This is a genomic window from Kitasatospora sp. NPDC049285, assembly GCF_040678815.1.
Classification (GTDB): domain Bacteria; phylum Actinomycetota; class Actinomycetes; order Streptomycetales; family Streptomycetaceae; genus Kitasatospora.
Map to the genome: position 1 here is coordinate 1 of NZ_JBFAQR010000049.1, position 56921 is coordinate 56921.

53 protein-coding genes, 1 tRNA gene and 1 riboswitch (1 of these 55 running past the window's edge) are annotated in these 56921 nt (G+C 74.1%); of the genes, 27 read left to right on the top strand and 27 right to left on the bottom strand.

The annotated features are described in order from the left end of the window. From AB0K51_RS25750 to AB0K51_RS25760, 3 genes are all read right to left on the bottom strand, one after another. Nucleotides 1-1469, bottom strand: a 1469-nt coding sequence (locus AB0K51_RS25750; protein WP_363459438.1) for a BTAD domain-containing putative transcriptional regulator, incomplete at its 3' end; no start/stop codon positions are given. Between the two features lie 86 nt (nt 1470-1555). Further along, the gene (locus AB0K51_RS25755; protein WP_363459440.1) at nt 1556-1750 is read right to left on the bottom strand and encodes a hypothetical protein; all 195 of its coding nucleotides are present in this window, start codon (nt 1748-1750) and stop codon (nt 1556-1558) included. 180 nt (nt 1751-1930) lie between these two features. Further along, nucleotides 1931-2089, bottom strand: a complete 159-nt coding sequence (locus AB0K51_RS25760) for a hypothetical protein (RefSeq protein WP_363459442.1) — start codon at nt 2087-2089, stop codon at nt 1931-1933. Between the two features lie 325 nt (nt 2090-2414). Between AB0K51_RS25760 and AB0K51_RS25765 the strand changes: the two genes are divergently transcribed. Further along, nucleotides 2415-3710, top strand: a complete 1296-nt coding sequence (locus AB0K51_RS25765; protein WP_363459444.1) for an acyltransferase — start codon at nt 2415-2417, stop codon at nt 3708-3710. A gap of 51 nt (nt 3711-3761) precedes the next feature. On the opposite strand, the gene AB0K51_RS25770 is transcribed toward AB0K51_RS25765, so the two are convergent. Next, a complete protein-coding gene (locus AB0K51_RS25770; protein WP_363459446.1) occupies nt 3762-5000 on the bottom strand; it encodes an ROK family transcriptional regulator in 1239 nt (412 codons plus the stop codon). Nucleotides 5001-5142: 142 nt separating this feature from the next. On the opposite strand from AB0K51_RS25770, the gene AB0K51_RS25775 reads away from it, so the two are divergent. From AB0K51_RS25775 to AB0K51_RS25850, 16 genes are all read left to right on the top strand, one after another. Next, a complete protein-coding gene (locus AB0K51_RS25775; protein WP_363459448.1) occupies nt 5143-6459 on the top strand; it encodes a sugar ABC transporter substrate-binding protein in 1317 nt (438 codons plus the stop codon). A gap of 13 nt (nt 6460-6472) precedes the next feature. After that, the gene (locus AB0K51_RS25780; protein WP_363459526.1) at nt 6473-7450 is read left to right on the top strand and encodes a sugar ABC transporter permease; all 978 of its coding nucleotides are present in this window, start codon (nt 6473-6475) and stop codon (nt 7448-7450) included. Next, nucleotides 7447-8289, top strand: coding sequence for a carbohydrate ABC transporter permease (locus tag AB0K51_RS25785; RefSeq protein ID WP_363459450.1), 843 nt, complete (start codon nt 7447-7449; stop codon nt 8287-8289). The genes AB0K51_RS25780 and AB0K51_RS25785 overlap by 4 nt, the downstream gene beginning before the upstream one ends. A gap of 41 nt (nt 8290-8330) precedes the next feature. Next, complete coding sequence (locus AB0K51_RS25790) at nt 8331-9674, top strand: GH1 family beta-glucosidase (RefSeq protein WP_363459528.1); 1344 nt, start codon at nt 8331-8333, stop codon at nt 9672-9674. A 109-nt stretch (nt 9675-9783) separates the two neighbouring features. Then, nucleotides 9784-12078: a discoidin domain-containing protein gene (locus AB0K51_RS25795; protein WP_363459451.1), complete on the top strand. Its 2295-nt coding sequence runs from the start codon at nt 9784-9786 to the stop codon at nt 12076-12078. A 179-nt stretch (nt 12079-12257) separates the two neighbouring features. Then, a complete protein-coding gene (locus tag AB0K51_RS25800; protein ID WP_363459452.1) occupies nt 12258-14024 on the top strand; it encodes an ABC transporter ATP-binding protein in 1767 nt (588 codons plus the stop codon). 70 nt (nt 14025-14094) lie between these two features. Then, a complete protein-coding gene (locus tag AB0K51_RS25805; RefSeq protein ID WP_363459454.1) occupies nt 14095-14643 on the top strand; it encodes a GNAT family protein in 549 nt (182 codons plus the stop codon). Between the two features lie 73 nt (nt 14644-14716). Further along, on the top strand, nt 14717-15334 hold the full coding sequence (locus tag AB0K51_RS25810; RefSeq protein WP_363459456.1) for an SDR family oxidoreductase: 618 nt from the start codon (nt 14717-14719) through the stop codon (nt 15332-15334). A 54-nt stretch (nt 15335-15388) separates the two neighbouring features. Further along, nucleotides 15389-15856 carry an SRPBCC domain-containing protein gene (locus AB0K51_RS25815; RefSeq protein ID WP_363459458.1) on the top strand — a complete coding sequence of 156 codons (468 nt, stop codon included), beginning with the start codon at nt 15389-15391 and terminating at the stop codon, nt 15854-15856. 99 nt (nt 15857-15955) lie between these two features. After that, nucleotides 15956-16333 carry a hypothetical protein gene (locus tag AB0K51_RS25820; protein ID WP_363459459.1) on the top strand — a complete coding sequence of 126 codons (378 nt, stop codon included), beginning with the start codon at nt 15956-15958 and terminating at the stop codon, nt 16331-16333. A gap of 114 nt (nt 16334-16447) precedes the next feature. Further along, nucleotides 16448-17200, top strand: coding sequence for a beta-phosphoglucomutase family hydrolase (locus AB0K51_RS25825; protein WP_363459461.1), 753 nt, complete (start codon nt 16448-16450; stop codon nt 17198-17200). Then, on the top strand, nt 17197-19599 hold the full coding sequence (locus tag AB0K51_RS25830; protein WP_363459463.1) for a glycosyl hydrolase family 65 protein: 2403 nt from the start codon (nt 17197-17199) through the stop codon (nt 19597-19599). Before AB0K51_RS25825 ends, AB0K51_RS25830 begins: the two co-directional genes overlap by 4 nt. Before the next feature lie 111 nt (nt 19600-19710). Further along, nucleotides 19711-20871, top strand: a complete 1161-nt coding sequence (locus AB0K51_RS25835; RefSeq protein ID WP_363459465.1) for a S53 family peptidase — start codon at nt 19711-19713, stop codon at nt 20869-20871. Nucleotides 20872-20964: 93 nt separating this feature from the next. After that, on the top strand, nt 20965-22698 hold the full coding sequence (locus AB0K51_RS25840) for a pyruvate dehydrogenase (protein WP_363459467.1): 1734 nt from the start codon (nt 20965-20967) through the stop codon (nt 22696-22698). 70 nt (nt 22699-22768) lie between these two features. Then, on the top strand, nt 22769-23374 hold the full coding sequence (locus tag AB0K51_RS25845) for an XRE family transcriptional regulator (protein ID WP_363459469.1): 606 nt from the start codon (nt 22769-22771) through the stop codon (nt 23372-23374). 36 nt (nt 23375-23410) lie between these two features. Next, on the top strand, nt 23411-23587 hold the full coding sequence (locus tag AB0K51_RS25850; RefSeq protein WP_363459471.1) for a DUF6126 family protein: 177 nt from the start codon (nt 23411-23413) through the stop codon (nt 23585-23587). Between the two features lie 88 nt (nt 23588-23675). Here AB0K51_RS25850 and AB0K51_RS25855 read toward each other — a convergent pair whose 3' ends face one another. Together AB0K51_RS25855 and AB0K51_RS25860 are read right to left on the bottom strand one after the other, a co-directional pair. Next, nucleotides 23676-25493: an RICIN domain-containing protein gene (locus AB0K51_RS25855; protein WP_363459473.1), complete on the bottom strand. Its 1818-nt coding sequence runs from the start codon at nt 25491-25493 to the stop codon at nt 23676-23678. A 191-nt stretch (nt 25494-25684) separates the two neighbouring features. Then, nucleotides 25685-27109, bottom strand: a complete 1425-nt coding sequence (locus AB0K51_RS25860; protein ID WP_363459475.1) for a PLP-dependent aminotransferase family protein — start codon at nt 27107-27109, stop codon at nt 25685-25687. 50 nt (nt 27110-27159) lie between these two features. On the opposite strand from AB0K51_RS25860, the gene AB0K51_RS25865 reads away from it, so the two are divergent. Next, nucleotides 27160-27633, top strand: coding sequence for a carboxymuconolactone decarboxylase family protein (locus AB0K51_RS25865; RefSeq protein ID WP_363459477.1), 474 nt, complete (start codon nt 27160-27162; stop codon nt 27631-27633). Further along, the gene (locus AB0K51_RS25870) at nt 27630-28451 is read left to right on the top strand and encodes an isocitrate lyase/phosphoenolpyruvate mutase family protein (protein ID WP_363459479.1); all 822 of its coding nucleotides are present in this window, start codon (nt 27630-27632) and stop codon (nt 28449-28451) included. Before AB0K51_RS25865 ends, AB0K51_RS25870 begins: the two co-directional genes overlap by 4 nt. Nucleotides 28452-28473: 22 nt before the next feature. Here AB0K51_RS25870 and AB0K51_RS25875 read toward each other — a convergent pair whose 3' ends face one another. From AB0K51_RS25875 to AB0K51_RS25935, 13 genes are all read right to left on the bottom strand, one after another. Beyond that, nucleotides 28474-28731, bottom strand: a complete 258-nt coding sequence (locus tag AB0K51_RS25875; RefSeq protein WP_363459481.1) for a hypothetical protein — start codon at nt 28729-28731, stop codon at nt 28474-28476. A 72-nt stretch (nt 28732-28803) separates the two neighbouring features. After that, nucleotides 28804-29988 carry a cytochrome P450 gene (locus AB0K51_RS25880; RefSeq protein WP_363459529.1) on the bottom strand — a complete coding sequence of 395 codons (1185 nt, stop codon included), beginning with the start codon at nt 29986-29988 and terminating at the stop codon, nt 28804-28806. Then, complete coding sequence (locus tag AB0K51_RS25885; protein ID WP_363459483.1) at nt 29877-31301, bottom strand: cytochrome P450; 1425 nt, start codon at nt 31299-31301, stop codon at nt 29877-29879. The genes AB0K51_RS25880 and AB0K51_RS25885 overlap by 112 nt, the downstream gene beginning before the upstream one ends. Beyond that, the gene (locus AB0K51_RS25890) at nt 31298-31897 is read right to left on the bottom strand and encodes an ATP/GTP-binding protein (RefSeq protein ID WP_363459485.1); all 600 of its coding nucleotides are present in this window, start codon (nt 31895-31897) and stop codon (nt 31298-31300) included. The genes AB0K51_RS25885 and AB0K51_RS25890 overlap by 4 nt, the downstream gene beginning before the upstream one ends. After that, nucleotides 31875-32219, bottom strand: a complete 345-nt coding sequence (locus AB0K51_RS25895) for a DUF742 domain-containing protein (protein ID WP_363459487.1) — start codon at nt 32217-32219, stop codon at nt 31875-31877. Before AB0K51_RS25895 ends, AB0K51_RS25890 begins: the two co-directional genes overlap by 23 nt. After that, nucleotides 32216-32632: a roadblock/LC7 domain-containing protein gene (locus tag AB0K51_RS25900; protein ID WP_363459489.1), complete on the bottom strand. Its 417-nt coding sequence runs from the start codon at nt 32630-32632 to the stop codon at nt 32216-32218. The genes AB0K51_RS25895 and AB0K51_RS25900 overlap by 4 nt, the downstream gene beginning before the upstream one ends. Beyond that, nucleotides 32616-33875 carry an ATP-binding protein gene (locus AB0K51_RS25905; protein WP_363459491.1) on the bottom strand — a complete coding sequence of 420 codons (1260 nt, stop codon included), beginning with the start codon at nt 33873-33875 and terminating at the stop codon, nt 32616-32618. The genes AB0K51_RS25900 and AB0K51_RS25905 overlap by 17 nt, the downstream gene beginning before the upstream one ends. 91 nt (nt 33876-33966) lie before the next feature. Continuing rightward, nucleotides 33967-36138: a SpoIIE family protein phosphatase gene (locus AB0K51_RS25910; protein WP_363459492.1), complete on the bottom strand. Its 2172-nt coding sequence runs from the start codon at nt 36136-36138 to the stop codon at nt 33967-33969. Nucleotides 36139-36233: 95 nt separating this feature from the next. Continuing rightward, nucleotides 36234-36452, bottom strand: coding sequence for a hypothetical protein (locus tag AB0K51_RS25915; RefSeq protein ID WP_363459494.1), 219 nt, complete (start codon nt 36450-36452; stop codon nt 36234-36236). Nucleotides 36453-36625: 173 nt separating this feature from the next. Further along, on the bottom strand, nt 36626-36829 hold the full coding sequence (locus AB0K51_RS25920) for a hypothetical protein (protein WP_363459496.1): 204 nt from the start codon (nt 36827-36829) through the stop codon (nt 36626-36628). A 30-nt stretch (nt 36830-36859) separates the two neighbouring features. Next, nucleotides 36860-37426, bottom strand: a complete 567-nt coding sequence (locus AB0K51_RS25925) for a TetR-like C-terminal domain-containing protein (protein ID WP_363459498.1) — start codon at nt 37424-37426, stop codon at nt 36860-36862. After that, complete coding sequence (locus AB0K51_RS25930; protein WP_363459499.1) at nt 37426-38247, bottom strand: alpha/beta hydrolase; 822 nt, start codon at nt 38245-38247, stop codon at nt 37426-37428. The genes AB0K51_RS25925 and AB0K51_RS25930 overlap by 1 nt, the downstream gene beginning before the upstream one ends. A gap of 143 nt (nt 38248-38390) precedes the next feature. Continuing rightward, complete coding sequence (locus AB0K51_RS25935) at nt 38391-38681, bottom strand: YiaA/YiaB family inner membrane protein (RefSeq protein ID WP_363459501.1); 291 nt, start codon at nt 38679-38681, stop codon at nt 38391-38393. Between the two features lie 226 nt (nt 38682-38907). After that, nucleotides 38908-39074: riboswitch (cyclic di-AMP (ydaO/yuaA leader) on the top strand. 10 nt (nt 39075-39084) lie between these two features. On the opposite strand from AB0K51_RS25935, the gene AB0K51_RS25940 reads away from it, so the two are divergent. Further along, a complete protein-coding gene (locus tag AB0K51_RS25940) occupies nt 39085-39867 on the top strand; it encodes a M23 family metallopeptidase (RefSeq protein ID WP_363459503.1) in 783 nt (260 codons plus the stop codon). 18 nt (nt 39868-39885) lie between these two features. Here AB0K51_RS25940 and AB0K51_RS25945 read toward each other — a convergent pair whose 3' ends face one another. Beyond that, complete coding sequence (locus tag AB0K51_RS25945; protein WP_363459505.1) at nt 39886-40800, bottom strand: hypothetical protein; 915 nt, start codon at nt 40798-40800, stop codon at nt 39886-39888. Nucleotides 40801-40850: 50 nt separating this feature from the next. Between AB0K51_RS25945 and AB0K51_RS25950 the strand changes: the two genes are divergently transcribed. The 3 genes from AB0K51_RS25950 to AB0K51_RS25960 all read left to right on the top strand — a co-directional run bounded on the left by AB0K51_RS25950 (nt 40851) and on the right by AB0K51_RS25960 (nt 43049). Next, nucleotides 40851-41414, top strand: a complete 564-nt coding sequence (locus AB0K51_RS25950; RefSeq protein ID WP_363459507.1) for a GNAT family protein — start codon at nt 40851-40853, stop codon at nt 41412-41414. Nucleotides 41415-41511: 97 nt separating this feature from the next. Next, nucleotides 41512-42222: a sensor domain-containing protein gene (locus AB0K51_RS25955; protein ID WP_363459509.1), complete on the top strand. Its 711-nt coding sequence runs from the start codon at nt 41512-41514 to the stop codon at nt 42220-42222. A 119-nt stretch (nt 42223-42341) separates the two neighbouring features. After that, entirely contained in the window at nt 42342-43049 is a 708-nt protein-coding gene (locus AB0K51_RS25960; RefSeq protein WP_363459511.1) for a class I SAM-dependent methyltransferase, read from the top strand. A gap of 379 nt (nt 43050-43428) precedes the next feature. Here AB0K51_RS25960 and AB0K51_RS25965 read toward each other — a convergent pair. From AB0K51_RS25965 to AB0K51_RS25985, 5 genes are all read right to left on the bottom strand, one after another. Further along, nucleotides 43429-43502: transfer RNA gene (locus AB0K51_RS25965), tRNA-Met, on the bottom strand. Between the two features lie 49 nt (nt 43503-43551). Beyond that, entirely contained in the window at nt 43552-44850 is a 1299-nt protein-coding gene (locus AB0K51_RS25970; protein WP_363459513.1) for a PrsW family intramembrane metalloprotease, read from the bottom strand. A gap of 111 nt (nt 44851-44961) precedes the next feature. After that, nucleotides 44962-45792, bottom strand: coding sequence for a tRNA (guanosine(46)-N7)-methyltransferase TrmB (gene trmB / locus AB0K51_RS25975; RefSeq protein ID WP_363459515.1), 831 nt, complete (start codon nt 45790-45792; stop codon nt 44962-44964). Nucleotides 45793-45891: 99 nt separating this feature from the next. Continuing rightward, nucleotides 45892-47118, bottom strand: coding sequence for an L-2-hydroxyglutarate oxidase (gene lhgO, locus AB0K51_RS25980; RefSeq protein ID WP_363459517.1), 1227 nt, complete (start codon nt 47116-47118; stop codon nt 45892-45894). Between the two features lie 78 nt (nt 47119-47196). Continuing rightward, a complete protein-coding gene (locus tag AB0K51_RS25985; RefSeq protein ID WP_363459519.1) occupies nt 47197-48615 on the bottom strand; it encodes an MFS transporter in 1419 nt (472 codons plus the stop codon). 663 nt (nt 48616-49278) lie between these two features. Between AB0K51_RS25985 and AB0K51_RS25990 the strand changes: the two genes are divergently transcribed. The 3 genes from AB0K51_RS25990 (at nt 49279) to AB0K51_RS26000 (ending at nt 52905) form a co-directional block, all read left to right on the top strand. Beyond that, nucleotides 49279-51402 carry an asparagine synthase-related protein gene (locus AB0K51_RS25990; protein WP_363459521.1) on the top strand — a complete coding sequence of 708 codons (2124 nt, stop codon included), beginning with the start codon at nt 49279-49281 and terminating at the stop codon, nt 51400-51402. Nucleotides 51403-51603: 201 nt separating this feature from the next. Beyond that, nucleotides 51604-52089: a universal stress protein gene (locus AB0K51_RS25995; RefSeq protein WP_363459531.1), complete on the top strand. Its 486-nt coding sequence runs from the start codon at nt 51604-51606 to the stop codon at nt 52087-52089. 120 nt (nt 52090-52209) lie between these two features. Further along, nucleotides 52210-52905: a DsbA family oxidoreductase gene (locus tag AB0K51_RS26000; RefSeq protein ID WP_363459523.1), complete on the top strand. Its 696-nt coding sequence runs from the start codon at nt 52210-52212 to the stop codon at nt 52903-52905. A gap of 6 nt (nt 52906-52911) precedes the next feature. Here AB0K51_RS26000 and AB0K51_RS26005 read toward each other — a convergent pair whose 3' ends face one another. Together AB0K51_RS26005 and AB0K51_RS26010 are read right to left on the bottom strand one after the other, a co-directional pair. Further along, nucleotides 52912-54936 (bottom strand): sigma-70 family RNA polymerase sigma factor, encoded by a 2025-nt coding sequence (locus AB0K51_RS26005; protein ID WP_363459524.1) that lies wholly within the window; start codon nt 54934-54936, stop codon nt 52912-52914. Nucleotides 54937-55226: 290 nt separating this feature from the next. Beyond that, nucleotides 55227-55865, bottom strand: coding sequence for a helix-turn-helix domain-containing protein (locus tag AB0K51_RS26010; protein WP_363459532.1), 639 nt, complete (start codon nt 55863-55865; stop codon nt 55227-55229). A gap of 515 nt (nt 55866-56380) precedes the next feature. On the opposite strand from AB0K51_RS26010, the gene AB0K51_RS26015 reads away from it, so the two are divergent. Next, nucleotides 56381-56921 carry the 5' end (the start) of an FAD-dependent oxidoreductase gene (locus tag AB0K51_RS26015; RefSeq protein WP_363459534.1) on the top strand. It continues 800 nt past the right edge of the window, so only the first 541 of its 1341 coding nucleotides appear in the window; its start codon is at nt 56381-56383; its stop codon lies beyond the right edge, outside the window.

The following is a 56921-nucleotide window of genomic DNA, read 5'->3' on the forward strand; positions in this document are numbered from 1 at the left end:
CGATCTCGGTGGCTCAGGGGGTGCGCGGCGATCCGGATCGCCAGCGGCAGGTGGCCGCACAGCCCGACCGCCTCGGCGGCCCGGGCGGGCTCGCGGGCGATCCGGTGCTCCCCGGCGATCCGGGCGAACAGCGCCACCGCGTCGCCGGGCGGCAGCACGTCCAGCGGCAGCGCCAGCGCGCCGTCCAGCGCGGTCAGCTTGCGGCGGCTGGTGACCAGCACCAGCGAGTCCCCGGCACCCGGCAGCAGCGGCCGGACCTGCGCGGTGTCCGCGGCGTCGTCCAGCACCACCAGGCAGCGCCGGCCGGCGAGCCGGGCCCGCCACAGGCTGCTGCGCTCCTCCAAGGACCGCGGGATCCGCTCCGGCTCCAGCCCGTCGGCGCGCAGCAGCACGGCCAGCGCCTGGGCCGGCGGCACCGGGGCGCGGGTGTCGCTGAAGCCCTCCAGCGCGACGAAGAACTGCCCGTCCGGGTACTCCCGGGTGACCTGGTGGGCCAGGTGCACCGCCAGCGTGGTCTTGCCGACGCCGCCCATCCCGTCCACCGCCAGCATCAGCGGCGCACCCGCGGCGCCGCGGCCGACCGCCTCGCGCAGCAGTGCCAGTTCGGCCGCCCGCCCGGTGAAGTCGGCCAGGTCGTGCGGGAGGCAGTTGCGCGCTCCGGCCGGGAAGGCGGCCGGAGCCTCGCCGGCCGCCTCCGGGCGGCGGCCCGCCGCGGTGGGGGTCGCGGCACCGTGCACCCCCGGCGCGTCCGCCAGGATCTCCGCCTGCAGCGCCCGCAGTTGCGGGCTCGGCTCCAGGCCCAGCTCGTCGGCGAGGAACCGGCGCCCCTCGTCGTACACCGCCAGCGCGTCGGCCTGCCGGCCGCTGCGGCACAGCGCCGTCATCAGGCTGCGGCGCAGCGAGTCGCGCAGCGGGTACTCCGCCAGCAGTGCGGTCAACTCGCCTACCAGCGAACTGGTCTCACCGACCTTCAGGCGCAGCGCCATCAGGTCCTCGATCGCGGTCAGCCGCTGCTCGTTCAGCTTGACCGCGGCGCTGGTCACCGCCGGGCAGTGGATGCCGGCGAAGGCGTCGCCGCGCCACAGGTCGACCGCCGACTGCAGCAGCCGGATCGCCTCGGCGAACCGCCCGTCCCGTTCGGCGGCCCGCGCCTCCCGGACCTTCCGGGCGAAGCGGTGCGCGTCCACCGCGTCCTCCGGGACCACCAGCCGGTAGCCGACGTCGACCGTCACCAGCCGGTGCTCGCTCACCGACAGCACCCGGCGCAGGTCGCGGATCGCGTTGTGCACCTGGGGGCGGGCGGACGGCGGCGGGTCCTCCCACAGCTCGTCCACCAGGGCGTCCATCGGGACCACCCGGTTGGCGTTCAGCAGCAGCAGCGCCAGGAGCCGGTGCTGCCGCATGCCGCGGACGTCCACCAGCACGCCGGACTGACGCGCCTCCAGGGCGCCCAGGACCAGGAATTCCATCTCACTCACCCCCGTCGTCGGTCGGAGCCGGATACTGCGGTCGGATTCTTCGGATACCGCGGTGCGGTGCTTTCGCTGACGGTGGTTCAGGAGCCCCAGGTGACGTCGTCCGTGTGGACGGTGGGCGGCAGGGTGGGGAGTGCGCCGGGGTGGTCGACCGGTACGGTGACGGCGCCGTCCGCGACGTTCCCGGAGAATTCCGCCGAGGCCGCCGAAATACCCAGGGCGGTGAGCGCGAGAACCGAGATTGCGGCGAACTTGGCGACACGGGTGGCCAGCACGGAATTCTCCTCAAGTGTGGTTTCGGATTTCTCCCCGGGCGCCTCGCCCGGGTTCGGGTCCGGCGTTTCGCTCCCGCCGACATCTCTACTGTGCTCCGCCCGGCCCGCCGAGGGAACAGCAGTCGCCTGGACGGAACATGCACTGTCCTAAGCCGTCCACCGCGAGCAGCCGAAGGGCCGTCAGTCGAAGCCCCACCAGGGTCCGGGCACCAGCGCCGCACCGACCTGCACCACCTCGAACCCCGCCAGCCCCGGGTCGCCCGCGGTCGCCCGCACGACCAGCGCGCCGGCCCCCGCCTCCGCCTCCGCGAGGCTCCCGGCCAGGCTGAACAGACCCACCGTGACCTCCCCGGACGCCTCCGGATGGACCGTCACGTGCTCCAGCGCGTCCCGCTCCAGCGCATAGGACCCGATGATTTCCGCGAGCCCCGGCGGAACGCCCCGACCGGCCGGAGCCCGCAGCCTTGCATGCACGAGATACATACGTCCATCTTCGGTCCCTGATGAGGTACCCGAACCGTTTCCGGATAGACGCTTTATGCCATGGCATAAAGCGTCCCGGTGACGCGTGGGGGAAGAGTGCGGAAAACCTGCGCGAGCGACGGGTGTTCCGGACCGGGTCCCGCCTCTGGCCTGTTCCGCCCCGGCGGCTACCCTCCTGGCTGTGAAGCTCACCGAACCCCCGTCCAGCCGCCTCGGCTGGCTCGACGCGCTGCGCGGCATCGCCGCGCTCTCCGTCGCGATCTACCACCTGGCGCTGCCGTTCGTCTGGCTGCACGCCAACCACGAGCCGCGCTACCTGGACCCGGGCATCTTCGGCGTCATGCTGTTCTTCCTGGTGAGCGGCTACATCATCCCGGCCTCGCTGGAGCGCCGCGGCGACGTCCGCTCGTTCTGGGTCGGCCGGGCCTTCCGGATCTACCCGGTGGTGGCGGTGACCGTGCTGCTGTGCCTGCTGGTGCTGCCGCGCCGGCACCAGGTGGTGCAGGGCTGGGTGTTCGACCACCCGCTGCTGGCGCTGGCCGGAAACGGCCTGATGCTGCAGGACCTCTCCGGGGTGACCAACGCGATCGGCGTGATGTGGACCCTCAGCTACGAGATGGTCTTCTACTACTTCGCCACCGCGCTGTTCGTGACCGGGCAGCACCGGCGCAGCGCCCCGATCTCGGTGGGCTTCGCGGCGGTCGCCCTGCTGTTCGGCTCCCGGCTTCCGCTCGGCGCGCTCTCCGACGGCCAGTCCGCCACCCGGTACCTGGTGCTGGGCTGCCTGCTGGCGGTGGGCGCAGCGATGGCCGCGATCCTCACCGGCCGGGCCGCGCTGGTACGGGCCGGCGGCGTGCTGCTGGGCCTGCTGGGGCTGCTGCTGGCCGGGGTGAACGGCCGGTCGGCGGCGTTCGAGACCATGATGATCTTCGCGACGATGTTCGCCGGCACCGTGCTCTACCGCTGGGAGCACGGCCAGATCGACCGGCTCAAGGCCACGCTGACCTGCGCCTTCGTGATCTGCGCGGGCGTGCTCTCCGGCTACCTCTACGACCACGGCCCGGCGCTGTGGCGCACCTGGAGCGAGACCTGGCGGGCGTTCTCCTTCGCCTACCTCGCGGCCTGGGTGGTGTTCCTGGCGGGCATGGCGCTGCGCCACCGCCGGTTCCCGCGCGCGCTGACCTGGCTGGGCGCGGTGAGCTACTCGGTCTACCTGCTGCACAACCCGGTGATCCACGCCATGGAGTGGCTGCTGGAGGACACCGCGCCGTTCACCTCGTGGCCCGACCGGGCCCTGCAATTCGGCGGGTTCCTGGCGGCGCTGCTGGTGCTGTCCTGGCTCAGCCACCGGTGGGTGGAGCTGCCGTTCCAGCGGCTCGGCCGACGGGTCGTCAAGCGGCTGGCTGCGTCCGGCGGCGGCGGGGACCAGGGTGCGGCGGAGGCCGCGCCGGAGCGTCCGCTGGCGGCTGCGCGGTAGGGCGGAGGCAGGAGGGCCGGCGGCGGGCGGGGGCGACCGCCGCCGCGGTGGTCAGCCGACGGCGGCGGTGACCGCGATGTGGTCGGGGAGTTCGCCTCCGCTGTCGAGGAAGTGGGTGAGCGGGAGGGTGGCCGCGCCGAGGGTGACCGCGTCGGGGCCGAGGTGGCTGAGCTCGATGGTGGTGCGCGAGCGCGGGTAGGTGAGGGCGTAGCTGGTGGCGGCCTCGCGGACGGCGGGCAGCAGGCGCGGGCCGAGCAGCAGTCCGGCCCAGCCGCCGATCACGATCCGCTCGGGGTTGAACAGGTTGACCAGGTCCGCGATGGAGGCGCCGAGCAGTTCGGCGGCCTCGTCGAGCAGGGCGACGGCGCTGGGCTGTCCGGCCTCGGCGGCGCGCAGCAGCGCGGCCAGGCCCGCCTTCTCGCTGGTGCCGGGGCGGGTGCCGTCCCAGCGTTCGACCAGTGCCTCGGCGCCGACGTAGGCCTCCAGGCAGCCGCGCGAGCCGCACCGGCAGCGGCGGCCGCCGACGTGCACCTTGGTGTGGCCCCACTCGCCGGCCGAGCTGGTGGCGCCGCGGAAGCGGACCCCGTCGGCGATCACGCAGGCGCCGACGCCGGAGCCGAACAGCGCGACCACGGCGTGCCGGCTGCCGCGCCCGGCGCCGAACCACATCTCGGCCTGGCCGAGCGTCTTGGCGCCGTTGTCGACGTACAGCGGCAGTGCGGTGTGCTCGCGCAGCAGGCGGCCGAGCGGGACGGCGTCCCAGCCGAAGGTCTGGCCGTGCACGACCACGTCCGCGCCGGGGTCGGCGCTGGTGCCCTGCTCGACGATGCCGGGGACGCCGAGGCCGACGCCGAGCACGCTGTCGGCCGAGACGCCGGCCGAGGCCAGCACCTCGGTGAGGCCGGTGGCGATCATCCCCACCACCCGCTCCGGGTCGTGGGCGGTCTCCAGCGGCTGGTCGGCGGAGGCGAGTTCGGTGAGCGCGAGGTCGAACAGGGTGACCCGGACCTGGGTCTCGCCGATGTCGATGCCCACCAGGTGCGCCTGGCCGGGGGTGACCCGGAGCAGGATCCGCGGGCGGCCGCCGTCGGACTCGACCGAGCCGCACTCCTCGATCAGGCCGTCGGTGATCAACTCGCCCGTAACATTGCTGACCGATCCGGCGCTCAGTCCGGTGGCGGCACCGAGCTCCTGGCGGCTGAGCGGACCGTTGAAGTACAGGTGCCGCAACAAGGTCGAACGGCTGGATCGGCGCAGGTCGCGAACGGTCTGCTTGCCTCGCGGTGTCATGGGGTCTCCTCCTCCGTTGCAGAATCTACGCGGTCGCAGCTCTTGACGTCCACTTTTCTCAGACGTTAAATCTCGCCGTGAAGTAAGCGCCCTGGTGCCGTACTTCACCCCCACGAGACGACAGCCCGAGAGGGGCTTCTCCATGCGCACCCACCGGATTCCCGCCGCCCTCGCCCTCACCGCCGCCATCACGCTGACCGCCACCGCCTGCGGCGGCGGCGACAGCGGCAGCGGCGGCGGCACCAACTCCAGCCCGAAGACCCTGACGTACTGGGCGTCCAACCAGGGCAGCAGCCTGGAGAACGACAAGCAGGTGCTGGAGCCGGAGCTGAAGAAGTTCGAGGCCCAGACCGGCATCAAGGTCAACCTCGAGGTCGTCCCCTGGTCCGACCTGCTGAACAGAATCCTCGCCGCCACGGCCTCCGGCCAGGGCCCCGACGTGCTGAACATCGGCAACACCTGGTCCGCGTCGCTGCAGGCCACCGGTGCGCTGCTGCCGTTCGACCAGGCCACCTTCGACAAGATCGGCGGCAAGGACCGCTTCCTGGCCTCGACCATCGCCTCGGCCGGTGCCAAGGGCAAGGACCCGGCGGCCGTCCCGCTGTACTCGATGGCGTACGGCCTGTACTACAACAAGAAGCTCTTCCAGGCGGCCGGCATCGCCAACCCGCCCGCCACCTGGGAGGACCTGGTCGCCGACGGCAAGAAGCTGACCACCGGCTCGCAGTACGGCCTGGCGATCGAGGGCGGCAACGTCTCGGAGAACGTCCACCACGCCTTCACCCTGGGCATGCAGCACGGGACCGGCTTCTACGACGCCTCCGGCAAGCCGAAGTTCGACAGCCCCGAGGCGGTCGCCGCGGTCAAGCAGTACGTCGACTTCATCGCGAACGACAAGATCGCCGCCCCGGGCAACGCCGAGTACGCCGCCAACCAGTCGGTGACCGACTTCGCCACCGGCAAGGCCGCGATGCTGATGTGGCAGTCCGCGGGCGCCAACCTGAAGTCGCACGGGATGAACCCGGACGACTACGGCGTCGTCCCGGTGCCGGTCCCGGCCGGCGCCACCGGCGACAAGGCCACCAGCTCGATGGTGGCCGGCATCAACCTGGCGGTCTTCAAGAACACCAAGAACCTCGACGGCGCCCTGAACTTCGTGAAGTTCATGACCAGCGACGACGAGCAGAAGTTGCTCAACGGCACCTACGGCTCGCTGCCGCCGGTGAAGGCCGCCCAGTCCGACGCGAAGTTCGCCACCCCGGAGCTGCAGACCCTGGCCGGCGTGCTGCAGAAGAGCGCCGCCCCGCTGCCGCAGGTCGCCAGCGAGAGCCAGTTCGAGACGCTGATCGGCACCGCGGTGAAGAACCTGCTGGCGTCGGCCGCCGCGGGCAAGCCGGTCACCGAGGCCACGGTCAAGGACGAGCTGTCCAAGGCCCAGCAGCAGATGCCGGCGAGCTGACGTGCCGCAGAACCTGATCAACCGTCAGACCGCCGATGAGGAGGCCGCCCCGACCGGGGCGGCCCCCGCCCCCCGGCGCCGCCGCCTCAAGCTGGGCAAGGGCAGCCTGCCGTACGTGCTGCTGTTCCCGGCGCTCGCCGCCGAGCTGCTCATCCACATCGTGCCGATGCTGACCGGCATCGTGATGAGTTTCAAGCAGCTCACCCAGTTCTTCATCCGCGACTGGTCCGCCGCCCCGTGGGCGGGCTTCGACAACTACCAGGTGGCGCTGAAGTTCGACGCCCCGGTCGGCAAGGCCCTGCTCGCCTCGTTCTGGACGACCTGCCTGTTCACCGTCCTCTCGGTCGGCCTGTCCTGGCTGGTCGGCATGGCCGCCTCGATCTTCACCCAGGACGCCTTCCGCGGCCGCGGGCTGCTGCGCGCGGCGTTCATGCTGCCGTACGCGCTGCCGGTGTTCGCGGCGGTGATCACCTGGTCGTTCATGTTCCAGCGGGACACCGGCCTGATCAACCACGTGCTGCACGACCAGCTGCACCTGACCAGCGACAAGCCGTTCTGGCTGATCGGCGACAACAGCTTCTGGGCGCTGCTGACCGTGTCGGTCTGGAAGGGCTGGCCCTTCGCCTTCCTCAGCCTGACCGCCGGGCTGCAGAACATCCCGCGCGAGCTCTACGAGGCCGCCGCGATCGACGGCGCCGGGGTGTGGCAGCAGATCCGCCGGATCACCCTGCCCTCGCTGCGCCCGGTCAACCAGGTGCTCGTGCTGGTCCTGTTCCTGTGGACCTTCAACGACTTCAACACCCCGTTCGTGCTGTTCGGGAAGGCCGCCCCGGCCGCCGCCGACCTGATCTCGATCCACATCTACCAGTCCTCCTTCATCACCTGGAACTTCGGCCAGGGCTCGGCCATGTCGGTCCTGCTGCTGCTGTTCCTGCTGCTGGTGACGGTGGTCTACCTGGCCGTCACCAACCGCCGCAGGGACGCCGAATGATCAACCCGCCCGCCTCCTTCCGCTGGCTGCGCCGGATCGTGCTGCTGGTGCTCACCGTCTTCACGCTCACCCCGGTCGCGGTGATGCTGAGCTCCTCGCTCAAGCCGCTGCAGGACGTCCAGGGCCCCTGGCGGTGGATCCCCAGCAAGCTGACGCTCCGTCCGTACGTGGACATCTGGAGCACCGTCCCGCTGGCCAAGTACTTCACCAACTCGCTGATCGTCGCGGGCAGCGCCACCGGCCTGTCCGTGGTGATCGCGCTGCTGGCCGGCTACGCCGTCAGCCGCTACCGCTTCCGCGGCAAGAAGATCTTCACGGTGACGGTGCTCTCCACCCAGATGTTCCCGGGCATCCTGTTCCTGCTGCCGCTGTTCCTGATCTTCGTCAACATCGGGAACACCACCGGCATCGCGCTGTACGGCAGCCGCGGCGGACTGATCCTCACCTACCTGACCTTCTCGCTGCCGTTCTCCATCTGGATGCTCGCCGGGTACCTCGACTCGATCCCGCGCGACCTCGACGAGGCCGCCTCGGTCGACGGCTGCGGCCCGATCCGCACCCTGGTGCAGATCGTCGTCCCGGCCGCGCTGCCCGGCATCATCGCGGTCGCGGTGTACGCCTTCATGACCGCGTGGGGCGAGGTGCTCTTCGCCTCCGTGATGACCAACGACCAGACCCGCACGCTGGCCGTCGGCCTCCAGGGCTACGCCACCCAGACGGACGTCTACTGGAACCAGGTGATGGCCGCCTCACTGGTCGTCAGCCTCCCGGTCGTCGCCGGATTCCTGCTGCTGCAGCGCTACCTGGTGGCCGGCCTGACCGCCGGAGCCGTCAAGTGACGGACCGTCAGGCCCGCCCGCTCACCCTCGAAAGGACCACCGTGAACCCCCTCGACGCGCTGCCGGCCAACTTCCGCTGGGGCGCCGCCACCGCCGCCTACCAGATCGAGGGCGCCGCGAGCACCGACGGCCGCGCCCCGTCGATCTGGGACACCTTCTCGCACACCCCGGGCAAGGTCGCGGGCGGGGACACCGGCGACGTGGCCTGCGACCACTACCACCGCTGGCCGCAGGACCTCGACCTGGCCGCCGGCCTCGGCCTGGACGCCTACCGCTTCTCCATCGCCTGGCCCCGTGTGGTGCCGCTGGCCGACGGCAAGGTCAACGCGGCGGGCCTGGACTTCTACGACCGCCTGGTCGACGGCATGCTGGAGCGCGGCCTCACGCCCTTCCCGACCCTGTACCACTGGGACCTCCCGCAGGCCCAGCAGGACCGTGGCGGCTGGCCCGAGCGCGCTACCGCCGAGCGCTTCGCCGAGTACGCCGCCGTGGTCGCCGAGCGGCTCGGCGACCGGGTCCGCGACTGGTGCACCCTCAACGAGCCGCTCTGCTCCTCCTGGATCGGCCACCTCGAAGGCGCGATGGCGCCCGGCCTCACCGACCTGACCGCCGCCGTCCGCACCTCCTACCACCTGCACCTCGGCCACGGCCTCGCCGTGCAGGCGCTGCGCGCGGCCGTGCCCGGCGCCCGGATCGGCATCGTCAACAACCTCTCCACCATCGAGCCGGCCTCGCAGTCCGAGGCCGACCTGGAGGCCGCCCGGCGCGCCGACGGCCACATCAACCGCTGGTGGCTCGACCCGGTCCTCGGCCGCGGCTACCCGCAGGACATGGTCGACCTGTACGGCGTCGAACTCCCGGTCCGCGACGGCGACCTGGAGCTGATCTCGGCCCCGCTCGACTGGGTCGGCCTGAACTACTACTTCCGGCAGATCGTCGCCGCCGACCCCAACGGCGGCGTCCCCGGCTTCGTCCAGGTGCCCGGCCCCAACCCGGAGCGCACCGCGATGGACTGGGAGGTGCACGCCCCCGGCATCGAGGAACTGCTGCTGCGCCTCACCGAGGAGTACGGCGTCCGCGAGCTCTACGTCACCGAGAACGGCTCCGCCTACCGCGACACCGTCACCGCCGACGGCCGGGTCGACGACCCCGAGCGCACCGCCTACCTGGAGGGCCACCTGGCCGCCTGCGCCCGCGCCGTCGCCAAGGGCGCCCCGCTGGCCGGGTACTTCGCCTGGTCGCTGCTGGACAACTTCGAGTGGGCGTACGGCTACGACAAGCGCTTCGGCCTGGTCCACGTCGACTACCCCACCCAGACCCGCACCGTGAAGGCCAGCGGGCAGCGCTACGCGCAGCTCATCTCCGCGCACCGCGCCCGGGCCTAGCGGCCCGCGACCCGGCGCGGCACCCCCCACCTCGTCGCGCCGCCCACCGCGTGCCGCCCCCTGACTGCCCGGCAGCTGTCGGGCCCCCACCACAAGGGAGCAACGCAGAATGAACCACCCCACCGGAGAGCGCGGCCGCCTCGGCCGTGCGGCCGTCGCCCTGGCGGCGCTGGTCGCCGCCCTCGCCGTCCCGGCCACCCAGGCCGGGGCGGCGGGGACGGAGACGGCGCTCGGCCGCACCGGCTGGACCGCCACCTCCAACACCCCCTCCTCGACCGGCGACGCCCCGGCGCACGCCGTCGACGCCGACACCGGCAGCCGGTTCAGCTCCGACACCGCGATGACCGCCGGCATGTGGCTGCAGCTCGACCTCGGCTCGGCGCAGTCCTTCAACCAGCTGACGATGGACTCCGGCGGCTACCCGGGCGACTACGCCCACGGCTACCAGGTCGAGGTCTCCGGCGACGGCACGAACTTCACCACCGTCGACACCGAGACCGCCGCGGCCAACCCGGTCACCGCCACCTTCCCGGCCCAGCACGCCCGCTACGTCCGGATCGAGCTGACCACCGGGGTCAGCCCCAACTGGTGGTCGATCGTCGACCTCAACCTCTACACCGACGGCACCACCGGCACCGACCCCGGCACCGGCACCCCGCCGCCGCCCACCGGCGGCGCGCTCGGCGACAACGTGATCGTCTTCGACCCGGGCATGGCGCAGTCCGCCATCCAGTCCCGGCTGGACGCGCTCGCCAACCAGCAGGGCGCCAACGAGTTCGGCGCCCAGCGCTACGCGCTGCTGTTCAAGCCCGGCACCTACGGCACCGCCGCCGCCCCGCTGAACTTCTCCCTGGGCTTCTACGAGACCGTCGCCGGCCTCGGCCGCAACCCCGGCGACGTGGTGATCAACGGCAGCGTCGACGTCTACAACCAGTGCACCGGCGGCGACCAGAGCCAGTGCTACGCCACCACCAACTTCTGGCGCTCGCTCAGCAACCTCACCGTCAACGTGGCCGGAAAGTCCGGCTGCTACAACGGCGCCGACTTCTGGGCCGTCTCCCAGGCCGCCCCGCTGCGCCGGGTGCGCGTCAACGGCAAGCTGACGCTGATGGACTACTGCACCGGCTCCCCGGCGTGGGCCAGCGGCGGCTTCATCGCCGACTCGCAGGAGACCGGCGGCGGCATCACCAACGGCTCGCAGCAGCAGTACTTCGCCCGCAACACCAGCATGGACAGCTGGAGCAACGGCGTGTGGAACCAGGTCTTCTGCGGCTCCCCGGGCGCCCCGGCGCAGTCCTTCGCCGCGAACTCCGGCCTGTCCGGTGGCCCCAACCCGTACACCACGCTGGCCACCTGCCCGGTGACCCGCGAGGCCCCGTACCTGTACCTGGACGCCGCCGGCGCCTACCAGGTCTTCGTCCCCGACACCCGGACCGACTCCACCGGCCCGACCTGGCTGAACGGCGCCACCCCCGGCACCTCGCTGCCGCTCAGCAGCTTCTACGTGGTCCAGCCCGGCACCGGCGCCGACACCGTCAACGCGGCCCTGAACGCCGGTGACAACCTGCTGTTCGCCCCCGGCGTGCACCGGTTCGCCACCGCGCTGAACGTCACCCGCGCCGACACCAAGATCCTCGGCCTGGGCATGGCCACCCTCGTCCCGACCAACGGCAACACCGTGATCACCACCGCGGACGTGGACGGCGTCGACCTCACCGGCCTGATCCTGGACGCCGGCCCGGTCCGCTCCCCGTACCTGCTGCGCGTCGGCACCCCCGGCTCGCACGTCTCCCACGCGGCCGACCCGTCCACCCTGCACGACGTGTTCGTCCGGGTCGGCGGCGCCACCGTCGGCAGCGTGGACACCGCGGTCGTCGTCAACAGCGACCACACGCTGATCGACGACGCGTGGATCTGGCGCGCCGACCACGGCGCCGGCGGCGGCTCCTGGACCAGCGACCAGTCCGACACCGGCATCACCGTGAACGGCGACCACGTGGTGGCCCTCGGCCTGGCCGTCGAGCACTTCCAGAAGACCGAGGCGAACTGGCTCGGCCAGGACGGCAAGCTGGTCTTCTTCCAGAACGAGAACCCGTACGAGGTCCCCAACCAGGCTTCCTGGATGGCCAGTTCGACCCAGAAGGGCTACCCGGCGCTGGCCGTCGGCCCCGCCGTCACCAGCTTCCAGGGCTGGGGCCTCGGCAGTTACTCCTACTTCAGCCAGGGCGTGGACATCCACAACTCCACGGCCTTCCAGGCGCCCAACGCGCCGGGCGTGCACCTGCACGACCTGCTGACGGTGTTCCTGAACGGCTCCGGCGGCATCGACTCCGTCGTCAACGGCGTCGGCGCCCCCGTCAGCCCGACCTTCGGCGGCCCGTCCGACGTGGTCAGCTACCCCTGACCGACGCACCACCCCGACCGCCCCGGGAGCACCCTCCGCTCCCGGGGCCCCGGATTCTCGCGGATCGCCCCGACGGTCCGTGAGCTTCCGCTGTCCGGTAGCGGACAGGTCCGCCGTGCCCGGGCGCTGGAAGGATGGAACGAGCCCCACCGGTTCGCCCTCCGCACAGGAGTACCCCCATGGCCCTGCCCGACGGCTCGCTCAGCCACCGCTACCGCGGCGAGCACCCCGTCCGCACCCTGCTCTTCCTCTTCCGCCCCGACCGCGCCCGGGTGTTCGGCGCGATCGGGGTCTTCCTCGCCAAGCACGCCCCGGTCTGGCTGCTGCCGCTGATCACCGCCAACATCGTCGACGTGGTGGTGAAGCACCGGGACATATCGGTGCTGTGGTGGAACTCGGCGGTCCTGCTGGTGATCCTGCTGCTCAACCTGCCGCTGCACCTGCTGTACGTGCACTGGATGCACGGCTCGATCCGCCGCACGGGCACCCGGCTGCGCTCGGCGCTCTGCCACCGGATGCAGCAGCTGTCCATCGGCTACCACTCCCGGGTCAGCGCCGGCGTGCTGCAGGCCAAGGTGATCCGCGACGTGGAGGGCATCGAGACCGCCTCCCAGCAGACCGCCGACAACGGCCTGGCCGCGATCGCCACGCTCTCCGGCGGACTCGTCGTGATCGGCTGGCAGACCCCCGCCTTCCTGCCGGTCTTCGTGGTGCTGGTCCCGGCCAGCGCGCTGCTGGTGGTGCGGCTGCGCGAGCGGCTGCGCACCCAGAACGAGTCGTTCCGCCGCGAGGTGGAGCAACTCTCCTCCCGGATCGGCGAGATGACCACGCTGATCCCGATCACCCGGGCCCACGGCCTGGAGCGCACCGCGCTGCGCCGGGTCGACCGGACGCTCGGCCGGGTGCTGGACGCGGGCCTGCGCCTGGACCTGCTGAACGGCCGGTTCGGCTCGCTCGCCTGGATCCTGCTGAACGCGCTCGGCGTGGGCTGCCTGGCCGGCTCCGCCCTGGTCGCCTACTACGGCTGGATGGACGTCACCCCGGGCGCCGTGGTGATGCTCAGCGCCTACTTCTCCACCCTGACCGGCTCGGTCACCACGCTGCTCACCCTGACCCCGCAGCTCGGCAAGGGCCTGGCCTCGGTCCGCTCGGTCGGCGAGGTGCTGCAGGCCCCCGACCTCGAGGAGAACTCCGGCAAGGCGGAGGTCGGCGCGGTCACCGGCCGGATCGACTTCCGGGGCGTCGGCCACCGCTACCCCGGCGCCGACGCCGCGTCGGTCGACGGCTTCGACCTGACGGTGCGGCCCGGCGAGACCATCGCCCTGGTCGGCGCGTCCGGCGCGGGCAAGTCGACCGTGCTCAACCTGGTGATCGGCTTCCTGCGGCCCACCGAGGGCCGGATCCTGCTCGACGGGCGGGACATGGAGGAGCTGGACCTGCGCTCCTACCGGAAGTTCCTGTCGGTCGTCCCGCAGGAGTCGATCCTGTTCGAGGGCAGCATCCGGGAGAACGTCACCTACGGGCTGAAGGACGTGCCCGAGGAGACCGTGCTGGCCGCGCTGCGCGACGCCAACGCGCTGGAGTTCATCGAGCGGCTCCCGGACGGCCTGGACACCGTGGTCGGCGAGCGCGGCGCCCGGCTCTCCGGCGGCCAGAAGCAGCGCCTGGCGATCGCCCGGGCACTGATCCGCGACCCGCGGATCCTGATCCTGGACGAGGCGACCTCGGCCCTGGACTCCCGCTCCGAGGCGCTGGTCCAGCAGGCGCTGGCCCGCCTGGTGCGCGGCCGCACCGTCTTCGTGGTCGCCCACCGGCTGTCCACCATCCGCGGCGCCGACCGGATCGTGGTCATGCACGACGGCCGGATCGCCGAGGTCGGCTCGCACGCCGACCTGCTGCGCGCCGGCGGCCCCTACGCCGGACTCCAGTCCGCGCAGCTCGCCTGACGGACCGTCCGCCCGCCCGGACCCGCCCACCCGCGGGTCTCACCCCACGACGGAAGAGGACCCCCACCGCATGGCCATCGACCACGATCCGCTGACCGGCAAGCTGGTACGCCTGCGCGAGCTGCGGGAGACCGACCTGCCGCTGCTCACCGCCTGGTGGCGCGAACCCGGACTGGCGATCCAGCAGGTCACCGGCCCCGTCCACCCCCAGCCGGACGGGCGGCTCGCCGAGATGTTCCGGTCCTGGAGCCAGAACACCGGCACCGACCTCGGCCTCGCGGTGGAGACCCTCGACTCCGGCCTGCTGGCCGGCCACGTCACCCTGTACGGCGCCACCCCGAAGGACCGCTGCGCCACCCTGGCGATCATCATCGGCCCGCCCTACCAGGACCGGGGCCTGGGCACCGACGTGCTGCGCACCACCATCGGCTACGGCTTCGAGGAGCTGGGCCTGCACCGGATCGAGCTGACCGTCAACAGCTACAACACCCGCGCGCTGGCCGCCTACCGCCGGGCCGGCTTCACCGAGGAGGGCCGCCGCCGGGAGGCGGTCTTCCGCGCGGGCAGCTGGCACGACCAGGTCCAGATGGGCGTGCTCAGCACCGAGTGGAAGGAGTAGCCGCCCCGGCGGTCGCCGCTCCCGGGCGCGCCGTGCCCGGGCCGGTGCGGCCACGCGGGGTAGCGTCGCCGCCATGGACGTAGTGATCGCAGGTGGACACGGCAAGATCGCGCTGCGCCTCTCGCGCCTGCTCGCGGCCCGCGGCGACACCGTCGGCGGCCTGATCCGCAACCCCGCCCAGGGCCCCGACCTGGAGGCGGTCGGAGCCCGGCCGATCGTCTGCGACCTGGAGCGGACCGACCCGGCGACCCTCGCCGCGCATCTCAAGGGCGCCGACGCGGTGGTCTTCGCCGCCGGGGCCGGCCCGGACAGCGGCGCCGCCCGCAAGGAGAGCGTCGACCGGGCCGGTGCGGTGCTGCTGGCGGACGCCGCCCAGCTCGCCGGGGCGCGCCGGTACCTGCTGGTCTCCTCGATGGGCCTGGACCGGATCGGCGACCCGGAGCTCACCCCCGAGTTCGACGCCTACCTGAAGGCCAAGTGGGCCGCGGAGGAAGCGATCAAGGACCGCCCGCTGGACTGGACGATCCTGCGGCCCGCCGCCCTCACCGACGCCCCCACCGACCGGCACGCCCACCTCGCCCCGCCGCCCAACCGTTTCGGCCAGGTCTCCCGCGACGAGGTCGCGCACACCCTGGTCCGGCTGCTCGACGACGCCACCACCGTCCACCAGACACTGGAACTCACCACCTGAGACCCGCTTGCCCGTCCCCCGCTCCGGCGCGATCGTGGGGGAGAGGTGAGTGCGATGGCCGAGATCGCCCTGCAGATCGACGTCGCGGCGGCCCGGGGCCGCCTGCTGGCGGCACTGGACACCCACGAGGGGCTGACGTCCTGGTGGACCACCGGCGTCGACCGGGAGGGCGAGGACCTGCTCCTCACCTTCCCGGACGCCCCCCAGCAGTTCCGACTGCGCCGCGAACGCGCCGACCTCGACCGGGTGGCCTGGCGCAGCGTCGGCGCCTTCCCGCCCACCTGGCAGGGCACCACCGTCACCTGGGACCTGTTCGACCACCCCGACGACCCCCGTCACACCCTGCTCCTGCTGCGCCACCTCGGCTGGCCGCCGGACGCGGCCCCCGCCGTCCCCGCCGTGGCCGGCACCTGGGCCGAGCTGATCGTCCGGCTCAAGGACTACGCCCAGAGCGGCAAGCCGCAGCCGTACTTCGTCCCCACCGGACACCCGCACCCGACGGTCCACGCCCCCGCCGACTGACCCGGGCATATCCCCTGGTCGTGGCCGCGGCCCGCTGGTAGCCTCCGCTGGCTCGCGGGCGTGTCCGACGCCCGCACCGGGAGGGAAGAGGTGGGAGCGGTGCCGCTCATCGCGGAGTTCGAACTGACGGACGCTCAGGTGCGGGAGGTGCTGGACCGGCCGGCCACCGGCCTGTTCAAGGGCCTGCAGCAGAAGCTGATGGAGAAGGTGCTGGCGTCGGCGTCCTTCCAGCTGACCGGGGCGAACGAGGTGGAGTTCTCCGAGGCGGGCATCAAGCACACCCGCAACGGGATCACCCGCGGCGTGGTGCCGTGGGTGGAGGTCGCGAGCGTGAACGAGCGGCCGAAGGCCTGGGTCGTGCAGTTCAAGCCGACCGGCGTGGCCCTGGTGCCGCGCACGACGGTCGCCGACGCGCAGGAGTTCACCGCCCGGCTGCGCGCGCTGGCCGGGGCGAAGTACAAGGTCCGCCCGCGCTGAACCCCGCGCCGTCCGGGCCGGGCCGCGCGCCCTCCGCGCGCCCTCCGCGCGCGCGACGCGCCGGATTCACGCGATAACCCGGTTCGCCCGGCCCGTTCGGGTGAGACTGGCGCCATGTTGGGACTTCCGGACCGCATCAAGGCGTACCTGTTCGACCTGGACGGGGTGTTGACCCAGACCGCGAAGGTGCACGCGGCGGCGTGGAAGGACATGTTCGACTCCTTCCTGCGCGCCGAGGCCGCCCGCGACGGCACCCCGTTCGTGCCCTTCGACCCGGTCGAGGACTACGACCGGTACGTCGACGGGCGGCCCCGGCTGGACGGCACCCGGCAGTTCCTGGCCTCCCGCGGGATCGACCTGCCCGAGGGCACCCCGCAGGACGCGCCGGGGACGCGGACCGTCAACGGGCTGTCCGGCGCCAAGAACGACACCGTGCTGCGGTTGATCCGCGAACAGGGCGTGCAGGCCTACCCCGGCTCGGTCGCCTACCTGCACCGGCTGCGCGACCTCGGCCTGCCGCGTGCCGTGGTGTCCTCCAGCGCCAACTGCCGGGACGTCCTGAGGGCCGCCGGCATCGACGACCTGTTCGAGGTGGTGGTGGACGGGCTGACCAGCGCCCGCGACCACCTGGCCGGCAAGCCAGCCCCCGACACCTTCCTGTCCGCCGCGCGGCAGCTGGGCGTGCCGCCCGAGCACGCCGCGGTCTTCGAGGACGCGCTGGCCGGCGTCGCGGCCGGCCGGGCCGGCGGCTTCGGCACCGTCGTCGGCGTCAACCGCACCGGCCAGGCCGCGGCGCTGCGCGAGCACGGCGCCGACCTGGTGGTCGACGACCTCGCCGAGCTGATCCCGACGGAGGAGGGCGCATGAGCCCCTCGGAGGCCTTCACCGTCGACCCGTGGGGGATCAGCGAACACGGCCTGGACCTGCCCGGGCAGGCTCGCGCCGAATCGGTGTTCGCGCTCTCCAACGGCCACATCGGCCTGCGCGGCAACCTCGACGAGGGCGAGCCGCACGGCCTGCCCGGCACCTACCTGAACGGCGTCTTCGAGCTGCGCCCGCTGCCGTACGCGGAGAGCGGCTACGGCTTCCCCGAGTCCGGGCAGAGCGTCATCAACGTCACCAACGGCAAGCTGATCCGGCTGCTGGTCGACGACGAGCCGTTCGACCTGCGCTACGGCGAACTCCGCAGCCACCAGCGCAGCCTGGACTTCCGCGACGGCATCCTGCGCCGCGAGGCCGAGTGGACCTCGCCGGCCGGCCGGACGGTGCGGGTCAGCTCGCAGCGGCTGGTGTCGCTGACCCAGCGGGCGGTCTGCGCGATCGAGTACACCGTGGAGGCGGTGGACGGCCCGGTGCGGATCGTGATCCAGTCCGAGCTGGTCGCCAACGAGCAACTCCCCGGCCACGCCGGGGACGGCGACCCGCGCGCCGCGGCCGTGCTGGAGGCCCCGCTGGCGGCCGAACTCCGGCACGCCGACGGGACCAAGGGCGTCCTGGTGCACCGCACCCGGTTCAGCGGCCTGCGGGTGGCCGCCGGGATCGACCACGTGATCGAGGGCCAGGAGCGGATCGACACCGCCGCCGAGTCCTCCGAGGACCAGGCCCGGGTCACCGCCACCACGGTGCTGAACGCCGGTCAGAAACTGCGCCTGGTCAAGTTCATCGCCTACGGCTGGTCGGCGACCCGCTCGCTGCCCGCCGTCCGCGACCAGGTCGAGGCCGCGCTGACCGCCGCCCGCTACACCGGCTGGGACGGCCTGGTCGCCGAGCAGAAGGAGTACCTCGGCCGGTTCTGGACCGACAACGACATCGAGATCGAGGGCGACGTCGAACTCCAGCAGGCCGTCCGCTTCGCGCTGTTCCACGTGCTGCAGGCGGGTGCCCGCAGCGAGGAGCGGGCGATCCCCGCCAAGGGCCTCACCGGGCCCGGCTACGACGGCCACTCGTTCTGGGACACCGAGACCTTCGTGCTGCCCGTCCTCACCTACTGCCTGCCCGACGCCGTCAAGCAGGCCCTGCGCTGGCGGCACACCACGCTCCCGATGGCCCGCGAGCGCGCCGCCCAACTCGGCCTGGCCGGCGCGGTGTTCCCCTGGCGGACGATCCGCGGCGAGGAGTGCTCCGGCTACTGGCCGGCCGGCACCGCGGCCTTCCACATCGGCGCCGACATCGCGGACGCCGCGGTCCGCTACGTCCGGGCCACCGGCGACCTCGAGTTCGAGCGCGGCCACGGCCTGGAACTGCTGGTGGAGACCGCCCGGATGTGGCGCTCGCTCGGCCACCACGACGCCAAGGGCAACTTCCGGATCGAGGGCGTCACCGGCCCCGACGAGTACAGCGCGGTCGCCGACAACAACGTCTTCACCAACCTGATGGCCCAGGCCAACCTGTGGAACGCCGCCGCCACCGCCCTGCGCCACCAGCGCGAGGCCGCCGCCCTCGGCGTCGACACCGAGGAGGCCGCCGCCTGGCGCGACGCCGCCGACAAGATGTACGTCCCCTACGACTCCCAGCTCGGCGTCCACCCGCAGGCCGACGGCTTCACCGACCACCAGCAGTGGGACTTCGAGGCCACCCCGCCGGACAAGTACCCGCTGCTGCTGCACTACCCGTACTTCGACCTGTACCGCAAGCAGGTCGTCAAGCAGGCCGACCTGGTGCTCGCCATGCAGCTGCGCGGCGACGCCTTCACCCCCGAGCAGAAGGCCCGCAACTTCGCCTACTACGAGCGCCTGACGGTCCGCGACTCCTCGCTCTCCGCCTGCACCCAGGCGGTGATCGCCGCCGAGGTCGGCCAGCTCGACCTGGCCTACGACTACACCGCCGAAGCCGCCCTGATGGACCTGCACGACCTCGGCGGCAACACCCGTGACGGCCTGCACATGGCCTCGCTGGCCGGCGCCATCATCGCCCTGGTGGCCGGCTTCGGCGGCCTGCGCGACCACAGCGGGCAGCTCGCCTTCCGCCCCCGGCTGCCCGCCGGACTCCAGCGGCTGTGCTTCTCCATGACCGTCCGCGACCACCTGCTGCGGGTCGACATCACCCACGCCGCCACCACCTACACGCTGCGCCGCGGCAGCGTGCTGCCGGTGCTGCACGACGACGAGACGCTGCGGGTGGAATCCGGCAAACCGGTGACCCGGCCGACCGCCAAGGTCGAGGCCCCCGCCGAGCGCCCCAGCCAGCCCCCGGGCCGGGAACCGGCCCGCCGGCACGGCCAGGCCGGCGTCCAGGGCGGCACCGTCGACCATCTGCCGGCCGAGTGATAAGACGCATAGTCAGCTCACACACCGTCAACACTCCCTGCACCCCGCGAACCGGTGGTGCGGGGAGCAGCCCGCCACCGGTTCCCCGCCCCCGTACCGGAGGACCGTCCCTTGCGCACCGCCGCACTCCTCACCGCCGCCCTCGCCCTCACCCCGATGGCGGCCGCCCCCGCCCCCGCCCACGCCGGCCCGCACTGGGTGCACAGCTGCGCCGCCCCCACCCGCAGTGATATTGCCGCCTGCCAGGCGCTGCGGGTGGTCGCCGCCCAGGCCGGGGACGGCGGCCTCGGCCCCGCCGACCTGCGCGCCGCCTACGGGCTGCCCGCCGACGGCGGCGAGGGCGCCGTGATCGCCGTGGTCGACGCGTACGACCACCCGCACGCCGAGGCCGACCTCGGCGTCTACCGCACCCACTACGGCCTGCCCGCCTGCACCACCGCCAACGGGTGCTTCCACAAGGTCGACCAGCGCGGCGGCACCCGGCTGCCCCGCGCCTCGGCCGGCTGGGCCGGCGAGATCTCCCTCGACCTCGCCATGGTCTCCGCCCTCGCTCCGCGCGCCCGGCTGATCCTGGTCGAGGCCGACTCCGCCTCCTTCACCAACCTCGGCACCGCGATCAACACCGCCGTCCGGCTCGGCGCCCGGTACGTCTCGCTCAGCTGGGGCGCCCCCGAGAACGCCGACGGCCCCGCCTACGACAGCCGCTACCTCGACCACCCCGGCGTGGCGATCACCGCCGCCTCCGGCGACGGCGGCTACGGGGTCAACTACCCCGCCGCCTCCCCGTACGTCACCGCGGTCGGCGGCACCACGCTGCGCCGCGACGCGGGCGCCGCACGCGGCTGGACCGAGACCGCCTGGTCCACCAGCTCCGACGAGGGCACCGGCTCCGGCTGCTCCGCGTACCTCGCCAAGCCGGCCTGGCAGCACGACCCGGGCTGCGCGGGCCGCACCGTCGCCGACGTCTCCGCGGTCGCCGACCCCGCCACCGGCGTCGCCGTCTACCAGACCTACGGCGGCAACGGCTGGTACACCTACGGCGGGACCTCCGCGTCCGCCCCGCTGATCGCCGCGGTCTACGCCCTTGCCGGCACCCCCGCCGCCGACAGCCGCCCGGCTGGCTTCCCCTACGCCCACCCCGCCGCCCTGAACGACCTCACCGCCGGCGCCACCGCCACCTGCACCCCCGCCTACCTCTGCACCGCCGGCCCCGGCTACGACGGCCCCACCGGCCTCGGCACCCCGGCCGGCCCGAACGCGTTCCGGCAGTAGCCGACAGCGCCCCTGGCGGGGCACGGCTCGTGGTGCTGAACATCCCGTTATCGTGCGTATTGTCCGTTCCTGACGCAGTGTGAGGTGGATCCCGTGGGCAGCGTGGCCGACCAGATGGTGGAAGTGCTCCGGCAGGCGGGTGTCGAGCGGGTCTACGGGGTGGTCGGGGACAGCCTGAATCCGGTGGTGGACGCGATCCGGCGGGCGGAGGGCATCTCCTGGGTGCACGTCAGGAACGAGGAGGCCGGGGCCTTCGCGGCGGCCGCGGAGGCCGAGCTGACGGGCCGTCTGGCGGTCTGCGCGGGCAGCTGCGGCCCCGGCAACACCCACCTGATCCAGGGCCTGTACGACGCGCAGCGCAGCGGCGTCCCGGTGCTGGCGCTGGCCTCGCACATCCCGTCCGTGCAGATCGGCACCGGCTTCTTCCAGGAGACCCACCCGGAGCGGGTGTTCACCGACTGCAGCAGCTGGTGCGAGATGCTCTCCAACCCCGCCCAGCTGCCCCGGCTGCTGCGGGTCGGCATCCAGCACGCGCTCGGTGCGCGCGGCGTCTCCGTGCTCGCCTTCCCCGGCGACGTCGCCGGGGTCACCGCGCCCGCTCCCACCGGCCGCAGCACCTTCCTCACCGAGCAGGCGGTGGCCGCCCCGCCCTGGTCCCAGGTCCAGGCGCTGGCCGAGGCGCTGAACCGGGCGCGCACCGTGGCGGTCTTCGCCGGGGCGGGCGTCCGCGGCGCCCACGACGAGCTGATGCAGCTCGCCGGCACCCTGCAGGCGCCGGTCGGCCACTCGCTGCGCGGCAAGGAGTGGGTGCAGTACGACAACCCGTACGACGTCGGGATGAGCGGCCTGCTCGGCTACGGCGCCTGCCACGAGGCGCTGCACGAAGCCGAGTTGGTGCTGCTGCTGGGCACCGACTTCCCGTACGACAGCTTCCTGCCCCAGGCCCGCACGGTGCAGGTCGACCACGACGCCACCCGGCTCGGCCGGCGCACCGCGCTGGAGCTCGCGGTGCACGGCGACGTGGCGGCCACCCTGCGGGCGGTGCTGCCGCTGCTGGAGCAGAAGCGCGAGCGCGAGTTCCTCGACGCGATGCTGACCCGGCACTTCAAGGCGCTGGAGACCGTGGTCGGCGCCTACACCAAGGGCATCGACAAGCACCGCCCGATCCATCCCGAGTACGTGGCCGCGGTCCTCGACGAGGTCGCCGCCGACGACGCGGTCTTCACCGTCGACACCGGCATGAACAACGTCTGGGCCGCCCGCTACCTCACCCCCAACGGCCGCCGCCGGGTGATCGGCTCCTTCCTGCACGGCTCCATGGCGAACGCCCTGCCGCACGCCATCGGCGCCCAACTGGCCTTCCCCGACCGGCAGGTGGTCTCCATGTCGGGCGACGGCGGGCTCTCCATGCTGCTCGGCGAGCTGCTCACCGTGGCCAAGCACCGGCTGCCGGTGAAGACCGTGGTCTTCAACAACGGCGCGCTCGGCATGATCAAGCTGGAGATGCTGGTCTCCGGCTACCCCGAGTCCCAGATCGACAACGGCGACGTGGACTACGCCGCCGTCGCCCAGGCCTGCGGCATCCCCGCCAAGCGGGTCACCGACCCCGCCAAGGTCCGCGAGGTGCTCACCGACGCCCTCCGCCGCCCGGGCCCCGCCCTGGTCGACGTGGTCACCGACCCCAACGCGCTCTCCATCCCCCCGCACATCACCCCCGCCCAGCTCAAGGGCTTCGCGCTGGCCGCCGGGCGCACCGTGCTGACCGGCGGCGTCGGCAAGATGATCGACCTGGCCCGCTCCAACCTCCGCAACATCCCGCGGCCGTGAGCCGAGGAGTCGGATTTGCCTGCGGGGCAAAATTGTTGCCCCGCAGGCACGGCGGGTGTGCACTGGAGGCATGAACGACAGCCTTCTCGGTGACGACCAGGAGGTCGCGGGCCTCGGCGCGCGGCTGCGTGAGCACCGGGTGTCCAGCCGGCTGACGCTGGAGACGGCGGCGGCTCGGGTGGGCCTGTCGCCAGCTTACTTGTCGCGGCTGGAGACCGGCCGGCGGCAGCCCTCGCTACCGGTACTGCTGGGGCTGGCCCGGGCGTACGGGACCAGCGTGTCCGAACTGCTCGGCGAGCAGCCGGCGGAGCCCGACCCGGTGATCCGGGGCGGGGCGATCGAGCCCGGGCGGGCCGGCGGCTGGGGGTACCGGCGGGCCGGCGCGCCGGGCCGGGCGATGCAGGCGCTGCGGGTGCACGTCCCGCCGAGCCTGCAGGACGCGGTGGTGCGGGTGCACCCCGGCGAGGAGTGGCTGTACGTGACCCGCGGGCGGATGCGGCTCACCCTCGGCGAGCACACCCACCTGCTCGACGAGGGCGACTCCGCGCACTTCGACTCGCTGACCCCGCACTGCATCGCCGCCGACTCCTCCGCCGGCCTCGACCTGATCTTCGTCCACACCCTGCTGCAGAGCCCGGGCGGCGACCTCTGCCTCGGCGACGCCCCGCGCCTGTAGCCATCCATCCACGGCCACCACCGCTAGGAGACCGCCATGGCCGACCACACCGTCCCCGCCCCGAAGACCGCTGCGGCGCCCGCCGAGACCATGGACGCCGGGATCAGCGCCTCCAAGCAGGTCTGGGTCCGGGCGATCATCTACATCGTGTCCGGCCACGTCTTCGTCGCCTTCCTGTTCCTGCTGTTCTACCTGGGCAGCCGCGGCCACTGACGGAGGGCTCCGGGCCTGCCGAAAGCCCGGGGACGGGCGAAGCCCCAGGCCGGCAGCCTGGGGCTTCGCTCCTGTGCGTGCGGTTCCGCTACCTGAGCGGCGTGCCACCCGCGTTGTGGTTGGCGATCGTCTTGTTGACCAGGTTCCCGCCGTCGGTCTCGGGCGTGGTCTGCTCCGACCAGCCGGCGCCGAACAGGAGGGCGCCGACGTGTGCGTTCGCCGTCTGGTCCAGGTGCGAGAAGAGCCAGTCGACCTTGTCGTCCTTGTAGTGGCCGGGGGTGTTGTTCTGCGCCATGTTGCCCAGGGGAATCTGCCACAGGACCACCGGCTTGCCCACCGATTCGGACATCGTCTTGTAGAACGCGAGGGCGGCGAAGCCCTTCTGGTCGTTCCAGAAGGTGTCACGGCTGCCGTGGGCGGGCAGCGCGTACCAGCCCGCGTCGCGGTCCGTCACGTCGGTGACCAGGAAGTCGGCGCTCGATGCCCCGAGGTCCGTGTAGTCCTTGACGCACTGCGGGGTGTTCTGCTGCCAGTCGAAGCAGGACAGGTGCAGTCCCACGCCGGTGTTGGGCGCGTACTTGTGCGCCATCGCGATCAGGCACTGGGCCAGGCCGGCGGCGCTGTTCTCCTGCGATCCGCAGTCCGTCGGGTTCGCGGCCCTGACCTGCGCGGCGACCTGGTGAGGGTTGCCGAGCGACCGGACGTAGCCCCAGAAGTCCGGCTCGAGATCGATCATGTCCTGCGAGGTGCCGAGCTTCTGGAGGAAGAAGCGGTAGTCGTTCAGGTACCGGGTGAGCAGGTCGGCCCGGTTGATGGCCTGGACCTCGCCGGGACCGTCGCCCTGGCCCGCCGCATCGCCGAGGTCGCGCAGCGAGTACCACGTGAAGAGGTACTTCTGCGGGCGCGGCTTGCCCTGGTACGTCGCCTTGGACGCGCGGTCGTTGAGCATGGTCACCTGGGTGCCGGGCGCCGTGGTGTCGCCGGTCCAGCAGCCCCACCAGCCCGACCACTCGGACTTGCAGCGCGAGGCCGTGTAGGCGTCGGACGAGGGCGCGGGCTGGCTGTGGATGTAGGCGTACCGCACGTCGAACGGCGCGGCGTTCGCCGTGGAGTCATCCATCGAGCCGCCGAGGAGCATCGTGCTGCTGCCCATGAGGCTCTTCGCCGAGCTGCCGCCGCCGGTGGCCGGAGACGCCGGCGGCGTCGACGCCGGGCGGGTGCTCGGAGCCTGGCTCGCCGGAGCGCTGCCGGCCGGCTTGGTGGGCGTGGCGGGCGTGGTGGGCGTGGCGGTGCTGCCGGAGCCCCCCGTGGTCCCACCGCCGTTGACGCTGCCGGCCGGGACGAGCTGCCACTGCTGCTGGGGGCCGTTCCAGTCGTGGTACTGGGCGAGGTGGCTCCCTTCGGTCTTGGAGCCGCCCGGGACCTCGACGGCCATGCCGCTGAAGCGGTTGATCAGCCGCACGTAGCCGTCCGACGACTTCTCCAGGCGGAACTGCTGGTTGGCGCCGTTCAGGTCGCGCCACTGCACCAGCCCGGAGCCCTCGGTCTTCGACCAGCCGTAGTCGTCCAGCACCTTGCCGGAGTTCCGGTTCTGCAGCCGGTAGTTCCCGTCACCCGAGTCGACGAACTTCCACTGCTGGTTGGTCCCGCCGGTGCGGCTCCACTGCCCCAGCGGAGAACCGTCGTACGTGGCGTAGTCGAGGGCGTCCAGCGACTCGCCGGTGCTGCGGTTGACCAGCGTGTACCAGGCGTTGGTGTCCACGGTTCCCGCCGAGGCCGTGCTGACCACGACCACCGAGCCGCCCAGGACCGCCAGGCTGACGGCCGCCCAGAAACTCCGGCGCTGGTACAGCCGACGGCCGCGGTGCGCCTGCCGCCGCCCCGGGACGGCCGAGCGGAACGACAAGCGGCCACGGCGGCCGTGGCCGCCGGGCGCCGCCTCCGGCGACGTGGATGGGCGAGGGAACATGTCGATGCTCTCTTTCAGCCGTGGCCTCTGGCCGGACCCCTGTCCGGACACCACCCAGTTGTCACCGCCCCCGGAAAGGTTGCCCCGCACCGCGAAGACTTCTTCCGGGCACCGCCCGCCGGGGCGGCTCAGAGCGTGACCAGCGTGCACAGTGCGTCGAGCGCGCCCTCGAAGGCGTGCTCCGGCGGGGTGCCGTAGCCGATCACCAGGGCCGGCGGCGCGTCCGGCGCGGGCGGGGCACCGGCCGCCCGGCACCACGAGCGGGTGTTGACGGACAGGCCCAGCCACCCGGCGTGGCGCTGGAGTTCGGCCTCGGTCAGGGAGCCGGGCGGCAGCTCCAGGACGGCGTGCAGCCCGGCGTTGATGCCGGTGACGCGGACCGCGGGCGCGCGCTCGGCGAGCACCGCGACCAGCCGGTCGCGGCGGCGGCGCAGCAGCTGGCGGGAGCGCCGGATGTGCCGGTCGTAGTCGCCGGAGGTGATCAGCTCGGCGAGGGTGAGCTGGTCCAGCACGCCGTTCTGACCGCCCGCCAGCTGCTTGCGGGCGGCCACCGGTTCGACCAGCGCGGCGGGCAGGGCCAGCCAGGCCAGGCGCAGGGCCGGGGCGAGCGACTTGCTGGCGGTGCCCGCGTACACCACCCGGTCCGGGTCGAGGGCCTGCATGGCGCCGATCGGCTGCCGGTCGTAGCGGAACTCGCCGTCGTAGTCGTCCTCCAGCACGTACCCGCCGGTCTGCCGGGCCCAGGCCACCGCCGCGGCCCGCCGGCCGGCCCGCAGCGGCACCCCGGTGGGGAACTGGTGGGCGGGCGTGAGGATCGCCAACCCGGCGTCGGTGCGGGCGAGTTCGGCGGTGCGGGCACCGCCCTCGTCGAGCGGCAGCGGACGGACGGCGGCCCCGGCGGCGGTGATGATCTCGTGGTGCGGCGGCAGCCCGTACTCCTCCACCGCGACGCTCGCCAGGCCGTGTTCGCGCAGCGCCGCGCAGAGCAGGCCGAGGCCCTGGGTGTAGCCGGAGCAGACCAGCAGCCGCTCCGGGTCGGTGCGCACCCCGCGCACCCGGGCCAGGTAGCCGGCCAGCGCCCGGCGCAGTTCGATCCGGCCGCGCGGGTCGCCGTAGCCGAAGGCGTCGTGCGGGGCGGCGTTCAGCGCCCGGCGGGCCGCCGCCAGCCAGGGGCCGCGCGGGAACCGGGTCAGGTCGGGGGTGCCCGGCACCAGGTTGAACGGGACGGCGGGCTGCGGGCGCAGCCCGGGCGGGGCGGAGCTGGGGGCGGGCTGCGGGCCGCGCTCGGCGACCACCGTGCCGGAGCCCTGACGGGAGGTCAGCCAGCCCTCGGCGGCCAGCTGGGTGTACGCCTCGGCGACGGTGTTGCGGGCGATCCCCAGGTCCGCGGCGAGCGCCCGCGAGGACGGCAGCCTGGTCCCGGTGGCGAGCCGCCCGTCGCGCACGGCCGCCCGGACCGCGTCCTCCAGCGCGGCGCGCACCCCCAGGCCGCGGGCCCGGCCCGCGCCGAGGTCCAAGTGCAGGTCGCCGCCGAAAGTGGCCCAGGAATCCATGCTTCAAATGAACCACACCACCGGGCCAGTTCGCCCCTACGGTGGAGCACATGACCGATGACGCACTCGTCCCCGCCCCGCTCCAGCGCCTCTCGCTGCCCAAGCTGGCCCCGGAGTTCTACCGTCACATGATCAGCCTGGACCGGGCCGCCGTGACCGGCCTCGGCGACCCGGTGATCGCCGACCTGGTCAAGTTGCGCGCCTCCCAGCTCAACCACTGCGCGTTCTGCCTCGACATGCACGCCACCGACGCCCGCGCCAACGGCGAGCAGGAGCACCGGCTGCACACCCTGGCCGCCTGGCGCGAGACCCCGTACTTCACCGCCCGCGAGCGCGCCGCCCTGGCCCTCACCGAGTCGGTCACCCTGGTCGCCGACACGCACGTCCCGGACGAGGTGTACGGCGAGGCCGCCAAGCACTTCTCGGAGGCCGAACTGGCCCACCTGATCGCCCTGATCGTCGCGATCAACGCCTGGAACCGGATCGGCGTCACCTCCCGACTCAGCCCCGCCCCCAAGCGGTGACCGCCCGCCGGATCGAGCGCGCCCGGCGGCTGCACGCCCTGCACCGCCCGGGCGAGCCCCTGGTGCTGACCAACGTCTGGGACGCCGCCACCGCCCGCCTGGTCGAGCAGGCCGGCGCGCCCGCACTGGCCACCGCCAGCGCCTCGGTCTCCTGGAGCCTGGGCGTCCGCGACGGCGGCGGCCTCACCCGCGAGCTCGCCGTCGCCCAGCTCGCCCTGGTCGCCGGGGCCGTCGAGGTGCCGGTCACCGCCGACCTGGAGGACGGCTACGCGGGCACCCCCGCCGGGGTCGGCGAGACCGTCGCCGCCGCCCTGGAGGCGGGCGCGGTCGGCGCCAACCTGGAGGACGGCGGCGCGGGCCCCGGACTGCGCCCGCTCGACGACGCGGTCGCCCGGGTGTCCGCCGCCCGGGCCGCCGCCGACGCGGCCGGCGTACCGCTCTACCTCAACGCCCGCACCGACGTGTACCTGCACGGCGTCGGCGAGCCCGCCGACCGGCTGGAACTCGCGCTCACCCGCGGCCGCGCCTTCCTGGCGGCCGGCGCCGACGGCTTCTTCGTCCCGGGCATCGCCGATCCGGCCGAGATCGCGGCCCTGGCGAAGGAGTTCCGCCTCAACGTGCTCGCCGGACCCGGCCTGCCGACGGTCGGCGAACTCGCCGCGCTCGGCGTCGCCCGGATCAGTCTCGGCCCGGGCCCGGCGAAGGCGGCCTACGCGGCGGTGCGGCGCGTCGCCGAGGAGGTCTACGGCGCGGGGACGTACGGAGCACTGGAGGGCGGCCTGGACTACGGCGAGTTGAACGGCCTGTTCGCGAACTGAACGACCGTCGGCCGGTCATCCGTCAGTGCCCGTCGACCGTCGAGCCCAGGGCCTCGCAGGCCCCGGTGGCGGAGTCCGCGAGCGGGCCCACGAGCGGGTACTGGGCGAGGTCGCGGTGGCAGAGCTCGGCCGTGGAGGGGAGCGCGCCGTGGTAGCCGGTGTCCAGGCCGTCCGCCTGGGCGAGGCCGCCGGCCTGGGCGAGCGGGGCGGCCTCGGCGGGGGCGCCGGTGAGGGCGAGCCCGGCCATCGTGAGGGCGGCGAGCGCGGTGAGCTTCTTCATGGCCGGTGCAACGACCCGGCCCCCGCCCGGTCACGTGGATTCACCTGACGGGGGACCGGGTGTGGCGGTCCGTCAGCCGACGACCACCGGCAGCGTGCGCACGCTGTTGCTGATGAACGAGCCGATCGGCTCCGGCGGCGCGCCCTCGGCCATCCGCAGGGTCGGGAACCGCTCGAACAGCTGCCGCAGCGCGGTCTCCGCCTCCAGCCGGGCCAGCCCGGAGCCGAGGCAGAAGTGCGGGCCGTGCCCGAGCGAGAGGTGGCGCACCGGGCTGCGGGTGATGTCGAAGCGGTCGGCGTCCGGGTAGTGCCCCGAGTCCCGGCCGACCGCCGCGTACGAGGCCAGCAGCGCCTCGCCGCGGCGGATCACCACCTCGCCGACCCGGACGTCCTCGACCGCGTAGCGCAGCGGGAACTGGCCGACCGGCGAGTCGTAGCGCAGCGTCTCCTCCACCACCGCCGACCAGGGGACCTCGCCCTTCAGCACCAGGTCGAGCTGCTCGGGGTGGGCGAGCAGGGCGCGGACGGCGTTGGTGATCAGGTTGAGGGTGGTCTCGTGGCCGGCCACCAGCATCAGCAGCAGCGTGCCGACCAGCTCCTGCTCGCTGAGCCGGTCGCTCTCCTCGCGGGCGGCGATCAGGTCGGTGGTCAGGTCGTCGCCCGGAGCCGAACGCTTGGCCTCGACCACCGCGGCGAGCAACCCGAACAGGTCCTGCTGCGCGGCGACCGCGGCCGCGGGCGTGGCGGAGCTGCTGACCAGGGTGTCGGAGAGCTCGTGCAGGGCGTCCTGCTGCTCCTCGGCGAGGCCGAGCAGTTCCCCGATCACCTGCATGGGCAGCGGGTAGGCGAAGTGCCGACGCAGGTCGAACGCGCCGTCCAACTCGGCCACGGCGTCCAGCAGCCGGGCGGCCCGGGCCTCGATCGCGGGGGCCAGCTCGGCGATCCGGCGCGGCGTGAACGCCTGGGTGACCAGGCCGCGCAGCCGCCGGTGGTCGGCGCCGTCGGCGGTGATCATGCCGGGGACGCTGATGAAGTTCAGCAGCGGCCAGCCCTCCGGCAGCCGGCCCTCCCGGAAGGTCGACCACAGCTGCGGATTCTTGCCGATCCGCGGGTCGGCGAGCAGCTCCTGCAGGGTGTCGTGGTGCGTTACCGCCCAGACCACCACCCCGCCAGGGAGTTCCACCAGTGCCGCCGGTCCGGCTTCCCGGAGCCGCCGGTTCTCGCCGTGCTGGTCGGCGCCTGCGGGGTCGAGCCGGATCGGGACGAGCTGTTCGGCAGTGGTGGTGGTGTCCATGCGGGCCTCTCGGTGGTGGCGGGGCGGGGCGGGGTGAAGGCGCTGTACAGCACCGGCAGGCTGACCAGGGCCCGCGACCACGGTGACGGTCGCCACGCCAACTCGTGTGCGGGAACGGCCAGCTGAAGGTCCGGCAGGCGGTGCAGCAGGGTCTCCACCGCGGTCTCCACGATCAGCCGGGCCGGGTCCTGCGCCGGGCAGACGTGCTTGCCGGCGCCCCAGGCCAGGTGCGCCCGGTTGCCCGCCACACCGTCCCGGCCGTGCACCACCGGGTCGGCGTTGGCGGCGGCCAGGCCGAGCACCAGCATGTCCCCGGCGCTGATGTACTGGCCGCCCAGCACGGTGTCCGACGTCGCCCACCGGCCGGGGAAGTTCTGCGTCGGCGGGTCCCGCCACAGCACCTCGTCCAGGGCGTCCGCGACGGTCGCCCGGCCGCCCGCCAGAGTGGCCCGGAACCGCCGGTCGGTGAGCAGCAGCCGCAGCGTGTTGCCGGTCCAGTTGATGGTGGTCTCGTTGCCCGCGACCAGGATCACCACCAGGTGGTGCACCGCCTCCTCGTCGCTCAGCGCCGCCGGGTGGGCCAGCAGCCAGGAGGTGAGGTCGGCGCCGGGCCGCTCGCGGCGGCTGCGCACCAGGTCGACCAGGATCGCCTGGAACTCGGCGTTGGCGCGCACCGACTTCTCGCTGCTGTCCACGAAGTGGCTGATCAGCTCGATCAGGTGCGGCCCGGCCTCGGCGGGCAGGCCGAGCAGCCGGGTGAACACCAGCAGCGGCAGCCGCCGGGCGTACTGCGCGATCAGGTCGGCGGTGCCGTCCGGACCCCAGCCGTCGATCAGCGCCTCGGCGGCCGCCTCGGTGGTCTCCCGCAGCTGCCGCTGGTCGACCCGGGACAGCGTGTCGGCGACCGCGGCGCGCAGCCGCTGGTGCTCGGCGCCGTCCAGGTTGAGCAGCGTGGGCCGCCAGGCGGTCATCGGCAGCAGCCGGGAGTCGGCGCTCAGCCGGCCCTCCCGGGCCACCCGCCAGCGCCGCGAGTCCTTGGAGAACTGCTGCTCGTTGCGGGTGAGTTCGAGCAGCTCGGGGTAGCCGAGCACCAGCCACGCCTCGACGCCGGGCTCCAGCTCGATCGGGGCGACCGGGCCGTGCTGCTCGCGCAGCCGGGCGTACAGGCCGTGCGGGTCCTCGGCCACCGCCGGGCCGTACAGCGGGGCCACCCGCGGCGGCACGTACGGACAGCCCGCGGCCGGGGCGGTGGTGGGGACGGAGTCGGGGGTGGTCATCGCTGGTACTCCAGGGCGGCGGTGCGCAGATGGTCCACGAAGTCGATCAACAGCCGGTGCGCGTCCCGCCGGTCGCGGACGTCGCACTGCATCACCGGCACGTCGGGCAGCAGGTCGAGCGCGGCCCGCAGCTCCTGCTCCGGGTAGCGCGGCGAGTCCGGGAAGAGGTTGACGGCCACCGCGAAGGGGATCCGGTGCTCCTCCAACTGGCCGAGGACGTCGAAGGACTCCTCGATCCGGCGGGAGTCCACCAGCGCGATCGCGCCGAGCGCCCCCCGCGAGAGGTCCTCCCACAACGGCTTGAACCGCTGCTGTCCCGGCGTGCCGAACAGGTACAGCGCCAGCTGCGGGTTGAGGGTGATCCGGCCGAAGTCCAGCGCCACCGTGGTGGTGGTCTTGCCCGGACGCCCGGCCACGTCGTCCACGCCGGCGCCGGCCGCCGTCATGGTCTCCTCGGTGCGCAGCGGCACGATCTCGCTGAGCGAACCCACCAGCGTGGTCTTGCCGACCCCGAACGGGCCGGTGACCAGGATCTTCACCGTCCCCTGGACGGTCGACGGCAGGTAGGCGGGCTCAGCGGAGCGCACGGAGGCCAACCAGCACCTCCTCCAGCAACGCGGTCGGCGCCCGCTCGGCGGGCCGCACCGGCGGTACGACCTGCACCGCTCCGAGGTCCCACAGATCGCCGACCAGCACCTTCACCACGCTGATCGGCAGGCCCAGGTGCGCCGCCACCTCGGCGATCGACAGCAGCTCCCGACAGATCGTCAGCAGCGCCTGCTGCTCCCGGTTCAGCGCCCCCGGCTCCAGCTGCGCCCCGGGCACCGACCGCACCAGGCTCTCGAACTCCAGCACGTTCCGGCTCGGCCGGCTGCGCCCCCCGGTGATCACGTACGGGCGCACCGGGCCCCGGCTCACCGGAGCTCCCCGGCGATCGCGTGCTCCTGCCGCGGCGGCGCGGTCAGGTGGGTGCCGATCCGCTCCACCAGCATCTGCATCTGGTACGCCACCAGGCCCGCGTCGACCGCCTCGCCGGTCACCACCGCGAGGTGCGCGCCCGCCCCGGCGGCGACGATGAACAGGTAGCCGCCGCCGTACTCGATGATGATCTGCCGGGTGACGCCGCTGCCGTCGCCGAAGCCCTGCGCCACGCCCCGGGAGAGCGACTGCAGTCCGGAGCAGGCGGCGGCCAGCCGTTCGGCGTCGTCCCGGCCGATCCGCGGGCTGCGGCCGATCTCCAGGCCGTCGTTGGACACCACGACCGCGTGCTGGACCTCCGGCACGTTGACGATGTCGGTCAGCAGCCAGCCGAGATCAGGATTGGTGGTCATCGAAGTCTCCCGTGCGCTGGGGAAGTTGGGGGGAAGCGGGAAATGCGTCGGGGCGGTCCTGAGCGGACTGCCGGTGCTGTTCGGCGGCCGACCGCCCGGTGGCGGTGCCGGCCTGGAACAGCGACATGAACGCCTGCGCCTCGTGCGCGGAGCGCGCGGGGGCGGGCGCGGCCTCGGCCTGCGGACGGGGCGGCGGAGTGCCGCCCCGGCGGTTGATCCGCCGCGGCAGGCCGGGTGCCTGCTGCGGAGGCACCGTCGCCGCACGGCCCGCGGGGGGAGTCGGGCGGGTCGGCAACGGGGACGCCGCACCGCGGTGCGGCGCGGGGACGGCCGACGCCGGGGCGCCGGCCGAGAGCGGGTCGGTGAGCAGCGCGTTCGGCAGCAGCACCACCACCCGCACCCCGCCGTACGGCGAGGGCGCGGAGGACAGGGTGACCCGGAAGCCGTACTGCTCGGCGAGCCGGCCGACCGCGGCCAGACCCAACTGGGGGGTCTCGCCGAGCCGGAAGACCTCCAGCGAGCCGCCGCCGGCCAGCGCGGCCGCGGCCTTGGCGACCGACACGTCGGTCATCCCGACGCCGCAGTCGTCGATCTCGATCACCGCGCCGTTGTGCACCGGCATCAGGGTGACGAAGACCTGGGTGTTGGGCGGCGAGTAGCGGGTCGCGTTGTCCAGCAGCTCGGCCACCGCGTGGATCAGCGCCTCGGCGGCGGCGCCGACCACCGCGCTGTCCACCCGGCTGTGCACCACCACCCGCTGGAACGGCAGGATCCGCGACTGGGCGCCGCGCACCACGTCCTCCAGCGCCACCGGCTCCGGCCAGTGCCGGCCGGCCCGGGCGCCGCACAGCACCGCCAGGGTCTGCGCCAGCCGGGCCTGCTGGGCGGCGGCGTGGTCGGCCTTGAGCAGGCCCTCCAGCAGCGCCGGGTCGTCGTGGGTGCGCTCCATCTCGTCCAGCCCGGCCTGCTGGTCGTGCGCCATCACCAGGATCCGGCGGGCCACGCTGAGGAAGGCCCGGGTGGTGGCGGAGTTCGTCTCCTGCTCGCGCAGCGCCGACTCGGCGCCGGCCCGCCGGTCCGCGAGCTCGGCCGCCAGTTCCGCGCGGGTGGCGGCCAGCTCGCGCTCGCCGCGCGCCAGCCGGGCACGCAGCGTGCGGGTGACGGCGCGGAGCCGCACGGCGGTCGCCAGGGCGAGGAGGGTGAGCAATCCGGCTGCTGCCAGGCACCATTGAGTGGTCGTCACGCGGGGATTCTAAGGTGGTGTTACTACTGCCGTATGAACAGATCAGAGCTTGGCTGTTCAGACCACGTCAATATTGGACAAGCTGCCCCGACTAGCCCTCGACGGCGCTACCCGAGCGGTGCAGCAGGAGCAACGCCACGTCGTCCGCCCGGACTTCACGCTCCGTCACATTCAGCGTCAGCAGGTCCGCCAGCCGGGACAGCGCCTCCGGCTCGTCCAACCGCCGCGCCCCGCCCGTCTCCGCGACCCACAGCCCCAGCCCGCCCAGCATCCGCTGCACCGACTCGTCGTAGTCCTCGTCCCGGACCTCCACCAGCCCGTCGGTGTACGCCAGCAGCGTCTCGCCCACCGCCAGCTCCTCCACCGTCAGCGGGTACCGCGCCCCCGGCAGCACCCCCAGCGGCGGCCCGCCCGGCAGCCGCAGCTCCCGCGCCCCGTCCGCGCCGATCAGGACCGGCGACGGATGCCCGGCCCGCGCCGCCCGCACCCGCCCGGTGGCCGGATCCAGCGTCAGGTACAGACAGGTGGCGAACAGTTCGGTGTCCAGCTCGGACAGCAGCCGGCTGGTCCGCTCCAGCGTCGCCGCCGGATCGTTCCCGTCCGTCGCGTACGCCCGCAGCCCGCTGCGCAGCTGGCCCATCACCGCGCTGGCCTCCGCGTTGTGCCCCTGCACGTCGCCGATCACCAGCCCCACCTGGCCGTCCGGCAGCCGCAGCAGGTCGTACCAGTCGCCGCCGATCATCATCCCCTCGGTGGACGGCAGGTAGCGCGCCGCCGAGACGATCCCCGGCACCTCGGGCAGCGAACGCGGCAGCATCGCCCGCTGCAGCTCGCTCGCCCGCTCCAGGTGGATGTCGTACAGCCGGGCCCGCTCCAGCGACTGCGCCAGGATGCCCGCGAACGCCGAGTACATGGTGCGGTCCTCGCGCCCGAAGGACCGCTCGGTGGCGAAGGTGATCAGGCACGACCCCACCTGCCGGCCCGACGCGACCAGCGGCAGCACCGTCCAGGCCGCCGGCGCCCCCGCGGGCCGCGCCCCGCCGCCCGGCTCGCTGAACAGCGGCTTCGCCCGCGCCAACGCACTCTCCATCACCCCGCCGGCCAGCTCGTGCAGCCGGTTCAGCTCCGCCCGGTGCGGACCGCCGAACACCGTCGGCGACACCGGCAGCAGCCGCCCCTCGTCCACCAGGTCCAGCACCACGCTCGCCGCGCCCAGCGCCGGCCGCGCCACGTCGGTCAGCGCCGTGGTCACCTCGCGCACCGTCACCGCCCGCGACAGCGCCCTGGTCAGCGCCAGCAGCAGCGCCGTCCGCGCACCCGCCGCCGGGTTCGGCTCCGCCAGGTCCGGACGCCACGGACGGACCGTCACCAGCCCGGCCATCCGCACCGGCCGCCGGTGCACGTCCAGCATCACCTCGCCGGCCTCGTCCACCAGCCCCACCGACCCGTCCGGCCGCACCACCCGGTACCGCAGCCGGTACCCGCCGCCGGTGGCCAGCGCCTCCGCCAGGCCCGCCTGCACGTCCGGCAGGTCCTCGGGGTGCACCACCCGCGCCAGGTCCGGCATCGGCCCGCCCGGACCCGGCGGCTCCAGGCCCACCACCCGGTACGCCTGCTCGTCCCAGACCGTCTCGCCGGTCACCAGGTCCCGCTCGAACGCGCCCGCGCCGGCCGCGTGCACGGCCAGGGCGAGCAACTGCGCGTCGCCCGACGGCGCTTCGGCCCGCGCCCCGCCCGGCGCGGGCTGCGCCGCGTGCACGTGGTCGAGCAGGTGCGCCAAGCGGTGCGCGCACGCCTCCGCCAGCGTCTCCAACAGGTCGAGGTCCCGCTGCGGCACCGCCCCGCGGTGCGCCAGCGCCAACGCCAGCGACCCCACCGGGTCGCCGTCCACCACCAGCGGCAGCACCGCCAGCGCCACCAGCTCGGTGCCCAGCCCCGCCGCCGCGTTCGGATAGTCGGCACTGGTCTGCCGCGGCGACAGCAGCACCGGCTCCCGGGTGCGCAGCGCCAGCGCGGCCGGCAGCTCGGACGCCGGATCGACCACCCCGTACTTCTGGTGCACCCAGTCCGGCAGCCCGTGCGAAGCGGTCAGCCGCAGCATCCCGTCGTCCAGCAGGTAGAGCGCCGAACCCTCACCGGTGATCCACGCCGGGCCCTCGGCCAGCAGCGTCCCCAGCAGGTCCGCCGCGCTCGACGCGCGCAGCAGCAGCCGCAGGCACCGCAACTCGGTGCGACTGGCAGGCCGCGGCGAGCTCTGGTCCATCCGAAGCGCCGGCCCTTCCGCTCGTCGTGCCAGTGCCGACCATCCTATGGACGCACCGGCCGACCAGGCGGTTCACCACACGGGCCGACGCCGTGTCACTGCCCGTCGACCTCGCCGTACCCCGGCTGCGGCCGCGCGGCGACCGGGCGCAGCGAGAACACCCCGCGCGCCACCGAGAAACCCCGCTGCAGCACCGCCCCGAGGCTCTTCGGCCGGGTCGTTCCCGCCCAGGCGGGCGGAGCGTCGTCCAGGGCGGTCCGGGGCGTGGGGATCAGTCCGGTGGCCGGCTCGGTGTGCTGGGTCGCCTGCGGCATGTGCGCTGTCCTCCGTGCTGTCGGTCACGACCGTGAAGGCGGTCTTCATCGGTATGACTTCCCGACCGACAGACAGTGTTACGCGCGGAGGATGACGAGAAGGTCTCGAACCGGCACCGAGTTCGGGGATTCGCGCGGGAATGCGGCGATTGCGCCGCTCGTCCCGGAGGTGCTCAGAGCGACGGCGCCTGCCCTGTCAGCCCCTGCGCCACCGACTCCGGGTAGTCCGGCGAGAGCGGCAGGTCGGGCGCCGTGACCGCGTCGGTCAGCGGACCGGTGCCGACCGGGTGCGGGGCGGCGTGCGCGCTGGGGGCGGCAAGGGAGGCGACCACGCCGACGGCCAGCGAGGCAAAGGCGAGCATGCTGCGCTTCTTCATACCGGGTAGAACGCGCGAGTCGCCGGGAGGTCACGACGGCCAGTGCGCCAGGCCCGCCACCAGCACCTCCGTCAGGCGCTCCAGCGTCACGTCCCGGCCCTCGGCGAGCTGGAACGCCCCCGCCGTGGCCAACGAGGCGTACCCGTGGGCGGTCGCCCGCAGCGTCCGGGCGGCGTGCACCGCCTCCGACCCCGCCAGCCCGTACCCGCGCAGCACCGCGAACAGCACCTCCACCAGCCGTCCGCCCGCCGCGCTCAACTCCGGGTCCGGGTCCGGCGCCTGGGGCAGCGCCGCGTACCGCCGCGGGAACTCGTCGGCGTACCCGGCGTACGCGGTGAGCAGCGCGGCCACCGCCGCCTCCCGGGAGCGGCCGAGCACGGCCGCCGCCAGCCGCTCGGTCAGGTCGTCGGTGGTCCGCACCGCGACCAGCCGGCGCAGTTCGGCGAGACCGCCCGAGACGTGCTTGTACAGCGAGGGGGTGGCCACCCCGGCCTTGGCGGCGACCGCGGCCAGGGTGAGCGCCTCGGCGCCCTGAGCATCGATCAGGTCGAGGGCGTGGTCCACCACGGCGGCGGTGGAGAGTCCGGCGCGGGGCATCAGGCGATCTTCCCGAGGAAGGCGAGCAGGGCGTCGGCGACGAGCTGCGGGTGCGAGGCCATCGGGTAGTGGCCGGCGTCCTCGATCATCACCTTGCGGCCCTTCAGCGCCGCGGCCTGCCGGTCGGCCAGCACCTCCGGCTTCGGGAAGTCGGGGTCCTTGGCGCCCATCAGCACCAGCCCGGGGGCGGTGACCTCCGCGCACCAGCCGATCGGCGCGGAGTTGCCGTGCAGGTACCCGGCCACCGCGGCCTTGCGGGCCGGCTCGCGCAGCATCGCGCCGAGCGAGGCCCGGTAGTCGTCGAAGTCCGCCGGGCGGGCGCCCTTCGGGTAGTAGAACTTCTGCATCGGGCTCCAGATGCCGGGGAAGGCGCCGATGACCGGCCCGGCGACCCCGAACAGAGCCTTCTGGAAGGCGTTCAGCGGCAGGTTCTCGACGAAGGCGTCGATCAGCACCACGCCGCCGGTGCGCTCCGGGGCGAGCGTGGCGGCGCGCACCACGGTGGCACCGGTGTACGAGCTGCCGACCAGCACGGCGCCGCGCAGGTCCAGGTGGGCGAGCAGGGCGACCAGGTCGTCGGCGATCGCGGCCGGGCTGTAGTCGGCGAAGCCGGTGGAGGTCTCGCCCATGCCGCGGAGGTCCATGGTGACCACCCGGTGGCCGGCCGCGCTCAGCAGCGGGGCGAGGAACCGGTAGACCCGGCGGGAGTCGAGCATGCCGGGGAGCAGGACCACCGGGACGCCGTCGCCCGGGGTGTCGTCGTAGGCGAGGGTGCCGCCGGTGACGTCGAGGTACTGGGTGGTGCCGAGGGTGCTGTTCATGGCGGGCCTCCTGGCTGGTCCGGGCTCTCCGGGGTTCGGCTGACTGCCGATAGCCATAAAGCTAAGGCTAATAGCCTTAGCCGTCAAGTCCTGGAGGTGGCGGAGGCCTGGAGGCCCGCCGGAACGGCGGTCGGCGGGTGCGGTCAGATGCCGTCCACCTTGAAGGGGTCGTGTTCGGCGATCAGCTTCTCCAGGCGGGCCTGGTCGACCCGGCTGGTGAGCGCCCCCTCGTCCTGGCGGTCGCGGATCACCTTGGCCAACGTGAACGCGGAGGTGATCTCGAAGAGCAGTCCGACGGCGAGGAACGCGCGCATCCAGGCGTTCACCGGCAGGTAGGCGATCCCGACGACGAGCGCGACGGTGGCGAGGACGAAGGAGGCGGCGGCCTGGAGGTAGAACGCCGCGGTGGTCCGGTGGGGCATCGGTGCGGTCATGGCACCAGGGTCGGGGCGCGGTCGGCCCGGGTCGTGAGCACGGATACTCAACTCCGCCGTCACGGTCCGTCATGCCGGCGGTGGGGGCTTCTGGTAAACCGTCACAAATCACCCATAGGTCGTCAGGAAAGTTTCACAGCCCCTCGGTAGGAGCTTGGAATCATGGGGTCCATAGGATTAACGTTTGATAACGCAGCGCGGTCGGCAACGCCGTAACCAAGCGGCACCGTGCGCCACGCCTAATCCAACCGGGCACGCCCTTCACCGGGCCGCCCAGGAGCCGGGGAACCACCTTCCACCGGGGTGAATCGGAACGGCCCTCGGGCCCGACCGTAGGAGACCTTCCACCTCCGAACCCGTCAGCTAACCCGGTCGGCGACAGGGAAGGAAGGAGCACGCCCCCGTGGCGTCGACCTACACCGAGAGCACCGGCACCCGGCTGCTCGACCACCCGGCCGAGCAGGACGCCGTCCGGCACCGCCTGCCCCGCCAGTCCCGCGCCGGAGCAGCCCCGCTGTTCGGCGCCGCCGCGATGACCGCCGCGCTCGGCGCCACCGGACTCGCCGCCGCCCCCGCGCAGGCCGCCGCCCCGGCACCCGCCGCACCCGCCGTGACCGCCGCTGACGAGGCGTCGGACGGCCTGCTGGCCGCCGACCCCGGGCTCGCCCTCGCCGCCCGCATCCAGCAGCAGGCCGACGGCCAGCGCACCGCGGCCGACGAGAGCGCCCGGGTCGCCGCCGCCCAGGAGGCCGAGGCCAAGCGGGCCGCCCAGCAGGCCGGGACGCACCGCGACGCCTACGCCCTCCCGCTCGCCGACTACCAGCTCACCGCACACTTCGCGCAGTCCGGCGACCACTGGGCGCTGCTGCACACCGGCCTCGACTTCACCGCCCGCACCGGCACCCCCGTCGCCGCCGTCGCCGCCGGCACCGTCACCTCGGCCGGCTGGTCCGGCGCCTACGGCTACCGCGTCATCCAGACCCTGCCCGACGGCACCGAGATCTGGTACTGCCACCTGTCGCAGATCGCCACCCCGTCCGGCCAGGTCACCGCCGGCACCGTCCTCGGCGCGGTCGGTGCCACCGGCAACGTCACCGGACCCCACCTCCACCTGGAGGTCCGCCCCGCCGCGGGCGCCCCGATCGACCCGCTCCCGTGGCTCACCGCCCACGGCCTCCAGCCGTAGGCACCGCCGCCTGACCGGCTATCCCTCCGGGTCCAGGCCCGGGAGCCCGTCCCGCTCGGCCTGGCCCGGGAGGTACTCCTCCGGCGCCAGGTCCGCGAACGCCTCCCGCTGGGCCGGACCCGGCACGTAGTCCTCCGGCGCCAGGTCCGGGTACTCCTCCAGCAGCAGGCGGGCCAGGCCCGGGACGGTCCACTCGCCGCACAGGTCGATCGCGGCCTCGGCCACCGCCGCCTCGAACCCCTCGAAGTCACCGGCGAGTTCGGCCGGCATCGGGAGCCCGCGGGCGGTCAGCTCGGCCAGGTTGCGGTACGAGCGGTGCATCAGGCCCTGCTCCAGCAGCCGCCGCGCCCCGTCGGTGGCCATCCCCACCACCCGGATCCGCTCCGGGCTCCACGCGTCGCCCGGCTCCAGGCCCGGCACCTGCTCGAACGCCGCCTGCCGCTCCTCCTGCGTGAACTCCCGGAAGCCGTCCAGCCACACCCGCACCGCGTCCAGGTCCCACTCCGGCACCCCGTCCGCCCGCAGCAGCAACGCGTACAGCCGCGGCCAGGTCACCAGGTCCGAGCGCCGCAGCAGCCCCGCCAGCAGCTCGCCCTGCCAGTCGGCCTCCTCGTGCAGCCGCTCCCACCGCTTGGCGTTCAGCCGCCGCGCCGTACGCTGACGGTCGATCAGCAGCCGCACCGCCGCGCCGTACGCCAACGGGTCGCCGTCCGGCTGGACGTACAGGTGCAGGCGCTCGTACAGCAGCTGCTCCACCATCGGTGAGGACAGCTCCGGGAACCCGTCGTGCAGCCGGGCCCCACCGAGCTCCAACAGCGTCAGGACGGCCCGCACCGCCCCCTCGTCCACCGGCGGCAGGCCCTCGCCCGCCGCCCAGTCGAGCAGGTCGGCGGTCCGGGTACGGGGCAGCAGCTGCAGGTCGTCGTCATCCACCCAGGTACGTTAACCGGTCCCCACCCCACCGCCGGGTAGGGTCGGGCGCCATGGAAACCGTCCGGCTGACCGGGCCCCGGCTCACCCTCCGCGAGTACCGGCACACCCCGGAGGAGGTCGCCGCGCTGCAGGCCGTGCACGGCGACCCGCGAGTCGTCCGCCACCTGGCCTTCGAAGCCCAGGACTTCGAGGGCTGCGCCGACCAGCTGGAGCTCTACCTCGACGAGGCCGAACGCGAGCCCCGCGAGCACTACCGCCTCGCCGTCGAGCACCTCTCCGGCGAGGTGATCGGCCAGGCCGCGCTCACCCGCGAAGGCGACCACGCGGCCCAACTCGGCGTCGCCCTGCGCCCCGACACCTGGGGCCACGGCTACGCCGCCGAGACCACCGCGCTGCTCTGCACCCTCGCCTTCGACCACCTCGCCCTGCACCGCCTCACCGCCCGCACCCACCCCGCCAACACCCCCGCCCAACGTGTCCTCACCCGCGCCGCCTTCCACTACGAGGGCCGCCTCCGCCACGACACCCACCGCTCCGGCACCTGGCACGACGCCCTCCAGTACTCCCTCCTCGCCCCGGAGTGGCAGGAGCTGCAGCGCAGGCAGGGGGGTTAACCCCACCTCGGATCCGGCAGCAGGCGTCATTCCGACCGGGCAGCCCGCTGCGGCACCTTGGAGGAGTAGCCAGTCACCCGATCCGAAGGGCCCGCTGATGTCCACCGCCTCGCACCCGGTCTCCGCTCCGAGCGTCTCGCGCAAGCCGGCCGTTGAATCGCGGCCGGGGTTCTGGCGGGCGCCGTTCTCCTCCTTCACGTTCCGCGAGTTCGGGTACACGTTGACCGGACTGCCGATGGCGATCCTCGGGTTCACGGTGGTGGTGACGCTGTTCTGCCTGGGGATCGGGACGGCGGTCACCATGCTGGGGCTGCCGGTGCTGGCGCTGCTGCTGGTGGCGGCCCGCGGGCTGGGCGCCGGGGAGCGGTACCGGGTCGGCAGCCTGCTCGGGCTGGAGCTGCCCGCGCCGCGGCCGGTGACGGTCCGTCGGGAGGGCGTGTGGGGCGCGATCACCGCGCGGCTCGGCGACGCCGCGGGGTGGAAGGCGGTGCTGCACCAGTTCGTGATGTTCCCGTGGGCGGTGTTCAGCTTCAGCGTCTCGCTGGTGTTCTTCACCGTCGGCTGGGCGCTCGTGCTGTTCCCCGCCTACCAGTGGGTCTTCGCGCGCTACACCGACTGGAACGGCTACCGGGTCGCCGACTGGACCGACAGCCACGGCGTGCACCACGTCTACGAGCTCACCTCGTTCTGGCAGATCGCCGCTGTCACCGTGGTCGGCCTGGTCCTGGTCTTCCTCACCCCGCACCTGATCCGCGGCCTGACCAACGTCAACCGCCTCGCCGCCCGCGCCCTGCTCGCCGGCCACTGACCACGCGCCGGGGCCGGGCCCAGCGCCCGGCCCCGTGCCGACCGCACGCACGAACATGCGCCGCCCAGGGCCCCGTGTTCGGATGGGACGGGCCGAAGCCCCTCCGCCGAAGGAGCCCGATGAGCGCCGCGCCCCCGACGCTGCGTCAGCGACCGGACCGCGAGGCGGTCCTGGTCACCTCCCGGCCGCTGGACGAGTACTGCGCCTACTTCGGCCTCACCCGCGCCGACCTCGCCGCCCTGCCCGGACCGGTCCTCGACTGTCCCGGCGGGGCGGCCGCGCTCGCCGCCGAAGCCCGCACCCTCGGCTGCGAGGTGATCGCCGCCGACCCCGCGTACGCCGCCGGCCCCGACCGCCTCGCCGCCCTCGCCGACGCCGGACGCGACCGGATGGCCGGCGCCATCCACCGCGACCCCCGCCGCCACCTGCCGCCCGGCCGCCACCACCCCGACAAGTACCTGCGCAGCTGGGACCGCGCCCGCCGGCTCTTCACCGCCGACGCCGCCGCCCACCCCGAGCGCTACATCGCGGCCGCGCTGCCCCGGCTCCCGTTCGCCGACCACACCTTCGCGCTCACCCTCAGCTCCTACCTGCTCTTCGCGTACCCGGCGCACTTCGCCCCCGCCGAGCAGCTGCGAGCCCTCCTCGAACTCACCCGCGTCACCGCCCCCACCGGCGAAGTCCGGGTCTACCCGCTGTTCGACGGGACCGGGCGCCCCTGCCCCCACCTCCCGGAACTGCGGGCCGCGCTGCGCCACCACGGCATCGCCGGCCGGGTCCTCACCACCAGCCCCCCGCACCGCACCCTCGTCCTGCGCCGCCGCTGACCACTCGCCGCGACCTGGCCGGGAAAGCACCGGAAAACGCACCGGAAAAGCAGGCGGCCCGTGGGCTGCTTCCTCGGGCCGGGGTCCCGCACGAGGGCGGGAGCGGCGGTCGAGGCACCGGGGATGTACCGGTGAGCCCACGGGCCGGGTGACTGCTTGGGTCTGCGCCTGAGCCGGAGGCCAGGCGGCCTCATCCTGCACAGGCAGGGGCGGCTCTAGCGAGCAGCCACCTCACGCATCCTGATGGAACTCAATTCAGGATCACCTCCTTTCAGTGTGCCGCCACCATAGGCACCGCCCTCCGCCGGAGGCAACGGATTATTCGCACAGAAAGGCCGAAGGCCCGGAGGCGATGCCTCCGGGCCTTCGTGCTACTGAGTAGCGGGGACAGGATTTGAACCTGCGACCTCTGGGTTATGAGCCCAGCGAGCTACCGAGCTGCTCCACCCCGCGTCGGTGAACCCAACAGTACGTGAGAGCCACGGGAAAAGGAAATCGGGTTTCACGGGGCGGGGTCGGGGGCCGGGCGGACCGGTTGGCGGGCGCGGCGGGTCTGGGCCCAGACGGCGAAGCAGACCAGAGTGGCGAAGGCGGGGACCATGACCAGGCCGTAGACCAGGAGGAAGCCGTCGGTGCCGAGGTCGGCGGCGGCGTTCCAGGCGCCGTGCAGGGACATCGCGAGGAGCAGGCCGACGGGGGCGGCGAGGCGGGCGAGCCAGCGGCGGCCGGTGGTGAGGGAGACGGCGAGGCCGAGTCCGGTCAGCGCGGTGAACAGGGGGTGGGCGAAGGGGGACAGCAGGGCGCGCAGCACGAAGGTGTGCACGGTGCCGTCGAAGTCGCGCAGGCTGGGGGTCTGGCCGAGGCCGATGGAGTCCAGCCGGGCCTGCTGGTCGGCGGTGAAGGCGCGGCCGAGGTAGAGCGCGTTCTCGGTGAAGGCGAAGCCGCAGGCGGTGACCCCGCCGAGGACCATCCCGGCGGCCAGGGTGCGCGGGTTGGCGCGGGAGCGGCGGCGGGGGGCGGGGCGCAGGTAGGGCGCGGTGCGGCCGCCGCGGTGCCAGAGCAGGCGGCGCAGGCGTCCGCAGGGGCGGGCCGCGTCGCAGCGGTGCCGGCGGCGCAGCGGGAGCAGCAACATGGCCAGCGCCGAGCCCTTGGCGACCTCCTCGATCAGCGGGGTCGCGAACTCCGCGCCGAGCGTCTCGCCGCGCGCGCCCTGGTGGGCGACCAGGAAGTCGCTGGCCCAGCCGTTCGCCATGATCGCCACGGTGGTCGCGGCGCACGCGCCCCAGGCGAGGCAGAACAGGGTGTGCCGGATCGGCACCCGCGCGGTCTGGTTCAGCCAGGCCAGCGAGCCCAGCACGAACGGCAGTGGCAGCAGTGCCAGTCCGAGTCCGACCAGCAGCCCCGTGGTACCGGTCTGCCGCTGCACCAGGTGCAGGATCAGCAGCCCGGACCCGGCCAGTGCCAGCGCCGCGAGCGCGGAGGAGAGCGCCGGCCGGCGCATCGGCAGCAGCCGCCGCAGCAGCCGGAGTGCCCGGGGCAGGACGGCCGCCGCACCGGAGACCGGGGCGGCGGCGTCGGCGGGGGCGGGGGAGTCGGTGCCGGGTGACGAGGTGGGCTGCCCGGGGATGCGCCCGCTCAGGACGGTGCGGCGCGGGCGGTGCGGGAGCAGCCGACCGGCCCGGCGGACCCCGGACGCGGGGTTCGGCCGGACACCGGCAGGGGTCGTCGGGTCGTCGGCGGCCATGGCGGCCGCGCCGACGGGCCCGCCGGGAATGGCGTTGCCGCTGGGCGGACTGCTCACCTGCAGAAGCGTAGGCGAAGGCCCCGTTCCGGCGGGAGGGGTCGGGACGAACCGTACCCACCCGGTGACGGTTGGTGATATGGGGTCAACTGCCGTGACCCCGGAGGTGGGTCAGCGGCGGCGGAACAGCAGGTCGTGCACGACGTGCCCCTTGGCCAGGCCGGTCCGCTCGAACTTGGTGACCGGGCGCCAGTCCGGCCGCGGCGCGTAGCCGGGGTGGCTGCCCTCGGGGTGCTCGGCGGGCTCCAGCCAGCCGGTGCCGTCGCCCTCGGGGTGGAGGTTCTCCAGTTCGGGTGAGTCCGACAGCACGGCCAGCATCTGCTCGGCGTACGGCTCCCAGTCGGTGGCGCAGTGCACCAGCGCGCCGGGGGCCAGGCGCGGCAGCACCAGGTCGAGGAAGGACTGCTGGATCAGCCGGCGCTTGTGGTGCTTGGGCTTCGGCCACGGGTCCGGGAAGTACACCCGCAGACCGGCCAGCGAGGCGTCGGGCAGCATGTCGCGGAGCAGGATCACCGCGTCGCCGGCCGCCAGGCGGACGTTGTCCGAGCCGTCGCGCTCCAGGAACTGCAGCAGGTTGCCGTGGCCGGGGGTGTGCACGTCGGCGGCGAGGATGCCCGCGGACGGGTCGGCGGCGGCCATCGCGGCGGTGGTGTCGCCCATCCCGAAGCCGATCTCCAGGGTCACCGGACGGCCGTCGAACATCGCGACCAGGTCCAGCGGCGTCCCGTCGATGGCGAAGCCGTACGCCTCCCAGCTGCGGTCCAGCGCACCGGCCTGGGCCTTGGTCATCCGGCCCCGGCGCGGCTGGAAGCTGCGGATCCGCTGCTCGCGGTGCTGGGCTTCGGTGGCCTTGTGCGGGTACATCGGCGCGGGGTACGCCGCCGGGGCGGCGGAGAGCCGGGCGGACGGGGTCAACTGGGAGCTGGGGGCGGTGGCAGTCACAATCGCACCAGTCTACGGGTCGGACTCCGGCCCCGGACCGGGTCGTGACAAGGCTTACAACCGGGCCGGGACCAGGTTCGCGGGCGGCCGCGCGGGGCCTCAGGCGAGTGCGGCGACCGCCCGCCGGGCGACCTCCCGGCCGATCGCCAGCGAGGCGGTCGCCGCGGGCGAGGGCGCGTTGAGGACGTGGACCACCCGGCGCGGGGAGCGCGGGTCGTCCGGGTCGAAGCCGGCGAAGGCGAAGTCGTCGAGCAGGGTGCCGTCCGCGGCGACGGCCTGGGCGCGGACGCCGGCCGCGGTGGGGACCAGGTCGGCCTCGGTGACGGCGGGCAGCAGGCGGCGGACGGCGGTGGTGAAGGCGCGCTTGGAGAGCGAGCGGTGGAGTTCGCCGATCTCGTAGCGCCAGTGCCGGCGGGCGATCCGCCAGGCGCCGGGGAAGCGGACCGTCTCCGCCAGGTCGCGCAGGCTGACGGTCCGCCAGTCGTAGCCCTCGCGGGCCAGCGCGGGCACCGCGTTGGGGCCGACGTGGACGTCGCCGTGGATGCCGCGGGTGAGGTGCACGCCGAGGAACGGGAACGCCGGGTCGGGCACCGGGTAGACCAGCCCGCGCACCAAGGTCCGCCGCTCGGGCGCCAGTTCGTAGTACTCGCCGCGGAACGGGACGATCCGCACGCCGGGGTCGTCGCCGGCCAGCCGGGCGATCCGGTCGCTGTGCAGTCCGGCGCAGTTCACCAGCACCGCGCAGCGCAGCTCGCCGCCGGAGGTCTGCACCGTCACCCCGTCCGCGCGCCGCGCGATGTCCAGCACCGAGGTGTTGAGGCGCAGTTCGGCGCCGCGTTCGGCGGCCAGCGCGGCGTAGCGGCGGGCCACCGCGGGGTAGTCGCAGATGCCGGTGGTGGCGAGGTGGAGTCCGGCGATGCCGGTGACCTCCGGTTCGTACGAGCGGATCCCGGCGGCGTCGAGTTCGTGCAGCGGGATGCCGTTGGCCCGGCCGCGTTCGGCGAGGGCGGCCAGGCGCGGGAGTTCGGCGGGGTCGGTGGCGACGATCAGCTTGCCGGTGACCTCGTACGGGATGCCCTGGTCGCGGCAGAACTCGACCATCTCGGCGGCGCCGCCGGTCGCGTAGCGGGCCTTGAGCGAACCGGGCCGGTAGTAGACGCCGCTGTGGATGACCCCGCTGTTGCGCCCGGTCTGGTGCGCGGCGAGCGCACCCTCCTTCTCCAGCACGGTCACCGACCGCCCGTGCCCGGCCCGGGTCAGTGCGTACGCCGTGGACAGCCCGACGATGCCACCGCCGACCACCAGCACCTCGACGTCGTGCTTCAACCCCGCACCCCGATCCTCCGCGACCCGACCCCCGCCCCGATGGTGCCACGGGCGGGTGGCGGGGGTACCGGGAAACGGTCAGGTGGAGGCCGTGAGCACCAGCCGTGCGCGTTCGGCGAGTTCCTTGACCCGCTGCTCGTTCTGGTAGGGCTCCAGGCGGCGCAGGAGCTCGACGACGTACTCGCGGCTGCGGTGGGAGGAGATCCGCCCGGCCACCTCGACGGCGCGCTCGCCCGCGGCCACCGCGGCGTCCAGGTCGCCCGCCTCGGCCTCGGCCATCGCGGAGACCACCAGCCGCAGGCCGTGCGAGCGGACGAAGCCCTCGGTCGGGCGGGCCAGCGCCTCGCGGGTGAACTGCCGGACCTTGGACGGGACTCCGAGGTCGCGGAAGCACTCGGCGGCGTCCGCGGCGAGCCGGTCGTAGGCGTAGAAGTCGATCCAGGTCGGGTCCTGGTCGCCGGGGCGGGCCCGGTCCAGGGCGGCCTCGGCGGCGGCCAGCGCGGTGCCGCAGGCGGCGGCGTTGCCGGCCTTGGCGTGCGCCCGGGCCTCCACCAGGTGGAAGAAGCTCATGGTGCGGGCGGTGGCCAGGCCCCGGTTGCGCTCCAGCGCGGCCTGCGCCAGGTCGACCGCCTCGTCCGGGAAGGACCGGTAGGACGCCTGCAGGCTCATCGAGGCCAGCACGTACCCGCCGAGCGGCACGTCGCCGGCCGCCCGGGCCAGCCGCAGGGCCTGGATGTAGTAGCGCTGGGCGGCCTCGTGCTGGCCGGTGTCGAACGCCATCCAGCCCGCCAGCCGGGTCAGTTCGGCGGTCGCACCGAACAGCGCCCGGCCGATCGCGTCGCTGTACGAGGCGAGCAGCAGCGGCGCGGCCTCCACCCGCAGGCACTCCGGCACCATCGAGGAACGCCAGTCCCCGCCGCCGTACTTGGAGTCCCAGCGGCGGGCCTCCTGGGCGGCCTCGCGGAGCTTGGCGGCGTCCGCGTGACCGACCCGGTAGCCGGACAGGTCGGGGACGGCCTCGCGGGCCACCGAGCCGTCGGCGGGGGTGATCAGCCAGCGGGAGACCGGGGTGGCGTACGCGGCCACCGAGAAGGTGCCGGCCAGGCTGTCGCTCCAGCGCCCGCCGCCGGGGCCGCGGCGCAGGTCCAGGTCGACCCGCCACAGCTCGGTGGCCGAGCGGACCGCCTCCGGCACCTCGCGCGGGAACTCCAGGCCGAGCTCCGGGGTCGGGTGCGAGTCGGCCAGGCCGATCTCCTCCAGCGGCACCGGCCGGCCCAGCTTGTTGCCGAGCGCGGTGGCGATCAGGTGCGGCACCGGGCGCTGCGGGACCATGCCCTTGGTCACCCAGCGGGCCACCGAGGTCTTGTCGTAACGAAGGGTCAGGCCGCGTTGCGCGCCCAGGTCGTTGACCCGGCGGGCAAGTCCGGCGTTGCTGATCTGGGCGAGCGCGAGGAGGGCGCCCAGCCGGTCGTTCGGCCCTCGTGAGCTGACGGTCATGGTGGCGGTGGCACCCCCTGGCGACGTCGTGCGCGGATGGCGGCGAGTGCGACGGCAGCAGCGCGCCACCGGACTGCTGCACCTAGCGTAGTCGTCCGCGTTCCGAGGGTTAAGAGGCCGCATTCCGGATGGCGGGAACGCGCACCCTGCACGGCGGGCGGCCGGATGCCCGCGCCGGGGTCCGCGGGCACCTGCCGGACGCGCGTGCTCCGGTCCCGTGCCCGCATGCGCCACCCGTGCTCCCTAGGCCGCAGCGGCAGGTCGGCGATTCGCTGGAGCCTGTGGATCGGCCCGCCGCCGAGGACCCGGCGGGCCGGGGGAAACGCTGCCTCAATCCCCGCGGGCAGCGGCGGGTCCGGGAGGGCATGCGGATGCCCTCCCGGACCGTGCGACGGCTTTCGGCCATCCGCGGCCGAGTGCGGACGTCCACGGACCGCCGCCCGAAGCCCACCGTCCGCGCCCGGAACGCGAGTTCCCGGCCGCGACGGGCGGCACCGCACGGCCCGGGCCCCGGAGGGGGGAGCCCGGTCCGGCAGCCCGTCCTGCCGGAAAGCCGGGCGCTCGATCGCCCCATCGGTGGCACGATGTCTCCTGACGGCGCGCCACACCGCGACGCCCGCACGGGCGTTCGGCGCGCGCTGCGGCACGTCAGGTGGAGGCGCGATGCGGTGGCTCACCGGCTGGAGCGGGCTGACCGCGGCCGACCCGGCCCTCGCTGCCGTCCGCCCCCTGGCCGCCACCCTGCTGTGGGGCGGCCCGAACCCGCTCTGGGCGGTCGGCGACTGGCGGCCCGACGAACTGCGCGTCGCCGTCCTGCGCCCCGGCGGTCCCGCCGCGGTCCGCGGCGGACTCGACCCGCACGACCCCGCCGACAACGCCGACCGCGACACCCCCGCCACCCTGCGCCTCGCCGTGGTCGGCCGCTGCGGCGCCACCGACCGGGAACTCGCCGACGGCATCGCCGCCGCCCGCGGCGGCGCGCTGCGCCACCTCACCCACTGGCCCGGCAGCTACACCGTGGTGCTGCGCGCCGGCACCCGCTCCACCGTGCTGCTCACCGACCTGGCCGGCGCCCAGCCCGTCTTCCACACCCCGTTCGCCGGCGGCACCGCGTACGCCACCGCCGCGCTCCCGCTCGCCGACCTGGTCGGCGCCCCCGTCGACGCCGCCCACCTGGCCGCCCGGCTGGCCACCCCCGAGACCCCGGAGACCCTCGGCGACCGCACCCCGTACCGGGGCGTCCGCCGGGTCCCGCCCGGCAGCGCGCTCGGCATCCGCGGCGGCCGCGCCGACCACACCTCCTACCTCGACGACCCCGCCGAACCGCGCGCCGAGGCCCCCGCGGTCCGCGAACTCACCCGCGCCCTGCTGGAAGCCGTCCGCTGCCGGGTCCGCGCCACCGCCCCCGCCGACCGGCCGCGGCTCGGCGTCGACCTCTCATACGGCACCTCGTCCGCCACCGTCGCCCTGCTCGCCGCCGCCGTCCCGCTGCCCGCGAGCCCGTCCGCGGACCGCACCGCCGCCGACCTCCCTACCCCGCGCAGCGGCGCGGTCAAGGGCTCCTGGACCCGCCGCCCCGACGACACCGCGGCCCCCGAGAGCCTCGCCGCCGTCACCCTCGGCGCCGCCGAAGGACTCGCCCTCGCCGTGCACGCCCCCCGGCTGCGGCACCTCGTCGTCCCCGACCGCCCGCCCTACGCCGGCCTCGGCGACCCGTCCGCGGCCGCGACGGAAGCCGGCTGGTACCCCGAGGCCGGACCGCTCACCGACGAACCCGGCCCGGCCCTGCTCGAAACGGCCCGGTACACCGCCGCCCACCGCGCCGGCGGCGCCGACCACCTCACCGGCCACGGCGCCCGCCAGGTCCTGGACGGCCACCCCGCCCGGCTCGCCGACCTGATCCGCTCCGGCCGCTCCCTCGACCTGCTGGCCCCCGTCGCCGCCCTGGCCGGCGCCGACCGCGCCACCGCCGGCGCCCTCACCGGCACCCTGCGCACCCCCGTCACCGTGCTGCGCGCCGCCCGCCGCCTCGCCCGGGCCCGCTACGCCGACGCCCTCGACGAACTCGCGCTGCGCCTGACGCTCCGTCACCCACCCGCCGAGCGCGCCACCGTCGGCGGCCACCTCGCCGCGGACCTCGCCTGGCACCTCCCCGGCCCCGCCGCCCACCTGCTCGCCGACGAACCGCTCGCCGCCCTCGCCCAGCACCTGCGCACCGCCGCCCGCGAACCCGCGCCCACCGAACCCCCCGGCGCCCGCCGCGCCCGCCTCGCCCTGCACCGGCACGCCGCCCACTTCCGCACCCTGGTGCACGCCACCGAGCAGCACGGGCAGCGGCTGCACGCGCCCTTCCTGGACAACCAGGTGGTCCGCGCCGCCCGCCTGCTCCCCGACGACGTGCGGCTGCACCCCGGTGCCCGGCACGCCCTGCTCGCCGCGGTGCTGGCCGGGACCGGCCGCGCCGACCTGCCCGCCGACTGGGGCCGCACCCCCGGCCCCGACCCGCACGCCCCCGCCCGCGCGGGCCTGCGCGCCGCCGCCCCGCAGCTCACCGAGCTGTTCGACCGGCCGCTGCTCGCGGACGCCGGACTGATCGACACCCCCGCCGTCCGCAAGGCCCTGGCGGCCGCCACCGACCCCGGCCACCGCCCCGCCCCGCCCGCCGTCCTGGCCGCCCTCGCCGACCTGGTCGCCACCGAACTCTGGCTCCGCCGCCTCGCCGCCCGCCGCCCCGGCTCCTCCTGGACCGGCCTCCCCACCCCCCGCCGCACCGCCCTTACCCCCTGAGGCCCCGTCACACCCATCGGCACCCACCGCGCGTGCTGCCCGCCGTCCGCGCAGTCCCGCCCGTTTGCCCTGCTCCCGCGCTTGTCTCCCCACGTAGAGCGTCGCGCGTGCTGCCCGCAGGGCTCCGCGCGTCCTCCCTTCGCCCCAGCCGGCGGCGGGTTACCGTCGCAACCCCGACCCCGGAGGACACCGGTGACCGAGATGCTTCCCGTGCGCAGTGATCCGCCCCCGCCCGGCGCAGCCGTCCTCGCGGCCTGCGACGGCTCCGACGCCTCGCTCTGGGCGCTCGACCGGGCGATGTCCGAGGCCGAGGCGTACCGCCTGCCGCTGCACGTGCTCGCGGTGGTCAACCCGTCGCCGACCGGCTACCCGCCGGGCATGGCGGAGCTGGTCCAGGAGAGCGTCGAGCGGCTGACCGAGTCGATGGCCGACGGCCTGCGCCGCGCGGTCGCCACCGTCCAGGCCGCCCGGCCGCGTCCGTACGGCGGCGAGCTCGGCCTGCACGTGGTGCTCGGCAACGTCATCGACGTGCTGCTGCAGGCCGCCACCGGCCGGCACACCCTGGTGCTGGGCACCCGCGGCAACGGCGGCTTCACGAGGCTGCTGCTCGGCTCGGTCTCCACCGCCGCCGTCCACCACGCGAGTTGCCCGGTGCTGGTGGTCCCGGCCCCCGCCGCGGCCACCTGACGGGCGGCTGAGCTGGAATGACTCCGGATCGTTGAGCGTTCACCTTCCTGTCGAAGGCCGCCCGGGCCGCGACCGAGGCCGCCCGGCCGCCGAGAACCACCGACAGGAGCCCGCCCACCCATGAAGGTCGAAATCTACTCGGACATCGCCTGCCCCTGGTGCTACGTCGGCAAGCGCCGGTTCGAGCAGGCGCTCGCCCGCTTCGAGGGCAAGGACGGCGTCGAGGTGGTCTTCCGCCCGTACCAGCTGGTCCCCGACGCGCCCGAGCAGGCCCGGCCGCACCGCGAGTGGCTCGCCGAGCGCTACGGCCCGCAGTCCGTCGCCATGGACGACCGGATCACCGAGCTCGGCCGGACCCTCGGTATCGACTACGACTTCGACGCCGCGCTGGAGGTCAACACCCTCACCGCGCACCGCCTGCTGCACCTCGCCGAGACCGAGTACGGCGCGACCGTCCAGGCGGAGCTCAAGGAGCGCCTGCTCAAGGCCCACTTCACCGACGGCCTGAACGTCGGCGACCCCGCCGTGCTCGCCGACCTGGCCGCCGAGGTCGGCGTCGACCGCGACCGCGCCGCCGCGTACCTCGCGGGCGGCGAGGGCGTCGCCGAGGTCCGCGCCCGGCTCGACGAGGCCCGGCAGCTCGGCATCTCCGCCGTCCCCACCTTCGTCTTCGAGGGCCAGTGGGCCGTGCAGGGCGGCCAGGAGGCCGAGACCTTCCTCCAGGTGCTGCGCCAGGTCGAGGCCGAGACCGCCAAGAAGATCACCCAGCTCGCCCCGGCCGGCGAGGCCTGCGCGGACGACAGCTGCGCGATCTGACGGTCCTCAGCAGGTGAGTCGGGCCTGCGCCCAGTCCGCGACGTCGATCACCTGGACGGTCCCCCGGGTCGGCGTGACGACCAGTCGGACGGTCCGCTGCCCGGTCAGCGCGACGTGCGCCCGGACCGGCTTGTCCCAGGGCCCGAGCTCGCCGGATGACCACAGCACCTGACCGCCGTCGCCCTGGACCGAGAAGACCACCCGGCCCAGCGTGACGTCGAGGTCGTCCAGCCCGGCGACGGCGTCGAAGGCCGTGCAGGAGCGGTTCAGGTCGATGGTCACCCGGGAGGGGATCGGCACCGCCAGCACGTGCGTGTAGTACGTGCCGCGCATCCACGCCCCGTCGCGCTGGGCCACCCGGCCGCCGCCGCGGATCGTCGGCTGCTCGGCCGACTCGCGGTGTCCGCGGTTCAACGGCAGGTCGTCCAGCCAGAACTGGCTGGGCGTCGGCGGCGGCTTCGGCGGGTCCGGGGTCGGGACGACCGGCGGCGTCGGCGTCGGCACGACCGGCGGGTCCGGCACCACCGGGCGCTCGACCACCGGCGGCGTCGGCGTCGGGGTGATCGCCCGCACCGGCGGACGGCTCGGCGTCGGGGACGGCGTGGGAGTGGGAGTGGGCGTCGGGGACGGCGTCGGGCTCGGCGAGGGCTCCGGCACCGAGGGCGACGGCGAGGGCGTCGGCGCCGGCGGGGCGGGCGACTCGGGCGCCGCCGACGGCGGCGGCGCGGCGACCGGCGGCTTGGGCGCCGGCGAACCGGTCAGCGCGAACGCCGCCACCGCCGCCGCGACCACCGCGATCGCCGCCGAGATCCCCGCCTTGGCCGCGGTCCCCAGCCCCTCCGCGGCCGCCGCCCCGGCGCCACCGCCGGACGATCCGGCCGCGCCGCCCGCCGACCCGGCCGCCGCCGCGGTACCCGCACCGCCGGTGGTCCCCGCCGCCGACGAACCCGCGACCGCCGCGCCGCCCGCCACCGCACCGGTCGCCGCCACCCCGGCGCCGACCGCGGCCGCCGCGGCGGAGAAGTACCCGGCACCGACCCAGAGCAGCGCTCCGCCGGGCAGCACCGCCCGCAGACCGTGGTTGATGTCGGCGAGCTCCAGGTACGCGGCGGTGCACCGGGTGCAGTCCTGGACGTGCCGCCCGACCTCCGCCGACGCGCGCTTGCGCAGCGAGCCGCGGGCGTAGGCGCCGAGCCGGTTGGCGTACCCGGCGCACGCGGTGTCCTGACTGCCCGACACATGGGCCTGCAGGAAGCCGGCGGCGAGCCGGTCACGCGCCCGGTGGGCCTGGACGGCCGTGGCGTTGGCGGTCTTGCCCAGCATCACCGCGACGGTCTTCGGCGACTCCCGTTCGACCTCGGTGTGCCAGAGCACCACCCGGTCGTCCTCCGGGAGTTCGGCGTACGCGCGCATCACCATGCGCTGGTCGGCCAGCGCCATCGCCCAGGCGTCGGCGCCCGGGTCGGCCAGGTCGAACTCGACGGTGGCGGCGGAGACTTCGGCGAAGGTGGAGAAGTCGTCCACCAGCTGCTCGCGCCGGTCGGAGCGGGCCCAGGCGGCCGCCACGTTGCGGACCGCGGTCAACAGGTAGGCGCGGACGGCGAACTCGGGTCCCTTGCCGGCCTTCAGCGCCTGCAGGGTACGGGCGAACACCTCGCCGGCCAGGTCCTCGGCGGTGAAGCTGTCCCGGCAACAGGTCCGCGCGTAGCGCCGGACGGCGTCGGCGTGCCGACGGTAGATCTCCTCGTAGGCGGCGTCGTCGCCGGCCCGCACCCGGGCCGTCAACTCGGCGTCGGAAGCCGGACGTTCACCGTCGACGGGATCGGCGGGGGCGGGAACGGTGACGCGCACCGGGCGGTCCTCTCCGACGAAGGCCTCCGGGGTCACCCCGCCGCGTCCGGCGGCGGCCTGGCCCGGGACCCGGCCGCTGAGCGACTCACGGGCCGGGCTGCCGCCCTGGTCCGGTACCTGGCCGGGCGTCTCCAGGCCGGATCCGAACTCCCCGGCGTCGAGCGGCTCTTCGGGGATCACCGGAGACCGTCCAGGGCCCGTCCGGCGCACGCCGCAGGCCGCCCCTCGGAGTCGACGGCGGTCACGGTGCGCAACGGGACAATGGCTCCAACCACGGGCAAAGAATGGCATAGCGGAGCCACCACCGGTAGCCGCCCCGGCCCCGACCCACTCTTCCGGGCCGCCGCTCGCGGACTTGTTCGGACCGTCCCTCGACAAGGCGTTCGGACCGTCACCCACCCGGCGTGCGAGACGCGGTGCCGCCGCCACCGCGTCCACACCGGCCGTCGTCCGGTCGAACCGAGCGCCCGTCAGACCGCCCGCAGGCCCTGCAGCAGGATCTGCAGCAGCCGGTTGCCGGCCGCCCCTTCCGCGACGCCGTCCTGCGCCGCCGGCACGGCAGTCGTCGCGTGCACCGGAACGGCCGCGGTGAGCACCAGCACCACGTCGGCCACCGTCACCCCCGGACGCAGCTCGCCGGCCGCCCCCGCCCGCGCCACCAGCGCCGCCAGCAGGTGCAGCAGCAGCCGCGGATCGGCGCTCTGCTCACCCTCGGCCTGCACCGACGCGACGTTCAGCGCCCGCAGTTCGGCGCCGCGCTGCTCCGGGACCCGACCGATCTCCTCGGCGTACCGGAACGCCTCCGGCGGCAGCAGCCGGCCCGCGCCGGACGCCACCGCCCGCTGCAGGAAGCCCGCCAGCGCGTCCCACGGACCGGTCAGGCCGCCGTACAGCGACTCCCGGGCCTGCGCGGTCAGCCAGGACACCTCCTCGGCGGCGATCCGCTGCACCAGCACCTCCTTGCTCGGGAAGCGCCGGTACACCGTGCCGACGCCGACCCCGGCCCGCCGGGCGACCTCCTCCATCGGAGCGCCGTAGCCGAGTTCACCGAACACCTCGCGGGCGGCCCGCAAGACGCTCTCCAGATTCCGCCGGGCGTCCACCCGCAGGCGCGAACCGGAACCCCGGCCGCCCTCCGCCGGACGCTCCGGGCGGGGAAAGGCGTACCGCTCCCGCTCACCCGGCCCGCGTTGCTCGGGCACCACGTCCACCGCGGTCCTTCCGAACGCCGTTACCGGCAAACGCCCCGCCACCTGATCCTGCTCCGACATGCCAACCTCCCCCGAGGCACCCCGTCCCGGGTACCCGAACGGTTACTGCGCCCCTGGCACGCGCTGCCGACACCGGCCATCGTCCGACGTCCGCGCACTACCCTTCCCCGGATGGCTGCCGGGCAGTCCGCGCCGATGCCACCAGGCCCCAGGCATGGACCGGCACCATCGGCGGTCCGAAGCACAATCCGACCATAGTTCAAGGAAGTTCGCCGCAGAAGTGGACCCTCCACCGGAACGGTTCGGACCGATCCCGCCCGGAGTGTGGACAAGAACCCGTCCGGGGGTGCGTCATAGGGGGAACGTGAAGCGGGTCACAGCCCGAGGCCGGCCGGAGGTGCCCCATTCGAGTCCTGATCATCGGCGGCGGCTGCGCCGGACTGACCGCCGCCCTACGCCTGCAACACCTGCTGCGCGCACAGTTGAGGGACGAGCAGGTCGAGATCACGGTGGTCGAACCGCAGCCGTACCTCACCTTCCAGCCGCTGCTGGCCGAGGTCGCGGCCGGCTCCATCGACCCCCGCCACGTGGTGGTCCCGCTGCGCACCGCGCTGCCCGACTGCCGGGTGCTCACCGCCCGGGTCACCAAGATCGACCACGCCACCCGCCGCGCCTGGGTGGACGCCGCCCCGCGCGGCGAACTCCGGCTGCCCACCGAACTCCCGTACGACATCCTGGTGATGGCCCCCGGCTCGGTCTCCCGCACGGCCCCCGTCCCCGGCCTCGCGGAGCACGGCATGGGCTTCGCCACCGTCGGCGAGGCGGTCGCCCTGCGCAACCACGTCCTCGAACAGCTCGACCTCGCCTCCTCCACCCGCGACCCCGAACTCCGCCACGCGGCGCTCACCTTCGTCTTCGTCGGAGCCGGCTACGCGGGCGTCGGCGCCCTCGCCG

Bases quoted from the DNA above. Each gene is read 5' to 3' on its own strand.
- AB0K51_RS25770 (WP_363459446.1), bottom strand. From the start codon at position 5,000: ATGACACCGCGAGGCAAGCAGACCGTTCGCGACCTGCGCCGATCCAGC.
- AB0K51_RS25775 (WP_363459448.1), top strand. From the start codon at position 5,143: ATGCGCACCCACCGGATTCCCGCCGCCCTCGCCCTCACCGCCGCCATC.
- AB0K51_RS25785 (WP_363459450.1), top strand. From the start codon at position 7,447: ATGATCAACCCGCCCGCCTCCTTCCGCTGGCTGCGCCGGATCGTGCTG.
- AB0K51_RS25795 (WP_363459451.1), top strand. From the start codon at position 9,784: ATGAACCACCCCACCGGAGAGCGCGGCCGCCTCGGCCGTGCGGCCGTC.
- AB0K51_RS25800 (WP_363459452.1), top strand. From the start codon at position 12,258: ATGGCCCTGCCCGACGGCTCGCTCAGCCACCGCTACCGCGGCGAGCAC.
- AB0K51_RS25805 (WP_363459454.1), top strand. From the start codon at position 14,095: ATGGCCATCGACCACGATCCGCTGACCGGCAAGCTGGTACGCCTGCGC.
- AB0K51_RS25810 (WP_363459456.1), top strand. From the start codon at position 14,717: ATGGACGTAGTGATCGCAGGTGGACACGGCAAGATCGCGCTGCGCCTC.
- AB0K51_RS25815 (WP_363459458.1), top strand. From the start codon at position 15,389: ATGGCCGAGATCGCCCTGCAGATCGACGTCGCGGCGGCCCGGGGCCGC.
- AB0K51_RS25825 (WP_363459461.1), top strand. From the start codon at position 16,448: ATGTTGGGACTTCCGGACCGCATCAAGGCGTACCTGTTCGACCTGGAC.
- AB0K51_RS25830 (WP_363459463.1), top strand. From the start codon at position 17,197: ATGAGCCCCTCGGAGGCCTTCACCGTCGACCCGTGGGGGATCAGCGAA.
- AB0K51_RS25845 (WP_363459469.1), top strand. From the start codon at position 22,769: ATGAACGACAGCCTTCTCGGTGACGACCAGGAGGTCGCGGGCCTCGGC.
- AB0K51_RS25850 (WP_363459471.1), top strand. From the start codon at position 23,411: ATGGCCGACCACACCGTCCCCGCCCCGAAGACCGCTGCGGCGCCCGCC.
- AB0K51_RS25860 (WP_363459475.1), bottom strand. From the start codon at position 27,109: ATGGATTCCTGGGCCACTTTCGGCGGCGACCTGCACTTGGACCTCGGC.
- AB0K51_RS25865 (WP_363459477.1), top strand. From the start codon at position 27,160: ATGACCGATGACGCACTCGTCCCCGCCCCGCTCCAGCGCCTCTCGCTG.
- AB0K51_RS25875 (WP_363459481.1), bottom strand. From the start codon at position 28,731: ATGAAGAAGCTCACCGCGCTCGCCGCCCTCACGATGGCCGGGCTCGCC.
- AB0K51_RS25885 (WP_363459483.1), bottom strand. From the start codon at position 31,301: ATGACCACCCCCGACTCCGTCCCCACCACCGCCCCGGCCGCGGGCTGT.
- AB0K51_RS25900 (WP_363459489.1), bottom strand. From the start codon at position 32,632: ATGACCACCAATCCTGATCTCGGCTGGCTGCTGACCGACATCGTCAAC.
- AB0K51_RS25910 (WP_363459492.1), bottom strand. From the start codon at position 36,138: ATGGACCAGAGCTCGCCGCGGCCTGCCAGTCGCACCGAGTTGCGGTGC.
- AB0K51_RS25915 (WP_363459494.1), bottom strand. From the start codon at position 36,452: ATGCCGCAGGCGACCCAGCACACCGAGCCGGCCACCGGACTGATCCCC.
- AB0K51_RS25920 (WP_363459496.1), bottom strand. From the start codon at position 36,829: ATGAAGAAGCGCAGCATGCTCGCCTTTGCCTCGCTGGCCGTCGGCGTG.
- AB0K51_RS25925 (WP_363459498.1), bottom strand. From the start codon at position 37,426: ATGCCCCGCGCCGGACTCTCCACCGCCGCCGTGGTGGACCACGCCCTC.
- AB0K51_RS25930 (WP_363459499.1), bottom strand. From the start codon at position 38,247: ATGAACAGCACCCTCGGCACCACCCAGTACCTCGACGTCACCGGCGGC.
- AB0K51_RS25935 (WP_363459501.1), bottom strand. From the start codon at position 38,681: ATGACCGCACCGATGCCCCACCGGACCACCGCGGCGTTCTACCTCCAG.
- AB0K51_RS25950 (WP_363459507.1), top strand. From the start codon at position 40,851: ATGGAAACCGTCCGGCTGACCGGGCCCCGGCTCACCCTCCGCGAGTAC.
- AB0K51_RS25955 (WP_363459509.1), top strand. From the start codon at position 41,512: ATGTCCACCGCCTCGCACCCGGTCTCCGCTCCGAGCGTCTCGCGCAAG.
- AB0K51_RS25960 (WP_363459511.1), top strand. From the start codon at position 42,342: ATGAGCGCCGCGCCCCCGACGCTGCGTCAGCGACCGGACCGCGAGGCG.
- AB0K51_RS25985 (WP_363459519.1), bottom strand. From the start codon at position 48,615: ATGACCGTCAGCTCACGAGGGCCGAACGACCGGCTGGGCGCCCTCCTC.
- AB0K51_RS25990 (WP_363459521.1), top strand. From the start codon at position 49,279: ATGCGGTGGCTCACCGGCTGGAGCGGGCTGACCGCGGCCGACCCGGCC.
- AB0K51_RS25995 (WP_363459531.1), top strand. From the start codon at position 51,604: ATGCTTCCCGTGCGCAGTGATCCGCCCCCGCCCGGCGCAGCCGTCCTC.
- AB0K51_RS26000 (WP_363459523.1), top strand. From the start codon at position 52,210: ATGAAGGTCGAAATCTACTCGGACATCGCCTGCCCCTGGTGCTACGTC.